Origin of the sequence: Xenorhabdus sp. KJ12.1, from assembly GCF_963876495.1 — a bacterium.
Taxonomy (GTDB): domain Bacteria; phylum Pseudomonadota; class Gammaproteobacteria; order Enterobacterales; family Enterobacteriaceae; genus Xenorhabdus; species Xenorhabdus stockiae.
In genome coordinates, this window is sequence record NZ_CAWNQH010000078.1 from 1 (window position 1) to 43,054 (window position 43,054).

The 43,054-nt window shown below is 36.6% G+C and carries 48 protein-coding genes; 13 read left to right on the plus strand and 35 right to left on the minus strand.

All coding sequences use genetic code 11. From position 1 onward, the window contains the following. Window positions 1-454: 454 nt before the first annotated feature. The 3 genes from AACS92_RS13600 to AACS92_RS13610 all read right to left on the minus strand — a co-directional run bounded on the left by AACS92_RS13600 (window position 455) and on the right by AACS92_RS13610 (window position 1,385). Window positions 455-769, minus strand: coding sequence for a hypothetical protein (locus tag AACS92_RS13600; RefSeq protein WP_099111499.1), 315 nt, complete (start codon window positions 767-769; stop codon window positions 455-457). Further along, entirely contained in the window at window positions 766-996 is a 231-nt protein-coding gene (locus AACS92_RS13605; RefSeq protein WP_099111500.1) for a hypothetical protein, read from the minus strand. Before AACS92_RS13605 ends, AACS92_RS13600 begins: the two co-directional genes overlap by 4 nt. A gap of 62 nt (window positions 997-1,058) precedes the next feature. Then, window positions 1,059-1,385, minus strand: coding sequence for a hypothetical protein (locus AACS92_RS13610; RefSeq protein ID WP_099111501.1), 327 nt, complete (start codon window positions 1,383-1,385; stop codon window positions 1,059-1,061). 367 nt (window positions 1,386-1,752) lie between these two features. Between AACS92_RS13610 and parM the strand changes: the two genes are divergently transcribed. Continuing rightward, the gene (parM, locus tag AACS92_RS13615; RefSeq protein ID WP_099111502.1) at window positions 1,753-2,730 is read left to right on the plus strand and encodes a plasmid segregation protein ParM domain-containing protein; all 978 of its coding nucleotides are present in this window, start codon (window positions 1,753-1,755) and stop codon (window positions 2,728-2,730) included. Window positions 2,731-2,741: 11 nt separating this feature from the next. Next, window positions 2,742-3,299: a plasmid partitioning/stability family protein gene (locus AACS92_RS13620; protein WP_099111503.1), complete on the plus strand. Its 558-nt coding sequence runs from the start codon at window positions 2,742-2,744 to the stop codon at window positions 3,297-3,299. 303 nt (window positions 3,300-3,602) lie between these two features. On the opposite strand, the gene AACS92_RS13625 is transcribed toward AACS92_RS13620, so the two are convergent. Beyond that, entirely contained in the window at window positions 3,603-3,905 is a 303-nt protein-coding gene (locus tag AACS92_RS13625; RefSeq protein WP_099111504.1) for a type II toxin-antitoxin system RelE/ParE family toxin, read from the minus strand. Then, window positions 3,895-4,155: a type II toxin-antitoxin system ParD family antitoxin gene (locus AACS92_RS13630; RefSeq protein WP_099111505.1), complete on the minus strand. Its 261-nt coding sequence runs from the start codon at window positions 4,153-4,155 to the stop codon at window positions 3,895-3,897. Before AACS92_RS13630 ends, AACS92_RS13625 begins: the two co-directional genes overlap by 11 nt. A gap of 264 nt (window positions 4,156-4,419) precedes the next feature. Between AACS92_RS13630 and AACS92_RS13635 the strand changes: the two genes are divergently transcribed. Then, the gene (locus AACS92_RS13635) at window positions 4,420-5,016 is read left to right on the plus strand and encodes a recombinase family protein (protein ID WP_099111506.1); all 597 of its coding nucleotides are present in this window, start codon (window positions 4,420-4,422) and stop codon (window positions 5,014-5,016) included. A gap of 104 nt (window positions 5,017-5,120) precedes the next feature. Here the strand turns inward: AACS92_RS13635 and AACS92_RS13640 are convergent, their stop codons facing one another. Next, window positions 5,121-5,516 (minus strand): hypothetical protein, encoded by a 396-nt coding sequence (locus AACS92_RS13640; protein WP_099111507.1) that lies wholly within the window; start codon window positions 5,514-5,516, stop codon window positions 5,121-5,123. A gap of 182 nt (window positions 5,517-5,698) precedes the next feature. Between AACS92_RS13640 and AACS92_RS13645 the strand changes: the two genes are divergently transcribed. Then, window positions 5,699-6,133, plus strand: coding sequence for a helix-turn-helix domain-containing protein (locus AACS92_RS13645; RefSeq protein WP_241538013.1), 435 nt, complete (start codon window positions 5,699-5,701; stop codon window positions 6,131-6,133). Window positions 6,134-6,238: 105 nt separating this feature from the next. On the opposite strand, the gene AACS92_RS13650 is transcribed toward AACS92_RS13645, so the two are convergent. The 5 genes from AACS92_RS13650 to AACS92_RS13670 all read right to left on the minus strand — a co-directional run bounded on the left by AACS92_RS13650 (window position 6,239) and on the right by AACS92_RS13670 (window position 10,184). Then, window positions 6,239-6,505, minus strand: coding sequence for a hypothetical protein (locus AACS92_RS13650; RefSeq protein ID WP_099111508.1), 267 nt, complete (start codon window positions 6,503-6,505; stop codon window positions 6,239-6,241). A gap of 167 nt (window positions 6,506-6,672) precedes the next feature. Then, the gene (locus tag AACS92_RS13655) at window positions 6,673-7,017 is read right to left on the minus strand and encodes a hypothetical protein (RefSeq protein WP_099111509.1); all 345 of its coding nucleotides are present in this window, start codon (window positions 7,015-7,017) and stop codon (window positions 6,673-6,675) included. Between the two features lie 983 nt (window positions 7,018-8,000). After that, window positions 8,001-8,927 (minus strand): hypothetical protein, encoded by a 927-nt coding sequence (locus AACS92_RS13660; protein WP_099111510.1) that lies wholly within the window; start codon window positions 8,925-8,927, stop codon window positions 8,001-8,003. A 250-nt stretch (window positions 8,928-9,177) separates the two neighbouring features. Further along, on the minus strand, window positions 9,178-9,414 hold the full coding sequence (locus tag AACS92_RS13665; RefSeq protein ID WP_099111511.1) for a RepB family protein: 237 nt from the start codon (window positions 9,412-9,414) through the stop codon (window positions 9,178-9,180). A 194-nt stretch (window positions 9,415-9,608) separates the two neighbouring features. Next, window positions 9,609-10,184: a DUF459 domain-containing protein gene (locus AACS92_RS13670; protein ID WP_241538014.1), complete on the minus strand. Its 576-nt coding sequence runs from the start codon at window positions 10,182-10,184 to the stop codon at window positions 9,609-9,611. 178 nt (window positions 10,185-10,362) lie between these two features. Between AACS92_RS13670 and AACS92_RS13675 the strand changes: the two genes are divergently transcribed. The 7 genes from AACS92_RS13675 to AACS92_RS13705 are packed head-to-tail and all read left to right on the plus strand — an operon-like array spanning window position 10,363 to window position 16,414. Then, on the plus strand, window positions 10,363-10,767 hold the full coding sequence (locus tag AACS92_RS13675; RefSeq protein WP_193756985.1) for a lytic transglycosylase domain-containing protein: 405 nt from the start codon (window positions 10,363-10,365) through the stop codon (window positions 10,765-10,767). 21 nt (window positions 10,768-10,788) lie between these two features. Continuing rightward, a complete protein-coding gene (locus AACS92_RS13680) occupies window positions 10,789-12,060 on the plus strand; it encodes a secretion/conjugation apparatus DotM-related subunit (RefSeq protein WP_099111512.1) in 1,272 nt (423 codons plus the stop codon). A gap of 11 nt (window positions 12,061-12,071) precedes the next feature. Then, window positions 12,072-13,001, plus strand: a complete 930-nt coding sequence (locus tag AACS92_RS13685; RefSeq protein ID WP_099111513.1) for a DsbC family protein — start codon at window positions 12,072-12,074, stop codon at window positions 12,999-13,001. A 4-nt stretch (window positions 13,002-13,005) separates the two neighbouring features. Continuing rightward, entirely contained in the window at window positions 13,006-15,072 is a 2,067-nt protein-coding gene (locus tag AACS92_RS13690; protein WP_099111514.1) for a type IV secretory system conjugative DNA transfer family protein, read from the plus strand. A 9-nt stretch (window positions 15,073-15,081) separates the two neighbouring features. Then, the gene (locus AACS92_RS13695; protein ID WP_099111515.1) at window positions 15,082-15,540 is read left to right on the plus strand and encodes a hypothetical protein; all 459 of its coding nucleotides are present in this window, start codon (window positions 15,082-15,084) and stop codon (window positions 15,538-15,540) included. 49 nt (window positions 15,541-15,589) lie between these two features. Continuing rightward, window positions 15,590-15,997, plus strand: a complete 408-nt coding sequence (locus AACS92_RS13700; protein ID WP_099111516.1) for a hypothetical protein — start codon at window positions 15,590-15,592, stop codon at window positions 15,995-15,997. Window positions 15,998-16,048: 51 nt separating this feature from the next. Beyond that, complete coding sequence (locus AACS92_RS13705) at window positions 16,049-16,414, plus strand: hypothetical protein (RefSeq protein WP_099111517.1); 366 nt, start codon at window positions 16,049-16,051, stop codon at window positions 16,412-16,414. Between the two features lie 53 nt (window positions 16,415-16,467). On the opposite strand, the gene AACS92_RS13710 is transcribed toward AACS92_RS13705, so the two are convergent. The 12 genes from AACS92_RS13710 to AACS92_RS13765 all read right to left on the minus strand — a co-directional run bounded on the left by AACS92_RS13710 (window position 16,468) and on the right by AACS92_RS13765 (window position 29,358). Further along, entirely contained in the window at window positions 16,468-17,184 is a 717-nt protein-coding gene (locus tag AACS92_RS13710; protein ID WP_153044787.1) for a hypothetical protein, read from the minus strand. Window positions 17,185-17,195: 11 nt separating this feature from the next. Then, window positions 17,196-19,343, minus strand: coding sequence for a DotA/TraY family protein (locus AACS92_RS13715; RefSeq protein WP_099111519.1), 2,148 nt, complete (start codon window positions 19,341-19,343; stop codon window positions 17,196-17,198). After that, the gene (locus tag AACS92_RS13720; protein WP_099111520.1) at window positions 19,321-19,935 is read right to left on the minus strand and encodes a hypothetical protein; all 615 of its coding nucleotides are present in this window, start codon (window positions 19,933-19,935) and stop codon (window positions 19,321-19,323) included. The genes AACS92_RS13715 and AACS92_RS13720 overlap by 23 nt, the downstream gene beginning before the upstream one ends. 97 nt (window positions 19,936-20,032) lie before the next feature. Further along, window positions 20,033-21,262: a conjugal transfer protein TraW gene (traW, locus tag AACS92_RS13725; protein WP_099111521.1), complete on the minus strand. Its 1,230-nt coding sequence runs from the start codon at window positions 21,260-21,262 to the stop codon at window positions 20,033-20,035. After that, entirely contained in the window at window positions 21,259-24,282 is a 3,024-nt protein-coding gene (locus AACS92_RS13730) for a conjugal transfer protein (protein WP_099111522.1), read from the minus strand. Before AACS92_RS13730 ends, traW begins: the two co-directional genes overlap by 4 nt. After that, window positions 24,279-24,758, minus strand: a complete 480-nt coding sequence (locus AACS92_RS13735) for a hypothetical protein (RefSeq protein ID WP_099111523.1) — start codon at window positions 24,756-24,758, stop codon at window positions 24,279-24,281. Before AACS92_RS13735 ends, AACS92_RS13730 begins: the two co-directional genes overlap by 4 nt. 16 nt (window positions 24,759-24,774) lie before the next feature. Beyond that, on the minus strand, window positions 24,775-25,164 hold the full coding sequence (locus tag AACS92_RS13740; protein ID WP_099111524.1) for a DUF6750 family protein: 390 nt from the start codon (window positions 25,162-25,164) through the stop codon (window positions 24,775-24,777). 20 nt (window positions 25,165-25,184) lie between these two features. Beyond that, window positions 25,185-25,712: a conjugal transfer protein TraQ gene (gene traQ / locus AACS92_RS13745; RefSeq protein ID WP_099111525.1), complete on the minus strand. Its 528-nt coding sequence runs from the start codon at window positions 25,710-25,712 to the stop codon at window positions 25,185-25,187. 15 nt (window positions 25,713-25,727) lie between these two features. Continuing rightward, window positions 25,728-26,420 (minus strand): hypothetical protein, encoded by a 693-nt coding sequence (locus AACS92_RS13750; protein ID WP_099111526.1) that lies wholly within the window; start codon window positions 26,418-26,420, stop codon window positions 25,728-25,730. 8 nt (window positions 26,421-26,428) lie between these two features. Next, window positions 26,429-27,607: a conjugal transfer protein TraO gene (gene traO, locus AACS92_RS13755; protein ID WP_099111527.1), complete on the minus strand. Its 1,179-nt coding sequence runs from the start codon at window positions 27,605-27,607 to the stop codon at window positions 26,429-26,431. 13 nt (window positions 27,608-27,620) lie between these two features. Next, window positions 27,621-28,679 carry a DotH/IcmK family type IV secretion protein gene (locus AACS92_RS13760; protein ID WP_099111528.1) on the minus strand — a complete coding sequence of 353 codons (1,059 nt, stop codon included), beginning with the start codon at window positions 28,677-28,679 and terminating at the stop codon, window positions 27,621-27,623. Between the two features lie 16 nt (window positions 28,680-28,695). Continuing rightward, window positions 28,696-29,358, minus strand: coding sequence for a DotI/IcmL family type IV secretion protein (locus tag AACS92_RS13765; protein ID WP_099111529.1), 663 nt, complete (start codon window positions 29,356-29,358; stop codon window positions 28,696-28,698). A 23-nt stretch (window positions 29,359-29,381) separates the two neighbouring features. Between AACS92_RS13765 and AACS92_RS13770 the strand changes: the two genes are divergently transcribed. Then, a complete protein-coding gene (locus AACS92_RS13770; protein ID WP_099111530.1) occupies window positions 29,382-29,999 on the plus strand; it encodes a hypothetical protein in 618 nt (205 codons plus the stop codon). 103 nt (window positions 30,000-30,102) lie between these two features. On the opposite strand, the gene AACS92_RS13775 is transcribed toward AACS92_RS13770, so the two are convergent. Genes AACS92_RS13775 through mobA form a run of 9 tightly spaced genes read right to left on the minus strand, consistent with a single transcriptional unit; the run spans window position 30,103 to window position 38,096 of the window. Then, complete coding sequence (locus AACS92_RS13775) at window positions 30,103-30,636, minus strand: hypothetical protein (RefSeq protein ID WP_099111531.1); 534 nt, start codon at window positions 30,634-30,636, stop codon at window positions 30,103-30,105. Further along, window positions 30,596-32,827, minus strand: a complete 2,232-nt coding sequence (locus tag AACS92_RS13780) for an LPD7 domain-containing protein (RefSeq protein ID WP_099111532.1) — start codon at window positions 32,825-32,827, stop codon at window positions 30,596-30,598. The genes AACS92_RS13775 and AACS92_RS13780 overlap by 41 nt, the downstream gene beginning before the upstream one ends. 22 nt (window positions 32,828-32,849) lie before the next feature. Then, the gene (locus AACS92_RS13785) at window positions 32,850-33,086 is read right to left on the minus strand and encodes a hypothetical protein (RefSeq protein ID WP_099111533.1); all 237 of its coding nucleotides are present in this window, start codon (window positions 33,084-33,086) and stop codon (window positions 32,850-32,852) included. 14 nt (window positions 33,087-33,100) lie between these two features. After that, entirely contained in the window at window positions 33,101-33,358 is a 258-nt protein-coding gene (gene icmT / locus AACS92_RS13790; protein ID WP_099111534.1) for an IcmT/TraK family protein, read from the minus strand. After that, on the minus strand, window positions 33,348-34,550 hold the full coding sequence (traJ, locus tag AACS92_RS13795; RefSeq protein WP_099111535.1) for a plasmid transfer ATPase TraJ: 1,203 nt from the start codon (window positions 34,548-34,550) through the stop codon (window positions 33,348-33,350). Before traJ ends, icmT begins: the two co-directional genes overlap by 11 nt. Beyond that, entirely contained in the window at window positions 34,529-35,323 is a 795-nt protein-coding gene (locus AACS92_RS13800) for a type IV secretory system conjugative DNA transfer family protein (RefSeq protein WP_099111536.1), read from the minus strand. The genes traJ and AACS92_RS13800 overlap by 22 nt, the downstream gene beginning before the upstream one ends. A gap of 3 nt (window positions 35,324-35,326) precedes the next feature. Further along, on the minus strand, window positions 35,327-35,803 hold the full coding sequence (locus AACS92_RS13805) for a DotD/TraH family lipoprotein (RefSeq protein WP_099111537.1): 477 nt from the start codon (window positions 35,801-35,803) through the stop codon (window positions 35,327-35,329). 21 nt (window positions 35,804-35,824) lie between these two features. After that, complete coding sequence (gene traI / locus AACS92_RS13810; RefSeq protein ID WP_099111538.1) at window positions 35,825-37,786, minus strand: TraI/MobA(P) family conjugative relaxase; 1,962 nt, start codon at window positions 37,784-37,786, stop codon at window positions 35,825-35,827. Next, window positions 37,767-38,096, minus strand: coding sequence for a plasmid mobilization protein MobA (gene mobA / locus AACS92_RS13815; protein ID WP_099111539.1), 330 nt, complete (start codon window positions 38,094-38,096; stop codon window positions 37,767-37,769). Before mobA ends, traI begins: the two co-directional genes overlap by 20 nt. 408 nt (window positions 38,097-38,504) lie before the next feature. Between mobA and AACS92_RS13820 the strand changes: the two genes are divergently transcribed. Continuing rightward, on the plus strand, window positions 38,505-38,798 hold the full coding sequence (locus tag AACS92_RS13820; protein ID WP_099111540.1) for a MobC: 294 nt from the start codon (window positions 38,505-38,507) through the stop codon (window positions 38,796-38,798). 894 nt (window positions 38,799-39,692) lie between these two features. On the opposite strand, the gene AACS92_RS13825 is transcribed toward AACS92_RS13820, so the two are convergent. The 3 genes from AACS92_RS13825 to AACS92_RS13835 form a co-directional block, all read right to left on the minus strand. After that, window positions 39,693-39,863, minus strand: a complete 171-nt coding sequence (locus AACS92_RS13825) for a hypothetical protein (protein WP_193756986.1) — start codon at window positions 39,861-39,863, stop codon at window positions 39,693-39,695. A 128-nt stretch (window positions 39,864-39,991) separates the two neighbouring features. Then, window positions 39,992-40,657, minus strand: a complete 666-nt coding sequence (locus tag AACS92_RS13830; protein WP_099111541.1) for an LPD29 domain-containing protein — start codon at window positions 40,655-40,657, stop codon at window positions 39,992-39,994. Window positions 40,658-41,253: 596 nt separating this feature from the next. Further along, complete coding sequence (locus AACS92_RS13835; protein WP_099111542.1) at window positions 41,254-42,603, minus strand: DUF3560 domain-containing protein; 1,350 nt, start codon at window positions 42,601-42,603, stop codon at window positions 41,254-41,256. Window positions 42,604-43,054: the final 451 nt, after the last annotated feature.

Here is a 43,054-nt window from a genome sequence, read left to right on the forward strand (position 1 = left end):
ATGTCAATAAATATATTATTAATCATATAGTTAAATTAAAATTATCCAGATAGTGAAGTGGGTATTTTGGGTTCTTATGCGCGCAGCGCATGGAAGGCGGCTCACAGAAGCCACTGGGGATACCATCGCCGAACCGCCGATACAAAGGGGGGGCTAACCAGGGAGCAATGACACCCCCCATCCCTGCCAAGCTGTGAGCGAAGCGAACCAACCGCACAGATATAACAGCATCTCAAGAGTCGGACGGTCGGAGACAAAAGAACGTTAAAGCGACACCAAAGAGGCGGCAAGTTATCCACGGCATAAGAAAAGGCGAGCTGGCTTCCCGCCCCCTTAAAAGGGCGGGAAGCCGTAGCGTACGGGTAGGCGATAGTGGAGCGAAGCCGTACCTGCGCCTTTTCGCTTGCGGTGGGTAACTTACCGCCACGTAGAAAAAAGGTTCAATGCCTTTTTCCTACGTTCGCGTATTTTCAATAGCTGCTTCAACATCAAATTGTTGAGTCAAATCTTTAAAAGGTAACTTGTCGAAATCAATATTTCGTAAATTGTCAAAATAATACTCTTTTTTACCGACAAGATATCTTTTTGGCTTAATCCCTTTTTCTTTTTCAGAAATAAGCGGATCTGTTCGCTCAAAACGCAAAAACCTCAAATGGTAACGTTTCCCATCATAAAATACTTGAAACGTTCTAGAAAAACGATTTCCTGAAGACTTACTAAACAGTAGTTTTTCATGATCTATTTTTAGATCAAAATCTAACTTTTTCATTTTGTTACTTCTAATTTAAGTTGTGGATGATCACCTCTTAGCAACAAAAAGTATTCATACTCTAATTTACTCAATAACTTTCTTTTAGTGGCAACTTCGCTCTTACGATTAAACCAGGTTTTTATTGCTATACCTAAAACATCAGCCATTTCTTGATCTGAATAACCTAGTTTTTTTTGAGTTTCAATCAAAAAGTTATGATCTATAGAATGATACTTGTTAACCATTATAATACTCCTATATAACTAAAAAAGGGGCTTTTAAGCCCCCCTTTTTTCTTTTCTGTATTCTAGTACCATGATGAAAATTCATGAATTTTTTGTGGTGTTGTTTTATACGCAAATTCACACTCATCAATCTTAATACATGGATTATTACTAGAGTCTCTTATCTGTCGTTTTAACCGCTCACCAATAAAACAATTTGATGCTGGTTTTGTGTATCCCGACATGCTACTCGTATAACCTATTATTTTTTGTTCTATTTCTTGAACTACAATAGTCTTTTTACCGTGTATAGATATTACTTGGTAAAAATGTACATTTGTTTGTTCATAGCCATATTGAGAACAAAAAACATCACCAATAGATACTGTACCATTACGAAATACTAACATATATCTTCTCCTGCCATATGGCGTAAATAGTGGGTTTTCCCGTATCAAACAAGCACATTATTCCCTAAACGGGGAATAATGTCAAATTTCAACCTTGATTTGAACGTCTCCGCTTAGAATTAGATAAACACAACTGGTTTACATTGGGTATATATTAACTCATATAAATACCCAAAAAATCAAATAATGCAGATATAACGGCCATAATCGATGGCATCATTAGTTTATACATAAATAAAAACTTTCAAGTTTGGGTGTATTTTGGGTTTTGGGTTCTTTTTGGGTTTTAAAATTTATCATTTTGAGCTATATTGGGTAAAATAAAACATTTTATACACCCATATTGGACATACTGGAGCTAAATATAATGCGAAAAATTTTCTGTGATGATGGATCTACCGCCGTCAAATTGGCATGGTTTGATGAGACTGGTGAACTACATACCTTAGTTAGTCACAATTCCTTCAAAGAAGGATGGAATACTTCAGGATTCGGCAGCGAGAAAACTTTTAACTATTTTGCCAATGATGAAAAATATGCTTTCGATACACACAATCCGTCAGCCATGATCACCACAAATATTGAATATCAGTACGGGGTTGAAAATCTCCTAGCAGTACACCATGCTTTGCTACAAACAGGTCTAGCACCACAGGATATTGAGTTGTGGGTAACATTACCTGTATCGGAATATTTCACTCTGGATATGCAGGAAAACACGGAAAATATTAATAAAAAAATAGAAAATCTGAAAAAAGATATCACCCTAAATAAAGGGAAAGTGTTTAATATCAAAAAAATTAACGTCCTGCCAGAATCATTACCTGCGGCACTATCTTCATTAGAAGCCGATGATGTTAGTGATTTAGAAACATCATTGGTTGTCGATCTAGGTGGAACAACGCTTGATTGTGGAGCTATTTCAGGACGATATAAAAGTGTATCGAAAGTATCCGGTGAACCAGGATTAGGCGTTACATTAGTAACAACAGCTACAATGAACGCATTAAAACAAGCAGGAAGTTACACAAGTTATTATATTGCCGATCAACTGGTGAAGAATAAGGATAATCCCGAATTATTTGAACAAGTTGTTAATGACAATAGTAAGACCAGTGTAGTGAAAACGGTCATAGAACAAAACATAAAACGCCTGTCAGAACGGGTGATTCAGCATCTGAACAATCACTATAAAGGTGTTAACCGAATTTATCTAACTGGTGGTGGCGCTGCTCTTATTTATCCAGCAATTAAATCAGAATTTCCTTTACTGAAAGATAAAGTAAAAATCCTTCCAGAAGCACAATTAGCTTTGGTTACATCCATTGCGGAAATCAATCGCTGATAGGGGGGAATATGAGCGAAGAAAGACGCAAATTGTGGCTTTATCTTTATCCAGATGAACCGCATCAACAAGCCGCGATAGAGGCCATTGAAACCATACCGCAACGCCAGAGATCGGACTACTTTAGGGATAGCCTGGTTGCAGGAATTGCATTATCTAAGATGGATAAACGTCTGCCTACGCTACTTGCATTGCTGCTCGATGAGGGCAGCGATATTAAGACACTCAAGCGAGTTTTGCGCCTAGTATCGCCTGAATTTGAAACCAGTGGAGATATTGAGGGCAATACATTGATAGCCGTTGCATGGCAGAAACGCATAAAGGATATACTACAGCAAAACCAGCCCTGGACTGCATGGTTTGCTATAGGTAAAGAAGAATATGATAGGCTGATTCAAACACCTGAATCAGATGTTCAGGTTCGTGCCCTTTATGCTGCTAAGAACGGGGATACTACTATCGATGAAACCGGAAAAATACAGCCAGTCAACAAACAAAATACTCCTGTTAAAAAAGAGTCAGAAACATTGAATAATGCAAAAAAAATGTTTGGGGTGAAAAAGGAGTAATACAGTTATTTACTAGGGGGGCACGTAACCCCTAGCTGTAATGGTTCACAATCAGTCAAAATTGAACGCCTGATAAATACAAATTAGCATAATGAAAAGGATAGAGAGTTACTAAAATAGAAATAAATAGATGACGATTTTTATAACGAGGGGAAATATGATATGAATAACACAGACTGTAACTCTCAAGAGCAGATTATCAAAATTTCATTTAAGACACAATCATACCTGATAGGTATTGTTTAATAATCTACCCTGGATGATTATTGCAAAATCACTCACTTTAACTGTAAGTATCCACACTTAATTATCAATATGGCGGCTATAGTCCATAGATTGATGTAAAATCCTTACAACAAGTATCCCATCTTCAACTAAGCGAAAAAAAATAATGTGTGAACCTATTGGAAATGCTTTTAACCCAGGTCGAATACGGTTACAACTTCGAGCTATTCCGGGTGAACCAGAAAGCATGTGAAAAGCCCTATCAATATCTTTAATGTATCGCTCGGCTTTCTTCAAACCAAACTCTTGATAAGAGTAATCAAATATAGCTTCCAGGTCTTGAACAGCTTTGGGTTTTAGAGAAAATGTCTTACTGAGCATTGTGTATTTTACTTCTTACACTGGTAAGGAAATTATTAAGATCCCAAGTAACAGCTTCACCACTGCTATCGCCTTCATCTATTAATTGGCGTAGCACTTCCAATTTTGACTCAGCTTGCTTTTCCTGCAAAAGACGTAATCCCTCGCGAACAACCTCACTATTTGTTTTGTAAGTACCAGATTCAACAAGCCTTTCTACGAATCCTCTCAGTTCTTCACCGGTATCTACAGTCATTGTACGAGTAGCCATAATGCACCTCTCTTATATCGTTGATGGATATTCTATAGTATAAGACATATTCTTACAAATGACGTTAGCAACCCAATAACTAATAGTATCAATATCGATGTCATTTTCAGAATGACGACTGCACAGAATATCAAAAGTTGATCGCTACCAGTCCGAAAATGAACAATTTCGGACAGACGGGAATTAATATGTCCGAAAATAGGCTAACTTCATATCGTACACCTGCTATAATTCGTACATCTATTTCGGACAGGAAAATGTATCATGTCACGAGTTTTTGCTTATTGTCGAGTTTCCACTTTGGAACAATCAACACAAAATCAGCGTCAGGAGATCAAAGCTGCTGGATTTAATATCCAGGCACATCGAGTGATAGAAGAAAGTATCAGTGGTTCAGTAACCGCTTATGAACGACCTGGTTTTAATCGCCTGCTAGACAGGATGGAAGCAGGCGATATTTTGGTTGTTACAAGGCTTGATCGATTAGGACGAAATGCAATGGATGTCAGAAGAACAGTAGAAGATTTGGAAAACAGAGACATTCGGGTTCACTGTCTGGCACTTGGCGGTGTGGATCTGACCAGTTCGGCAGGAAAAGTGACAATGCAGGTTATTGCTGCGGTGGCCGAATTTGAACGTGATTTGCTTATTGAGCGCACTCGCTCAGGTATTATGCGGGCTAAAGCAGCAGGAAAACGCTTTGGTCGTCCCCCTGTACTGAGTGATGAGCAAAAAAAAATAGTGGTCGAGCGTTTGAGAACAGGAAATAGCGTTAGCGCAACAGCTCGTGAATTTAATACGACAAGGCAGACGATCCTTAGAGTAAGAGCTGCAAATACTGAACTACAAAGAAACAAATAAAGGTGCTATATGGTGGAAGGTACGTAAAGCTACGTATAAAGGAATACCCATTAATCATTTGAAACTTTCTTTCAATCATCAATGGGCTAAATAGTTTACTACAGTCACACTACATTATCTTTCAGGTGGGTTTTAATCAAATTTTGTGCATCTACTTTAAGTTGAATATAGTTTCTGATATCACTAACGATAGTATGTCTAACGGCTGGCCTAAATTTTAACACCTGTACGACATCGAGTGGGTGCTCATCAACTAACTCTTCTGAGTCGAGAATATTATATAAAACATATATACTCAGTCCAGCAATAGGCACTTTATCCTCTGCACATGAATCAATGAATTCTATCACCTGTTTACTTAGTTCTGATGCTGATCCATTCCACGGCAATCCTCTGAATTTATGAGCAATAAAATCACACAAATCATAGTTTATGGGATCATCCTTTATATCATTTTTATTAAAATCATAATCTTTGAGAAAAAACTTTTTTTTCGACATATAAAACACCTCTTTTTATTTGATTTTTTTGAAAAAAAAGCCCTACAAATAGGGCTGTTGGCAATAAATAGCGTTCATTCACTGGTACTTGTTATAGTTAATATTTGTTATTATTCCCTGATGTTACAAAATTATTACAAGGGCTTATCTTGTCTATTAAAAATCACACATAGATACATTAATTGCTTCTAGAGGCAAAACAAGCATCTAGTACGCATTTTGTAACAGTGGTAGTTAATAGTCAAGTTAAACTTAAATTTTATGAAATGAATACAAAACGACTATTAGAATCAAGAAAAGCTAAGGGACTTTCTCAACGAGGTCTAGGCGAAAAACTAGGTATAGAGGATGCGGATATTGCCAGGACAACTATCTCTAGATATGAGTGTGGACGCGCTACACCTTCATATAGCACCGTTTGCAAAATAGCTGATATTCTAAGCGTTCCTCCATGCTATTTTTATATAGATGATGATTTTTTCGCTGAGCAAGTTCTAAGATTATATAAAAAAAGTAATACTCCATTAGAAAATGAGTTAATGGTTGCTAAAAAAACAATATTGCAATATGAAAATACGTTCAAAGCCATGATCGAATTAATGCCAAAATTAAAGTAATGAGGTATAAAGCCTCAATTCCACCATCCTAAATGCACCCCCTAAGCGCCCCGATATTTTTTGGCGGCGCTATGCAAATCTAGGGCAATATAATACTCTTTTCGGTCAAATAATTTCTCCGTGTTTAACATGAACATCTAAATTAAACCCCTTAAAAATAAAATAATCTGGATCATAGAGTACGAGGAAACGCGGAAGTATGAAAGACATTGATAATAAGATGAATATTATTTTCTTACTTGTTTTTTCGGCTTTAAATGTCAAATAAAAAAAGAACAATCCAAAAATAACAAAAATAGGCCATAAAACTGCTCCAGTTAAAGTTGTATACAATAGAGTATATAACTCTAAAACAGGTAATACATGCTCCATATATTAATAACCTCATTATCAGGTAATGTGTGCCTAATTTAGCTTTATACGGGGTTTGACGACCAACTAGGCGAAAAACTACGTTAGTATAAAATATTAAGACTATTGATACCTTATGTCACGATTCAAAAATGAGTATAAAAAATCCTATTGTTTTAACTTTGAGATCAAATAGTATCAATTTCAACTTTTGATACTTTATTAGTTTGGTATCCTTGCAAACAAGGGATATATTTATCCTCAAACGGTATTAATCGCTCCAGAATACGTTGATCTGAAAATCCCACCAGAGATACATTAATTTTCCTTTTCCGCCATAACATCATTTGGTTTGCTGCCTGCTGTGCTTCTTCAAAAGATGACCAATACAAGAGCCTGTTATCACGTTTTGGGGGGAAACCAGACCAGCGTCCGTTTGTATTTAAGTGGCGTTCTGTCTCTCTGCCTAATGTATCTCTTTCTCGCTCCATACTCTTATGAGCGGAGGGAGATAACATATAAACTTGATACATAACATAATTTCCTTGTTATAAATTTCAGATGAACTTATCGAGGGAATGGGCCCAAATCCCCTACATAGATTTGAGCTATTTCTGCACTGAGTTTTAGTTAGTACATTAAAAGTATACTTAAATTGCACTGAAAATTGAGACTTAAATGCCTCTGCTAGCCTACGATGGAACTTTTCGCTGAATTGGGCGCAATACCCCGGATAGAAGAAAGAATTTGTTAGATCCTGGCGACACGCTGCATTTTTTGAAATTGGTCGTCTTTTGACTGATTATTAATTACTTGATTTATATTTTAAATACGGAATTAATTTATTCCCTGAGTAGTCTATTTGCGGAGCAAATATAAGGGGCGAGAGGATGCCTAAAAAGCATCATAAGCTGAATCGCCCCGAAGCAGAGCATGAGGTACACTTGCGTAAGAAAGTGTATCTTATGCGATTGTAAGAGCTATAATCAGCATCGAAACCTCTCCCATCCTGTAGAGCTATCTCATATAGCATGTAAAAAGTGGCTAATTTGAGCCTTCAAAGAACGCAGTTAGCCGACAAAATAGCGTAGCTATGAATGTCGGATGTACTGCGCGTGTGAGCGATAGCGAACTACGGGCGCAACTGTGATTGCTAAACTCATCGCGGTTCTGAGCGGCAGCGGTAAAACCGCTTGCAAGCGAAATCATTTTTTTTAAGGTATTGGAGTAGCAGGGGGTTAAATACCCCTGCTAACTCCCTATTTATAGGGTCGTTTAGTTCAGAAATAAACTTCGAAATTAATATATTTCAAAGAAATTAAATCGAAATTAAAAGAGTGTTATTTATACAGGCCGAACTTAGTTGTATTTTTTGTGAACAAAGATATAGGGGGTATTCTTAATAGGGAAATTATTCTCTCGGAGCTTAGTTAGTCGCGTTTAAAAAACGACCAGTCATTTAGTCTTAATAACACGAAATCCGCCAGTTAAGGCGGTAATTCAAGAATAAGAAAATTTACTTATCAGGAAGATGTTCTACATACACCTGATATAACTCATCACTTGAAAGATCAGGATATTTACTCTTAATATCCTTTTCAAAAGACATCCTTTCAGCTAATGGCTGTTGTTGCACCCAATTTTGGTATTTCTGCCAATAAAGCCTTTTCTCATCAAGAACAGGCATTGTCGCTTCAATCAGTCCCTTACGCTCTTCCGCCGCTTTTATCGCATGTTGACGCTCATTTTCTAATTCTTCATCACTTCCTATTACTAATCGTTTTAATTTTTTAAGTAAATTTTTTAGAGAATGCTGATTATCAAGAGATGCCACATTAGAACGTGCTAGACGTAAGACGTGTTGAGCATAGATTTGATCATAGGATTTTCGTAACCCTTTTTTCTCCATCCAGAGCCTAAAACGTTTAAGAACGTCTCTCACCTCAGAAAGAGTAAAACCAAGCCCCATAAAAAATTCAGGCCGAATCCATATACGCATAGCCTTGTTCTGTTTGGCTTCGTGATCAAAGGCTCTATGTATGATAATTAGTTTAGATTCTTCCCAATCATGCAGAGCATGTAGTATGGGGTCATAGCTTTTGCGACCACTCTCATAGTGAAAAAGCTGGCCGCAAAGTTCAGCTAACTTTTCAACTGAGCACATGACCTCAAAGAGATATTCATTATTCGGATTATAGTCAGCATAAGCAATCAGTGCTAAAGCTAGTTCAGAAAAGGTTTCACGCCGTTCAGAGCGTATAGAAACTCGTTGATTGCGGTCGCAACGTAATTTATAGAGAAAAGAATTACGACTCCAATCGTGTACTTTTAGTGCTCCGGCCAAACGGCGAACAAGCACTACATCAGGTAAGCTACCTGTATATTTTGGGGTATAATGACGATGGATCTTCGTTTTGTTATGCGGTTGTTCTAGATTATACATCCCAGCCCGCGCTTAGGCCGGTCACTGGGTATTGCATTATATTAGACATGTATTTATACTCCCCACTAGAACAAAACAATTTCTAGTAGTTCTAAGTTATGCCCCGTAATTCTGTGTCTAACCGGCCAAAGTTGAAACAGATTGCGGGGTTTTCCTTTTAAGGCGCTTTTCACCTTATCCTGGCACACTTCCGGCTGTGCCTACCAAATATAAAAAGAATCTATCACTTCAAACAAAGATGATCAAGAATCTACTTCCAATTTTGTCTGGCTTGCTCAAGCAATAGTGTTAGATAGCCAGATTGCGTATAACCTTCTTTTCTACAAAAAATTACTAATTCATCTTTAAGCTCTTTCGGGATAAATACTCTTAACTCCTTGTCGTCATTAGCAATTTTTTTTTGCTTATATCGATTATTATAGTCGCTCTGAGTTTGTGGATTTCCTTTTCTGTACTCACGCTTTTTCGCATTATTAGAGTCAGGCATTAAGTACCCCTTTTATTATCCCTAGCTATAAAAATCAGAATCATCTGTATGAACTAACTACTTTACGGTAATACTTCTTGCAGAAGCAAATTTTTTAAGCCTTTGACAAAATTTTCGTCGGTTTCACTCAAGATCAAAAATACCTTTAAGATAAATTTTCCGACAAAGTATAGGTGATAATCGATGATACCTTACTAAATGCTCAATAATCGCACAAACAAATCAGCTCCATATTCAGTAATATGAATACCATCATTTGTTCTTATAGCTTGTCCATTTAAAGAACCTATGTAATGTTGGCCTAACGCGTCTCTCATATCTATTGTGGCTATCTGTTCTGCTGAAGCGGCTAATTGAATTGCTTCCCTTGTGTTACCTAACATGAGATTTTTCTTTATCTCCCTAATAGTAGGAGGCAAAACCCAAACAATATAATTATTTTGTTTTTTTAATTCACGAATTAAATGAATGGCTTTGTTTCGATAATCAAATATTTCGTGCTTACTGATAAAATCATTTGTCCCTAGCACTAAGTAAACACAATCATAGTGTCTAATTTTTAAAGTCTTAGCATAGTCAACCCAATTAAAATCAAGTTGATTTTTAAGTCCTGAACCTACTAAATATTTTGCATCAACAGGACGATCTTTTTTATAGCTGATAGCCACCTGGTAAGTAATAGAATCCCCTAAAAAAATAGGCTTAGAATATGCAGAATTTATAATTAAAAAAAACAATATAAAGAAAAATCCCATTTCCATTTTTCGCATATGTATCACCTTGAAAAGTATTTATAGAGTACAATATTTCATGGGTAATTATTTGTTTAATAATGTTATTAATTTCATGTTTTGACATACTACATTGTATTTTAATTTAATATTAATTTCTCATGTTTTGTCACATATGATACAATTATTTTTATGTTTATTTTGTGAGGATTTAGCAATGATTGACGCATTACCTCCTGATAATTTAATGATTACCGTTCCCGTTTGTATGCAACAAGCCGCCGAAAGATTCCGTATTCCTTTGCGTGTTTTTATTGGTATCTGGAAAACAGAAGGAGGGAGAGTTGGTATGAAAAATAAAAATAAAAATGGGACTATTGATCATGGTGCTTTTCAAATAAATACCACTTGGGCTAAAGAGCTAGAAAAATATGGGATTACCTCAGTTCATCTAACTAACGATTTTTGTATATCCGCCTATTCATCAGCTTATATTGTCCGTTATCGCATCAATGAAGCAGGGGGTGATTTTTGGGATGGTGTAGGGCGCTATCATTCAAAAACTCCATCTCTAAAAAAAGCATACATACAGCGCGTTTATAAAAACTCAATCAACTTTTAAGCTGTAGTTTCAGGGGGTTGCGTGAAAGCCTTACCAACAGAACAACTTATCGCTCTTTTAGGATTTGTCCTCATATTGCTATTAACGTTAGCCTGGATAACGGCAGGGGCTTATATAGTTAATATATACACATTCATTACCTATCATACTTATGATCTATTTCCTAATTATGAATGGATTGAAAATATTAAGGCCATGCTTAAAAGTGCAAATAGGAATGCCAACAATGTTTCATTAATGAACTTCTTTTATATTATTAATCACTCAGGGTGGCATTACGCTATATTATTTTCACTTTTCTCTATTTTTATTTTTTTCAAAGTGAAAAAATCTGTTCATTATCGTTTCAATAGACAATTGAATGTTAATCAGTTAGCGCACATCATTGTAAAAAAATCCCCCTCTATTGCTCATGTATTGGCTAGATATGCAAACTTCTCCGATCAATTACTAAATCATAGTGATGAAGAATCTAAGTCTCCTTTAACACCTATTGAATTTGCTAATCTGCATAACTTGATTGATAAAGAAAAAAAATCTTTCAGAAAATCAGAAGCAAGAAAAATATTCAGACAACAAATTAACTTTAACTCCATGAAAGAAGGGCAATTACAACTCAAAGACTATGAAAAAGCTCTAGCTGCAATATTTTTACTCGCAAGATTTTTCAACGATTATGTAAATGCCAAGCAGTTATTGAATCAATTAAACTTATCTTGTTTAGAAACTGAAGATGCGTTCCCTAATTTCCTTCCTGTAATAGAACAATGTGAAATTGTTTTAAACACCAAAGAGTACCAAAGTTTCTCTTCAAATTATCGTAGCTCTAGAACCATGCTTTATGCACTTTTAGATGCGGATCTATCAATTCCACCGGCACAATTTAGATGGTTAAAAGGGCTAGATCGCACTTTATGGATGGCCTTAACCAGTGTTGGCCGTGGCAAGAAATTTGTTGAAGGCGCTGGGGTCATTGCGTACAGCATTACTGAAACCTGGCTAAGCGACAATCCAAAATATAAAAATCTAGACATATCTCCAACTGTAAGACCAGCTACAAACGGTTTAGAGGATGATTTGATAAGAGAGGGAGCGGTAAAACGCTACAAGCCATATTTAGCAAAAGGGCAATTCCTTTACGTCAATGATATCGAATCAATACGTTTACAACAGCAACTAGAAGAAGATAAGGAAGTAAAAAAAGATAAAAACTTAAAAGATGATATTCAGCCCAATAAAAAAACTCAAAGCAGTTCAGAAAAACCTGAAATAGAAATACCACCATTTTTTTGACGAGGTGAATTATGAAAGTTTCCATTAAAAATAATATTCTTTTTTTAAATGCAAATGGAACAGTAGATAAAGAAAAATCAATATCTGTTCCCATATCAAACTATAGTTTATTTATAAAAAATGATAACGGTTATAAATTATTTTTAAACTCTGACAATAGACAAGAATTAGTTAATGTTTTTGAAAATGAACACAAAGCAATTCAAGCAGTTGAAGAAGTAAGAAAAAAAATTAGGAATTATTTTGCATTTAAGCGAGTTATTAAAGGGTTTAACTATATAATTTATCCCGTATTAATAGTTGGATTCACTCTATCTATTAACGGCGCTATAACCAATGCTGCATATTTTTCAGCACAATACCAACAGGTTGGAATGATGCAACCAGGAATAACACAATATGAGTCAGCAGCTCCAGCGCCAACCTCAATAACACCAAACAATTCAGTAATGGCTTCAGTGAACACACCAGATGCTCAAAAGCTATTAGATTCACTTAAACAGGCCGCTGCCACAGGTAAATTTTCTGTCAAATTATCAAGCGGCCATGATAAGACTTTGTATGTATTTTCTGATCCGTTATGCCCTTATTGCCAGAAAATAGAGCCAGATTTGGAAGAAGCCGCCAAGCATTTTAATATCGAAATCTTTCCAGTTTCAGTTATTGGCCATGAAAAATCCGCACCAATTGTTGAACAAGTATTAAGCACATCAGAAAAGTACAGGGTAACAACCTGGAAAACAGCTATTGAAAATAAACCATTATCTAAAGATGTGGAGATCACAGACGAAACGAAAAAATTTGCTGAAGCAAATAATGTGGCTTTTTCTATGATGAACTTACAAGGTACACCAACAATCATTTCAGATACCGGTTATGAAGTGCCTCAACGTCTCATACGAGATATCCCAGCCTTAAAGCACCAACTATCTCAGGAGTGATTTTATGGCTGAAGAAATACAGACTCCCGAAAAACGAGATCCCATAGGAGACTTTCTTATCACACCAGGTAATCTAATGATTTACCTGGTCATAGCCTCTATTTTGTGTCTTATATTCCCAGCTATGTTGGTCTTTATTGCACCAGTTACTTTAGCTTGGTGTTCTTCATATTTCAGTCAGCCAGAAAAACTTCCCCTACGATTACCTTTTGATGCAGAGGTTCTTGATCCATCTTTATCAGTGGAAACTGCCTCTGAATCAAGATTCTTAGGGATTAAATTTGTAAAAAAAATTTTCCGGGCTGCTAAAGCGAACGGTAATATTTTCTTAGGTTTTTCCCGCAAGGATAAAGCAGGGAAAGAATTATGGGGGAATGACAACGATCTTTTACGTCATGCCGCCGTATTAGGAACAACAGGTTCAGGAAAAACAGAAGTGCTTTTAGGCTTCTATTTACAAACGGTTCTTCACGGCGCTGGTGAGGCTTTTATTGATGGAAAAGCTACAATGGCATTGCCTTTTGCGCATTGGTCATTAGCGAGGCGTTTTGGCCGTGAAGAAGATACCTATTATGTAAACTTCATCACTGGTAATTCTGATCGTTTCGAGCATTTAGTGAAACAAACAGATCTTGAAACTATCACACGTAACCCGGAACTTGTTTCTAACACAATAGCGCTTTTCAATTTAGCAACACCAACGCTAATTATTAACTTGTTACAAACGATGTTACCCAAAGTTGGGGGGGATTCCGCTTCATGGCAAGAGTCGGCTAAATCATATTTAGAAGCCCTGATTAACGCATTATGTTATAAACGCGCCAGAGGCGAACTCAGTCTAAACCAAAAAGTTATCAGAGATCATTTATCACTACATAACATTGTTAATTTGTATAACGAAGCGAAAGCTAACAATTGGCATCATGACGGCTATTCAGCTTTAGAAACTTACTTAGAAAACTTACCTGGATTTAATATCCAACTACGAAATCAGCCTGATATGTGGGCGAAAGAAGCATTTGAACAACATAACTACCGCTCCAACCAGTTTGTTAAATTGTTGAACTTCTTTTCTGAAACATATAGCCATGTTTTCCCGGATGATAACGGGGATATTGACATACAAGACGTTCTCCATAATGGCCGCTTGCTGTGTGTTTTAATACCAGGTACTGAGTTATCTCAAACAGAAATGCAAACCATTGGCGGGATGTTTATTAACCTGTTCAGGATGTCGGTCACTAAGGATCTCGGCAATAAAATTGAAGCAGATAAAGAAACGCTAGAACGCGCTGAAACACGTTATTTTGGCTTTCCGTTTCAATTTAAATTTGATGAAATCGGCCAATACTTCTCACGGGGCATTGCTTCTCTTTTCGCTTTAATACGAGCGTTGAAATATAGCGGTGTATTTGGTACTCAGGATTTACACTCTATGTCGAAAGTCGATAAAGCGGAAACATACAGTGTCTTAGGAAATACCAGGGTTAAGTATTTTTTAGCTATTGAAGATATGGGGGAAACATTTTCAAATGTAGAAAAAAATGTGGGTATGGCTAATGTCGCAGACGTAAGCAGTATCAAAGATAAAGGGAGCGTATTTTCTTCAGCTTCTGAATTGTCAGATACCTATCAAATCAGAGAAAAAACCCGCGTTGATGCTAAAGAGCTTAAAGGGCTTAAACCAGGAGAAGGGTTAATATCTATTGAAGATATGCTGGTCAGAAGCCGCGCTTTTTACATTAAAGAAGAAGAGAAAACATCTAAGACGTTAAATCTTCGCATTAATCGCTTTATTAACATTGAAAAACCATCTGTCAAAGCCTTACCGTTAACATTTCCTGTACTTCAGGAACGCAAGATCGTTCAACTGAATGAGTTTAGAACCCCTCTAACTAGCCTATGGGAAAACTTAGAAAAAATTCATGCTGATTATCGGAGAAATGATATTGAGGCTGAAATAGCCAGTGTCCTACTATTTGAACAGGCTTACGAGTTTTTCAATCAACTTGATAGAGTTGATGCACCTTGTTTTGCAGAAAAAGAAGATGAATTTGAACTGTTACTATAAGGGATCAAAATGAAAAAACTACCTTACCTTTTATCCATTCTATTGTTAACCGGTTGCCAACAACTCAATGATATTAGTAGTCAAATTAAATCAGTAACTAATACCAGTAATGATAAAGTTTATGACTGGGAAAAAGGAAACCAGGAAAAGACAACAGTTACTGAAAAAGAAGTTTGCGAACTCTATAGAAATAACCCTGAACAGGCCAAAAAAAGGTTTACTGGTAAGACATTAATTCATCGGGGTGACGTTCAGTGCGTCCTAAATAATCCCTTGAGCTTCAGTATAGGTAACGTAGTTAGCTTACCAATAGAAAATTACATGAAAGATAATGTGAGGCTTGCGGTAAGAGAAGGGATGTATCTCAATGTAAGGGGAAAAATTTTAACAATCGAGAACCACGGTAAAAATCAACCTCCATCTGATTGTGAAATAGGTATTCATTTAGAAAGCATGAACCAATTGTAAAACAATCCTACGCAAATCCGATTACTTTGTAGATGGAGATTCAGCCATAATGACCAATAATGAACATATTTTTCATGCTTTTGTTACCCTAGATGAGATGTTTTATCCTGATGGAAGCCTTGAATTGAGAGATAGGCTCAATAGGGGTGAAAAATTAACACCTGAAGAATTATCTATTCTGCCTTACTCAAAAGTGATAAACGAAATAAAAATCGATAATTCAGATGATGTAATTAGCCTAATTAATATAGTTTCTTCGAACTGTGACAATCCACATAACCTTTTTGAAATAGACGGGTTATCTTATAATTCTTTTCTTGTTGATCCATCTGATATGCGTATTCAACAATTTTTTCTTAATCATATTAAGAAAAGGTTTCCTGAATTCTGGGACACCTGGGTAAATAATGATATTGATGATATCTTGATTAGCTTTCCTGAGAAAATGGAAATGTAAATCATTCATATGAATCGGATTATGATATATTATAATTAAGGTGATAGCATAGTGGATATACTAAAAAAAACGCTAGGTGGTTTAAATCGTAGTTATTTATTTCGAAACCTGTTTTTTGGGATAGGCATTTCAGTTTTAACTATATGGATGGGAAGCCAAAGTACGAAGGGAATTCCTATTGGTATCATTATGATCTCAATGATTAATGCATTTCTTTATCCATATGCACGATTTGTCTATGAACAGATCATAGCCTTTATCATGGGTGAGAATGTATTTTTTATCAATGTAATCGTAATGCTGTTCGCAAAAATAATTACCATGATTTTATGTTGGGGATTCTCCATCTTCATTGCACCAATAGGATTGGCCTATCTTTATTTTTATCATACAAAACAAGAAAAAATACAGGAATAATAAAAATTTTGAAACGGCTATGTTTAGCCGTTTTTTTATTGAAAACAGAATGTCTAGCGCTTGATAAAAAATGCCGGATCTACTGAAACATTAAGCTCCGCTGTATTTTTTCCTGTACCTGGAGTAATCATCCATCCTTTATCTATCATTTCTTGTCGCCACTTCTGATAGCCTTTTCCTCTGACTGCGGATAACTGTTCAGATGTCTTATGTGTGATAGCTGAAGCTGTTCTGAAGAACTCAGGTTCATATTTAGTGGGTAGTGTAAATACGATTTGTGGCACATCGGCAGAATCCAGTGTCAATATGACCTGATATGTAGCTGAAGATACGGACGTAAACTGGAAATGTCTTACATTCTCAAACTCAATAATCGATACATGCCGATCAAAGTTATTGTAAGGTGAAATTAAGCACATACAAAAAATTCCGGTTGTATCATCACAGCCCATTTGAAATTCGCGGCGGCTTCCACGCCAACCCCTTTTAGCCCAATCAAAATAACCGGATTTTTCCAATTTATAGTAAGGAGCTAATTGTTTCAGGTTATAACGCCCCGATTGTACAATGATATAAACCATCAGAATATCAGCCACCAGAGCAAGCTGTAAGATCGGTTCTTCTAAAAGGCCGTGATTTGGACGCTGAAATGCTGGAATAATGGCAACTAACCCAATGTTCCAAAACCCCAGGAAAAGATATAAGTAAGCCAATACAGCCCAAAAACGCCAGGGATTAGCTTTAACTGTATTACCAGTAAGTTGAACCATATTTTCCCCCATTATTTGCCATCCATACCATCACCAGAAGGTACTTTTGAAGATGAACTACCAGCTCCTGGAGATCTTGTTATGCGTGATAAGCCCCCGAAGATACCAGAAATATGGCTACTCATATCACCTAAAATAGAATCATAACCACGATTACCAATCCAACTAATAACCCAATTTGGCAAGCGAACCGGCAACGTAAACACCCTGAGCACTAACCCCCCCATAATTCGGGCATAGCAGAGTAAAAAGAAAATAAACGTCACCAATCCTGCTGTAGATGTACCCTGTGCAACTCGGAACATTGGTACAAGGAATACATCAACCAAAGTTCCTAGTGCAATAATCGTTAATGTCGCAAACAAAAAGCCAATAACCATCAATAAAGGGCGAATAAGTACATCAATTAAAAAAATGTAACCGGTTTGGCTTCGATCTGCGTTACTTTCTCCAACATTTAAATGTGTGGCCGCCCACATCGTTGAAGCCACAGAACCCGTAACTACTGCTATTAACCAGTCAGTCACCGCAACCAGCCAGTTTATGACGGGAATCAATGGGATATAAACCGACATAATTCCCCCTACAATAATTAACACCATTAATGCGGTATATACCCAACCGTTTAATATTCTCAGACCTTCATCTGCTGCATCACCAATACCAGTAAAAAAGTTAACAACCCGCCCCCCTATGTTATTTTTAACGACTTTTTCACCGACATTTAAACCGAACCATGCCGCTAATCCCATTTCAGATAGCCCCATAGTCCAATCACCAACCTCTTTTATTTTTAAGATGGGATTAGTCAGCTCAGTTTCGCCATCACCAGAACCCCATTTAGCTTGGAAGAATTTTTCCCACGGAATTAACCTACTAATGATTCCAGAAACATCACTAGGATCAACCTTCTCATTACTACTCGAACGTTCAATTGCATTAATATTAGAACCTTCTCCCCCTAGTGCGGGCGTATAGGTGCTATTTTTTAACTGAGAATGGTAGGCTTGGAATAGTCCCTGAAAATAATCAAGTGAAGCATAATCCCCTTCTGGCTGAACACCAAAAACTACTGGTGTATGTGATGCTACGTTCTGAAGACTAGTATTGGCGGAAGAGATAAGACGAAAATAGCCACCTATTGCCATCCAACCTTTTTCTTCCATTTCTTGCGTTAACAGTCTGAGTTGTGTGGTTTCCATTCCCCGCATATTAATTGAATTACCTACGGTGCGTTGATATTCCCGTGCGGCTTGCTGTATTTTTGTTTCAACATCAGACAATACAATATCATCCCCACGCAAGCGGGCAAAATACGCTTCATTAAACTCTTTAGCCGCCTCCCGCATTGAATCAAACATTGTCCGCGAAGCATCTCTAATGGTATTCGTAATACTCACAAACTCGGAACCAGCGCCCGGAATAATTGCCGGTTTTAATGTAAACCCCCCACAACTGGCTGAACCATTAGTGATTTCAACAGAGTATCTTCGAGGATCATTAGTGATTGCTTTAACCTTCATCTCGGCGCGGGATTCATATCCTTCACCCGATGCTTTTTGCTGTTCTAATCCATGATTAATCCCCAGTGCACAAAGATTTGTCTCAAACATGGATTTAGCAACGGATACCATTTCTGGCATTACGGGCTGGGTATACAGTGTTTGCCCTCGCCCTAACTCGCTGGCGACTTTATCACTAACAATATTTCCGGCTCCAACACCAGCCAATGCAGCCGCCCACAAGAAGAATAATTGAGCGACATTCCAACCAGCAGGGGTAGGTATCAAAGAAATAAACCCGACAGTCGTTTTAACAAATTTATTACCGGTATCTGTTCCCTGCTCCATAATTTGCCCAAGCTGCGCCCCTCTCGTTGTTTTTTTCAGTGAGATCCAGCCTAGATAAATAATAGCAAGCGCTAATACAGCTCCATTAAATGAAAAAATAACATTCCCTAAAAGACCACCGTCCCCAGTGAAATTAAGCGGGTTTTCGATAACTTCACCAAAAATAAGTTTTAATAATTGGCGAGATAAATCACCTGAACGTTTTGCCGCATCAAGAAGGTTATCAACCCCCATATCATTAGCTGCCAGGGCAAGACCAGGCATGAAGGCAAAAAGCCAGGGGAGTTTATTCACGATTGATATTTTCATTTTTTTCTTCGTCCTGCTTTCCGCACTGTTGGAAGTTTAAGGTTTGCCATATCCAATCTGTTTTTGTAAATGACTCAAAACCACCGCCCTCTTCTTGTGAATGTCGTTTATTTACCATCTGCCAGGCTACAAATTCGTTAACCATACTTTTTATAAAAACGTAACCGCCAAATACGATAATCAAAGCCAAAATACCCCAAGATTTGAGGTAAACAGAAAAAGGTAGGGGGCTAACAAACAATGTAGATAGGCAAACAACAAAAGCAGCCACCGCTGCCACACCTAAAATTGTGAGTAAAACTAACCAGCGTCTTTTAGCTGATTTAATCCTCTGAAGGATTTCTTTTTCTTCTGCTATTGAAAGAAAAAAATCAGCATAGATTTTTTTTGAAAAATCAATTTCACTATCTTGACTTTTAAAATCATCATATTGTTTTTTTAATAAAGAAAAACGATTTCTTTGTTTATCGAATACTTCGATAAATATTTTTCTTATAAAGACAATATCAGAAAACCCTGTTGCATGATAAAGAAACTTCTTTGTTTTTATAAATTTCTTAGGTTTAATATTTTCATTTTTATTATTACTCATGCGTAGTTACCTTTGATGTTTTGACTACATATATTTAATTGTATATCAAAACATCAATTACAACAATTAACCTTAATCAGTAAAGTTAACACAATAATTATTTAGCACTAACAGCCTGGTTTAATTGATTTACTTTTGAATCCAGTAAATCTTTATATTGACCGTACGCTAATATAGCAAGAATCTGTCCATTCAAAATATTTTGCTTTTCTAACTGTTTTTTATTCTCTAATAAAAGCCAATTTGTGAGATTTGATACCATAATTTGCTCTTTCAACAATTCAGTCTCTGTTTTACTGGCTAAATCAGCTTGATAGGCAATATTTGAATAACGTCTACCTACTTCAAATTGTTCGAATTCCCTTAAAGACATTCCCTCCTTTCCTTTTCCTGTCGCAGAGACTGTTCGATCATAATAATGTCGCATACTGGGTACTTTTAAAGCCTCATTAATCGGATCTATCGTTTGAGGATTGGGTTTACTAGCTGCTATTAATTCCAGTTGTGGTTGCTGTGCTGCGTCAATATAAGCCTGATATTGTTTCAAAAGACCTAGATAGACTCGGCCAGAAGCTGATTTTACTTCGCCTTTTGCTGGCGCTCGTCCCGCACTGCGGCCAGCGGTGTTTTTAGCATAAAGCAGGGCAGCATCAACTTGTTTTTCAGTAAAGGTAAACTCTGGCTGTTTATTGGGTTGGCCTGCACCCTGTAGAACACTGGAAAGCGATATATCACCGTTAGGCATATCTGATTTAGTTTGACAAAAATTAGTGCCGCCATAGGCTACCATATCAGTTTCACTACAATAGGCGCTGTGTACTGAAGCAGTATTGCCGGTATCAACATCTGTTGATTTGGCCGGAGCCAGATAAGCACTTCTGACATTTGAATTTGAACTTGCCGCGCCTAATGAAGCAATACCGGAATAAGCTGCATTATTTGCGCTCCTCATTCCACCGGAAACTGATTGAGCACAAATATCATCAGGTATTTTATACTTATCAATGATTGCTTTCTGTCTATCTTGTTTTTTCTGCGCAATTTCAAATTGTTGCTGTTTTTTAAATGCCTGGTCTATCAATGACGCCTGTCTATCACCTTGTTGATTGATAGCAGAGCCAATATTATTCAACGTTACCTGTATGTTTCCCAATTGAGAGTTAACCGTTCCCAATTGGCCGTTAATCGAGCTTAATTGTGGTACTACCATTGTTTGTACCGGAACAGAGCTATTAACGTTTACTGTCCAAGCAAAAACAGGATTGCTTATACATAATATTGAGACAAGTGCTGATAGTTTTTTTATTGGTGATCGGGAATATTTCATTTTGTCCCCTTATGTGAATGAGCAACGATTAGTTCTTTAGCGAGCTTTTCAATTAATGTTGTATCTTCACCATCATCAGTATCAGAGTCAGAAAGGCTATTTAAATAAGGAACCGCTGTGGACGTCGGAAAGCGATCTGACAGAATATCTAAGGTGGCGTTTACCCCTATTGCTTTATAAAGGAACTCCCTCAGCTTTCTATCTTTCATATTTGAGGTCAGCGCCCATAGCTGCTTAGTACCGACTGTATTTTTCAGAATATGGCAAATATTCCCTTCTGTAGTTTTAAAAACAGCCAAAAAGTATGTACCACTGCCATCTCTGGCCGCCCCGGACGAAAGTTGGTTGAATCGTTTAATAACATCATTGGGAATCGAGATACCTAATCCTTCAAGATATTCTTTATCCCCATCAGCTAATCGCATCATGAAAAGACTATTTACAGATTTAATGACCGATTCCGGCATGTGTTGTACATATTGAGAAGAGAAAACGGTTCTTACACCGAATTTACGATCTTCAAGGTCAGCAGTGTTAAGGGAGTTCTGAATAAATCGAATATCCTTGAAGTTATGACATTCATCATAAAAGGTATGCTTTGTTTCTTCAGCAAGTTCGGCTATCCGTTTTTCATGGTATGGGCGATAACGGGGATCAATTTCTTGTAAAAACGAATCGGCACATTGCGGTAAATAGTAATTCTTCGTTGCCAGATGGCGAGCGAATAAATACATAATACCTGATTGTAATTGTCCTTCTGGAGTATTAGCCCCTAGTACATTCATCATATCTAGGATAGTAACGCGGGTTTGGGCGTTATAATCATAGTTTGTCGTATCCGATAAAATCGGGTACTTTCCTGTGGCTGCCCGGATTGATCGGCCGATATAATCAAGTACATTCTCCTGAGAGCCTTCAATATTAACTTTCTTATAATCGGCTTCCAGTTGTGGTTCGTGGATATAGGATTGAAAATCATCGAGCACTGGCATTGCATGGCGATGTGCAATTGTGGCCGCATAAGTTTCCCCTTTATCAAACAAAGCATCTTCGATATCAAACCACGATGCCATTGCTAGCCATTCTTCCCCTTTTTCGCTTAGGAGTCCTGCTTTCTCAATCGCCTCATTAACGACACTCTGACTCGGTTCAAAGAGTTTTGCTTTTTCATGACGCAATTTTTCATATACCAGATCAACAAGAATATGTAAGACAGAGTTAATATCGTTCGCATTCGGTGGAAGTCCTTTTTCTGGATCAATACAAAATGCAGATAACATCTGAACAACAAAGGTTTTTTCCAATGAAGTTAGATAACGGCTTCCTAACTGGGTTTCTAGGAAATTGACTCTATGCCTACGGCTATTCTCCAATACAACATGAGAAATCTGGTGGCGTTCTTCAGGGGGCAAGACCTGAGAAAGTAGATCATAGATACCTTTAGCTGATAGCCCTTTATCTACAATTGTCACAAAAGGTAAGCGTTGCTGTGACAAATAAACCAAAGCAAGATTGTTCCGGTTAGCTAACACACTTTTACCGCTACCTGGTGTGCCGGTAATCATTTCTGTGTGCTTGAGCTGTAAATTGCTGGCAATTCGATAAGGAAAAAGTTTTCCATCATCAGTTAAATAGAAAACAATGCCATTTTTAGCCCAGACACTGGCGGGGCGCTCAAATGGCAAAAAATAAAGCGCATCGCTTAATGGTGAAAAGGCAATTTCGGCTGATGTTCTTTGTGCCAACGCAGGAATACTGGAAATAAAAGGAACAACAGGATCAGGATAACTGTCTGATACCGTTGAAATCCCCCAACCTTGAACAGCTTTAGATAAAATTGAAGTATTTCGCTTGGTATCATGGGTTGTTTTTCCCCATGTAGTAAATTCAATGGCAAACCGAATTGATGGCTCAACTTTATTCTGTTCTTCTAGGTAGTCCAGATCAGTAGCAATATTTTTCAATCCGGGTAAAAACCGAAGAATAGATAATACAGTTGAACGCCACATCGTATCGCATCCCCCGATTAAATCAAATTTGACTCGGTAAGGGATCGCTTTAGGAATTTCTTTAAAAAGTTTCTGAAATGACACTCGATACAATGGCATATCATCAACATATGTTGATTTATAAAATAATCCATCACATTCTATAAGATCATTATAAACATCAATTTTATTCGTTAAGACTTGGTTTTTTAGCTTCGTTGGGAATAGCCTATCTTCATCAATATTCGAATTTCTCTCATATGCGATATTTTTATCATAGACGGTTCTAGGCTCCCAATTTTTAGGCGTTGAATTCGGGTTATATATTCTTTTTTGTATATTACCGACTTCTTTTACATCTAAAACATCAATAACCAATCCATTATCCGCTGTTCCTTTTAACGTCGAAATACACTTCCAAAAAACAGCGTCATGCAATATTTTCAACCCTGACAAAGAATAAATTAAAGGATTTTGGCCTCTTTCTGAAGCCATTACACCGTTAAGTTCACGACTAATACGCTTTGTATCTTCTTCTATCTCTTCTTTACTAACCAAAGATAAACTTGAGTATAAAACAAAATAACATTTCTCTTGAGAATAATGTGCGGATAATTTATCAGCCTCATCTTTTATGATAGAAGTTAAATCTATATTAAGCCGTTTCATTGCTGAAACATGAGGTTGATATAGACTACTCAGTTCATCAAGATTTTTAAGGGGATCTCTTTCAAAGAAAAGGCTAACTTTATGGCCGCTCTTACTAAAAACTTGTGATAACCCGATAGCCAATTCTTTTATATAAGCATTATAATCTTTTTCGCCAAACGCTGATTTAGCCCCAACTATTTCCGCCACAGATAAATATTCATTTTTTTCTGTGGTGAAAATATAAGGATTTTTTATTTCAGGATGTAATTTTTTATCATCACTATTCAAACCGATCACCGTACACAGATCGGCATAATTTAGTGTCCCGTTGCTGGCAAATTTTTTAACGATAGTTTCCGCTAAATTATCTAAAAAACTCATATCTTCCCCTTATAAGATTGATAAATTCTTTCCCACTCTTTAATGTCAGGGTAGTTATCATTTTCCTGTTTAACTTTATCAGCAACTTGCTTATCACTATCAATTAAAACTAATTTTTGTTGCTGGCGTAATTGTATTTTTAAATCTTCTCTTTGAGATGAACCATACAACCCTTCAACCAAAACAGAAGATTCACTCATTTTTTTTAAAATAAGGTGTGCTTTTTGTTGCAGCTTTTCATCATCGCTATCAAGGGCTTTTATAACAGCCCTTTTCAGTAGCATGTAACATTTTCGGGGGTGCTTTCTCACCCCAAAAAAGCCAACAGTCGCATCAGAAGAAAATAATTCTGTTTGCTGTTCTGCACACAACAAACAGATTAATTTCTTTTTTCCATCTTCTTTTAATTCATATAGAGCATCTGTTTTCACTCCACAAAAAAAACAGCATGTTGCGACTTGTTGGCTATTGCTCATTTAATCTACTCTCTTCTTATAATGAAGATTCAACACCGGCTGTACCAGTTGCAATCTTGATAAAGGCGGCTAATCCTACTAAAAATGCACCGATAAGAATCGCAATAACGGCGGTTCCCATACTACGGCCACCTGTCTGACCTTGTTTTTTAGCATCATTAACATTCTTAATCATGAACAAGCCAGAAATAATAATAACTATCCCTGCTGTACCCGCTCCCCACATAATAGGTTCACGAATACTTTTCAAACCATCTCCCCAGCTTCTGATATTATCCCAAATAGTTTCTGCACGAGCAGCAGAAGGCAATAATAACAGACCATATAAAGCTACCATTAATTGATACTTACGAGCTTTAAACGCAGTCTTCATTTTTAATGCAACATTATAAACTTTAGTTAACATAGTTGTTTTACCTTATTTAATTAGCCAAAAGTTCTACTCAACGACTCCATTACTTCAGGGTTAAAAATAAGCAATACACCACACACTATTTTTATTATTCCCCGTCCTCTAGACTGTGAACTAGATAAATCAGTATTTCCCTCTAAATTAGAATCAGATAGTTGTTTTAATCCTCCATACACGAAAATAACACCAATTACTCTTGCAATAGCCAAGACTGAGTTAACGGTATCTGCCCCATAACCATAAATACCCTTAGATGCTACATTTGGTACGCCATAACTGATTTCCCCATAACCCAAACCAAAACCAGCTCCAACCTGAGAAATAAATTCTGACATACCAATAAGAAAGGCAGCGCAAAATATCCCTAAAAATATTCGACCAACTCTCATTGATTGAAGATGTACTGCCTGTCTTTTAGCAGATAATAAGAAACTGATAGTGATAAGAAGCCCTGATACACCGCCAATAATAAAGATTGTTGAAACAATCAACGGAGCATTTTGCCCTATTGTTGTCAATATTTTATCAATATCCAGGTTCATACGCTCACCATGAAATTATTTGATCAACCCTTTATTCGTGATCACTATTCTTTCCTGCGGATCAATCGATATTACTCTGACACTACCTAATAAATCGCCGACTTGTATAGCGTGTGTTTTACCTTGATATTTAATCCATGCAATACTGCCGCTAATGTCATTTAGCGACATATTATTTAATAATATATTCGATGGATATTTTGACTGAACTTTCACGCTTTCATTAATAACCTGAGGTGTACTTAAATTGCGATCTTGTTGTAACTGCTGGATCGCCTGTTTATGTTGAGTAAGCGCTACTTTAAAATGTTCACTTTCCTCTTGTAATAAATCAATCTGCTTTTTTTGCTCCACTAAAATTTTAGATAAATTGGCTACCTGCTCAGACGACTGAGGACGCTCAATATAACCTGAGTCAGTCTGTGATTGTTCATGTTTAACAGGCTGATTTATAACCATTGCTTTTTGTGTTTCAGTGCTATCATTTGATGGCTCATAGGCCAAAAGAGAAATCATTCCAACAACTAAAACAGCACCAAGACCATGAGGCCAATACTTAGCGATAAAACTAACATTGCTGTTTTTAGTTTTATCATTCGTTGCATGAAGGGGCGATTTTGGCTTATTACTTTTTTCTTTATTAGCTGATAAGTCAAAATCTAAAGTATCGTTATTAACATCATCAAAAAGAATACCTTTATCTGACATATTGCCCTCTACTTATTAATTATATCTGAGCTATAAACAGGTTTAATGAACTGAATGCCGATCACTTTCTGAGCATCAACCGTGACTTGCTTAACAGGTAATTTGCTGAACTCTTGAGATAATACTCTTCCTGCCTGCTCGCCAATACCTCCGGCAATAGTCCCGGCGATAGCTTCACTATTAGGGCGACCTTGACTACGAAACGCAGTCCCATTAGGAGTAACTATCATGCTAGAGTTACTGTCTTTATACAGACTTCCTGTTTGCCCGATACCAAAAGCGAGTGCCGGTAAGACAATACGAGTGAGCCAACGATTATTCACATCACTGGCAATGGCAAATTCCTTTGTTCCTGGTTCTACTGCATAGGCTTCAATTTGATAATGTTGCCCGTTCCATTGCATTTCCGTGAATTTGACTTGAATCCCATTACCAGCTAGAGCCAGTTGCTCAGAAAAGAGTTTTGCACCTCTTAACTTACCGGATGCTATACGGGCAACCATCTTCATATTTTGGTTATCACTATCCACTTTCGTATCAACAACAGAGGGAAAAGCAGATAAACCTTCAACTAACTGCACTCCCCTATCTGGTTGATCATTAGCCTGTGTTCCGGTTTGTGAAGATGCAGTGGCCGCTGTTTCAGGAAAAAGACTCCTTGACCACTCAGGCCATTTATTTTCTTTATCAATATCTTTTGCATATAGATTAGTAGTGGCAATAATTGATTCAATTTCAGGAACCCCCCTTTTATCTTCTATTTTTTGTAAAAGCGCTAATCTACGTTTTTTAAACTCTTCTTCTTGTTTATTATCTGAACTTTGTTGATTAGAAGATCGCGCCGGTTGCGTGGGCGGGGTCTGTTTTTCCCAATCATATTGCTGGACATTAACATCAGGGGAAGGAACGGTTTTACCTTGAGACATACCAACATAACTTGTACCCGTTGCTAATGCTTTTTCAGTATTGATTTCGTTATACTGCTGTAAAAGCAATCGGTAGCTTTCATCATCATCAGTATCATTTGTTTCAATACGCGTAGATTTATTCACAACTTTTGATGGTGCAGCCATTGTTGACTCATCACTGCCCGATGAGATCATGACTATACCTATAACTACACCAGCCGCTACTATCCCTGCTATAACAATAGCGAGCTTTTTCATTGAGTGTTTTTTGGCCGTCATTGCTCCCCTCCCCTTAACCCACATCGACCATGACACGACGTGTTGTGCTGAGATCTGAAAGTAAAATTTCTGGCGTAATATCGAGCACATAAACATGAGTGCCATCAATAGCTGTCAGGGTTCGGCTAAATTCATCACGCAAATAAAGATCCGTTCTGATAACTAACTCATCACCCATGAGCCAGGCTTCAGTATTAGCTGGGGCATTTTTTAGCTTCACTTTTTTTGCATTTTCAGGCGGTACACCATCAACGAACGCTTGAAGTTCTTTGCTGTATAAATCAATTTTCTGTGTCGGGGTTGGTGTCCTCGTCAAAGCATTAGGGCTGCGTTTTGGAATACGTAAATCTAACCGATAATCAACATTGACCGTTTTTTTCTGCCTGTCTGGGGTAGCAGTAATAACATTAACCGTGATAGGTGTTGGCAACCCTTCTAAGGCAACCGTTACATTGCCATTTACATAATTTGAAAGTGGTTGAATAAACATGATCGGTGATTCTGGTATATAACTAGATTTCATAGCCTGACTATTGGAATTAACCGGAGGGACTAATATTTTCCACGGTTGCCCCGTAATATCAGAAAAAGTAATCGTCGTTGTCACACCTTTATAAATCCTAACCTGGGGAATAGCAGAACCTGCGGATAAACTCACCGTCTGACTACTAACTTTAGGAATTGGTGAATACGGAATTTCATTAACAGCTTCTTCTATGTTGTGCAATTTTTGCTTCACTGTGCGTATTTGATTTGGCGTTATTGGCTCAACCAAAGACTGCAAATCATCAGGTAATGGAGGCAACTCTCCGACCGATTCGATAGTTACTTGTTTAGTCGGCGTATTGTGCTGTGCTGCTCTCACAACATCATTAGATGAAGGTAATGCCGTTGTAGGTCTTGTTTTCTCCGCTTGATTATCTTTTGAAGTATTGCTATTAACTTGCATATCTTGCGCATCCATCGATACCGCATTTTGTATTGATGGAGTCGTATTTTTTTGAACTTCTTCAGCACTTACACCAAAAGAAAACAAAGCAGCGAAGGCGATTACAATAGATTTCACTTTCATAAATATCGTCCTCGTATTAAGTGGCCGGTGTTAAAACAACTTGGTTAACAGCAATACCATTAGGTTTATTGCTTGTACTTACTCGGACTACCTGAACATATGCGTTGTAATCAACACTGCGGTAACTCCCGTCTCCACTCACTTTTTGCATTGTGATAGGAAAACGAAATTGCCAGGCAAAAACACCATTAGGAAGTTTTCCCATTGTTGTTAAATTTCCCGGTGAAAACAGAGTCTTCAAGTTCAAACGCTTTGTTTTAATTTCTTGAATAAGACCACTTTTTTGTAGCGCGGTATAAAAAGAGTCATAACCAACTTGTGTAAAATCAGGTTTAACCTTAGAAAGTTGGCTATCAATGTGAACAAAATTTAATTGCAATGATTCACTTAATTTTTTTGCCGCAAACTCTTGTACATCATTTTCGTTATAAATAGGTTCTTTAGTTGATGTGATAGGAAAAACATAACCCTCACTTGTCGCAAAATATTCTCTTTCTTTGTTTACCAGTTTTACACCAAAGTAAATGTTTGTAAGGATAGATAGGCACAATACAGCAGTTAACCCTAAACTGATTGTCAGCCACGTTTTGTTTAGAGTTTTAACAACATCTTTAATAACATACTCAGTAATAGTTGCTACAATATCTTGATTATCTTTGTCTTTATTATCGTTGTCCATATTAGCCCTTAGAGGTAAGTAGAATGACAGATATGGTTTTTACCAGGAATTTAAATTTTCTTAGAAAGATACTAACTAACGCAGAAAGCGTTAAAAGTTATTTGAGTAAATTCACTGATGATGAATTATACCATACGAATCAAAACATGAACAATATAATAGCAGATTTAATTAAATGTAGAGAATCAAAACATGAAAAATTAAACGTAGCAATAAATAAATTAATTGATGAGCTAAAAAAAGATGGAATGAATGATGAGGAGGTTAATAATTTTATTAATGAACTAACCATTTCCGATACTGATAATAATAATGACTCTGTAGATAAAAGAAGAAAATTCAATAAAAACAATAAGTTTTCAGTGAAATACAGAGCAGTAACAATAGATGAAACAGGTGAAAAGAAAGTTTATTCTTGGACAGGCGTAGGAAGACGACCAAATTTTTTCAAAAACCTCTCTGAAGATGAATTAGAAAAATATAATATCTCTCCTAATAAAACAGCAAAGTTACCTGTCATGTATAGAGCTGTAGAAATAAAAGAAGGAAAAGAAATAATTCACACATGGTCTGGCGTTGGTAATCGCTCGCCATTTTTTTCTAAGCTAACACCGTCAGAACTTGAAAAGTACAAGGTTTGAAAAATATTACTCAATGAAAAATAATAAATATACTAAATATCATTTTAGAAAAAATATCACCTTTATAAATTACTTCCCCTCGCAAAAACGAGGGGTTGTCACATTAAAGCGACCAGGGAAAAGCTGAGCTATCTTTAAATTGATCTTTGGTATTTATGTTAATATTTTTCCTACCTACTCCCGGTATATACTCCCTATATTTACTATCAGGTATTTCATCTGAAACATATTTCCATGGATCTATCGATGAAGGTATTTTACCTCTTATATGTTCGTCAACTTGAGATCTAGCGACCTTGCAAGCCTCTTCTTTTATTTTATCTAAGATCTCTTTAATTGAAGGGAAAGTTGGTATTTTAATGTTTACAGAAAGCCCTCCCAAACATTGACCTAGTTCATCGCTAATATCCTGACTGTCATTTGCCATATCGTTTACTCTTTTCATTTCAGATTGTATTGCAATTTTTTGCGACTCGAATGCTATCCTACCTGCCGGACAATCTAAATGCTTAGGTATAGAATTATTAGCTGCTAATACGTCAAAAGAAAGAAACTGAGCAAATAAAAATGCACCTAAGATTAATACACTACTTCTGCTACATTTTCGGTTTTGCTGCCTTTGTTTTCTTATTAACATGTTGTTCCTCTTGTTGCTGGTTCTCTCTCTGTTGCGCTTGATATTTTTGATTTTCAAATAGCGGTTCAAAGCTATTCTGATATTTGAAATCATGATTGGTTAACTTCATTGATCTAATATCTTTTGTTTCTGACACCTTATATTTTAAGTTATTACCTGAACTATCCATGTTTCCATAGGCCATATAGTTACATTGCTCATCCTTAAATGCTGCAAAAGTTACATAGGTTTTATCAACAATGCCATCTTTCATTTTAGTATTAATAGGAACAATAACATCATGGAAAACATCTGTCTTAGGATCACGTACAACCCCTTGCAGGTATCCATCTCTACCGGCAACCAGCACTGAATTAACGGGAGCTGCACCAGGTGTACCATTCTCTGTAAAAACCATTTGGCCGGATAATCGGTTATAATCTGAAATATTAGGTGGTGTTAACGGTTTTGTTACACTATCAGGAACTGGCTTACCATTCGGATAAAACCAAATATAATCGCCTTTATACTTTTCAATATCATTACTGATACTCGGTATCATCCCGCTTTTTTCATAAAAATCGTATAATTTTTCGTGAACTTTTCCCTGTATTTTTTTGAATGTTTCAATATCATATCCCTTAAAATCTTTTGGAAATACGGTATCAGGATTATCTTTTGTTGGCTTAGGATATTCAGGTTTAACTTCCCATGTATTACGTATTGTTGTTATTTCTTTATATTTAATTATTTTATTATTTTCATCTCTAACTGGAACAGAGACAGTAACTGGTTTTTTCCCTAAATGTTTAACTTTAACCAGATCACCTAATTTAACATCATTTTCAGCAATCGCCCTGGGGAAATCAACACCCCATAATGTAATATTACGATTATCTTTATTGTCTGTTTTCAATACAATATAAGGGCTTTCATTTTCACCTTCTTTAAATTCAAAAGGCGCTTTTCCTGTTTTAACAAGTTCACCTCTAATATATTGATCTTGTCCTTTCTCTTCATTTAATACCTTATCAGAGTTAGCATTCACGTCTGATATTTTAGTTTCTTGGGAAACTAAGGCATCTATATCTGGCTCTGGCTTTTTATCCTTTATCTCATCCAGAGAGTTATTTTTACCCGCATGATCCTCTGTTTGACTAGATACTGATTTGTCTTCAGGTTTATTTTCTTTCTGATAATCTTGCTTTAATTTTTCTAACTGCTCCAATTGACTTTTATCAGTTAAGGTCACTTTCAAATCATATTCAGCAATCAAGGAGAGTGCTTTATCTTTAAACTCATCACTACCTACAATTTTAAATCCGCTTTTATGATGTAGCGCGGCGGTTTGTAGTGCAATCAGTACCATTTCATCACGTTGTGATGCTTGTTCTGTAGCCATTCTTATTGACTGACCATAGTCAAAAAAAGCCAATTCTTTATTAAAAGAATAGTGTGTTTTTTCACCATCATAATGAGTTGTAATTGCCTGAGCCAATGCATCTAGGTCAAGTCTTTCTTTCTTTACATTGCTATTATCAAATACAAAACCATCTACTTCTGTTACAAGTGTTTTCTGCTGTGATATTGGTTCCTGCTGTTGTGGTGCTGATTGCAGATCCTGAGCTGATTTTGGTAAGTATTTTTCTATCCACTCCGGGGGCGAAAAATAAAACATCTGATCATTTTCTTTTTGTGCAATAAGCTGATAATGTCGGCCAGTGTTATCGTAAACATAAGCATTATCAGCTATCGATATTGCTCTTTGTAAGCGCCCCAAAGTTTCGGGATAACGTCGTTCAATAGTTTCAGCAGGTATATCATGACCTCCTTTCGCTACACGGGCTATTACCCTTTCCTTTGCTGTATCAACTGAATTCAATGCAACATACATTAACCGAACTTGATAACCTTGATCTTTTGCTTGTTGCATAACTTTAAGAGCATAAGTATCACGATCTCCTTTGCCCCCTAATGTAGACTCGATACTGAATGATTCCCGATTTTTTAATGCTTCTCGGACTTGCTGAATAGCTTCCCGGCCACCACCCAACGTGTTAGCCGCTCCACTGGACAAAAGCGGTTTCTCTGCGGCTAATAGATCAGCATTAATAACTTTTATTTCTTCATTATCGAAAACACGTTGTTGAATTGTGGATTTGCCGGCACCATTGATGCCAGCAAAAACCCACAATGTAGGGTTATTATTCATTATAATAATCTCGGTTTATGAGTTAACCTTGCTGAATGACTATTTCCTGCCCCTGCTCATCTCGTCTAAATATTATTTTTCGCCCATCCGAATACTCTCTAATAAAACAACCTATCGGAGTATCTTCCTCACGATAAACAATTGAACCACCTTCTAACAAAAGTTCATTTGCAATCGCGTCTGGGTTTTCATTTAACGCTTTAATACGTTCTTCAGGGCTTGAATAAGCAGCCCAATTAATAATTTTTTTCTCTTTCATAATAACCTCTATAATTACCCGTTTCTTCTCATCCACCACGGCCGACCAGTTAAGTGATTACCCCGCAACCATCCCTTAGCCTTACCAAATAATATTGTCAGCGATAATTTCCTATGATGCAGGAAAGACAAGAAGCCAACCCAAACGATAACCAGTAAAGCATGAACTGTGGTCATATGTATAAACCAAGTAAGAATCAGCAAATACCAACCCCAAGATACACCCAATATCTTTAATGGTTTTCCGGCATTTCTCCACCTGTTAATTTCCATAAGTGCCATCCTCTAACCGTTGGTAATCTTTAACTGTTCCGGCAACTTCAATCATTTCTTGTTTAGATATTTTGTTGTTCACAAATTCTCTATAGGCTTTCTGTGGAATAGTTTTTCCGGTCTTAGCCAAATCCTTATCAATCGTTTTTCCCCATTCATGATAAGGATGATCGAGCAGCTTATTTTTATATTCCTGATCAAAAATCACAAATTCCCTGAGAGCAATTCGTTTACCGTCCAAACTCTTAATCAATCTTTGAACAACAACATACTTGATAACTTTGAGCAAAGAATAAGCGATAGCTTCTCGGTATTCAGCCGGGAACATAAATAAAACACGAGGGAATGACTCGCCAACACTACTTATATGCAAGGTTCCCGTGCAAAAGTGCCCTGACTCTCCCGCAGTTATGGCCGCTTCCATCGCTTTAATTTCTAGTAGCTCACCAATACCGATAATCTTCGGTGCTCGCCTTAGTGCCGATAAAGCCAAACCTTCAGCAAAACTAGGAACATCAATACCTACTTCAGATTGTGCCGGTTCTGGTGCGATCCACTTAACACCCCCTAATAAGTATTCGACAGGGCTTTCAAGTGTCATAATTTTTTTATCGACAAAATTTTCACCACAATACTGAAGTTTTGCGGCCTGTAATGTACTTTTACCTGAACCTGTTTGTCCTCCAATCAATCCAAGACCAGAAGCCGGTAGGAGATTTTCTTGAAGATCCGGTTCTAAATTTAGTAATTCCAGTGATGGTATTTTGCTATTTAAAACACGCAAAGTAGCAGAAATAATACCAGCATTACCATTGACTGTAGCTTGTGTGAAATTAGCCCTGAAACGAGCCGTTTCACCTTTATCTAAACCATAGAGATCGTTTTCCTGGCCTTTCAACTGAAAGGTTGTATTGTGGATTTGTCCCTGTCTTAAACTTCCCCTAACATGATCGCCCCACAATTCAGAAACAATTAAATCCATTCTATTTTGCAATAACCTAAATTTAGGAGTCGCACAAATTTGCCGTCCATACCGTTCTATCCATATTTTTGAACCACCTTGTAATAAGATATCTGAAACATTATGTTTCGCGCACTTAACAAAAAAATGCTTAATATCATCAGGTGACGGTTGAGCATCTAACATCAAATCAGCTAATACTCTGTTTTCTATTTGATTGTCGGTTTCCATTGGTTTTTGTTAAGCTCCAAAGTGGCTTTGTTATCAATTCTCTTGACTTTATCACCCAAGATCATGCGTTCATCTGAACCGGTAACAGTGAGTATTTTTTGAGAAATAACAGGCGGCTTAATCATGTTTAATTGCAACAATGTAGAATAACGCAGCATACCGTTGTAATCGCGTGTTAACCGACTAAAATTCGAACGTAAAACATCATCAGCATTTTCACGACCTTTAGCCCAACCAGAAATAATTCCTTCTTTCCAAACTCCACGTTCTTTAAGATTCTTAGGCAAGACAGCCAGTTCAGGCTGTTCAATAGCGCTATTGTATAGTCCAACTTTCAGGTATTGCCTCCAAGATGGGGGGTTACTGACAAATCTAGCCGGTTTAATAATTTCATAAACTCTAGTACCCGTTCTCATCTGTTCATCAGTAATATGCGCCACATCTCTAGCTTCTACAATAACTGGCGGGGCGTAACCTTCCACACTGATTAAAGGTTCAAAGCGATACATCATGTCTAACGTAGATGAATGCTTTTCCAAAGCCTTTAATAATTCAACGGATCGTTCGGCTTTACCCCCGCGAAAACCAATAGTTTCAGATATTTCTTTCAACATTGAATATTTAATATCATCAACATCATGACTATTGTTGTTCGATGATAAATAGTCACGCATTGGTTTTGCTGTTGAGTTAATACCTAAGTTATCATCATTTACCTGAGCGACACCCATTGTGCTAAATAGCACAGGAAGTAATAAAAATATTTTTTTCATAACTTACCGCCATAGTGCATTTTTAGGTGTTTTATCATTCCCTTTATAATGTAAAATGATTGCATCTGTGCGATCTTCAATAACGCCTCTATAACCAATTTGTTCTTGAATTAAATTCACTACGGAATAATAAGAGGCATTAATAACGTTGATATTAATTGGAAGCGGTAAAATCAGCCCCTGAGTCGAAAAGGATTTACCGCGTTGTTTAGCAAGTTGTGCTAAAAGCTCCTTCGCGTCACCTTGCCAGTTAGTTTTAATGTGTTGAGCATCATTCATAATAACAGTGGGTAATTTAAAATTAGTTTTGTTTATTGCCCCTGCCTGATATAGCTCATCTTGAGCTAATTTTATAGATATCGCCTGTTTACTCAATTCGTCATAAACAAGTTGATTAGCATTTATTTCTTTATTTGATTTATTGTTGGCACACCCAGCTAATAATAAACTAAGTAAAATAATAATTTTTTTATTTCTCATAAATAAGCCCTAAAAACAATATCACCTATAGCTTAAATTTACATCATTATTATTATTTTGCAATTGTTGATTTGTATTTTTTTGATTTTCATTTTCCATGTTTTGACTATATACGTTATATTTTATTGAAACATGAGAAAATTCTTTATAGTGTGCTTTATATTGTTCTACATACTTAACACAATCCGCTTTGAATACGTCATTACCCATCACTTTTATCTGTTTAGTATCGCCTTTCAAAGATAAACCAATAGCTGCTAATTTATGTTTACCCTCTGCATTTGAACGTGTAAAAATAACCCGCCCACGATCAAGTAAAATTGGGTCATTTGTCACTAAATCACGGTAGACAATTGAGCCATCTTTTAATAACTCAGGTTTGAGGCCAAACGATTCTGAATTAGCTGGAGATACATCTCCCCTGCCATGACATAAAATAGCATTAATAGCCGTATCACGATTTTCATTAAATCGAGACATAACTGCTTCTTGATGATGTTTTTTCTTAGCCTGGGAGTAGTGCCATCCTCTTAGTTGAGATAATGCCGCAGCATCACCAGAAAGCGCTTCATGTTCTACCCATTGCCGATAGGTCATTCTAGGATTATCAGCGTAAAAACCATTTCTAGCCTGCTTATCTTCCAGTCTCAATGCAGCGATTTGTTTATATCGTTCAAATTCGCATAAATTATAAAATTGACGCCTTACAACCGGATCAGAGTATGTAGCTTTAACCATTCTCTTCATATTTCTAACATGAGTATTAATGGCGCGCATTTTTTCGGTAAGTTGACCACGATTGAACGGATACACAGGAAGATTTGATTTATACTCTTCGTAATGCCCTCTAAGTAAAAGGCGCTGTGCTAGTCGTTCTGTCCGTTTTTCAGCTCTAAGATCAGTTTCACCAATAGAAATATTAGATGAATAACCAGAACCTAACTCAGTCTTTACATTGGTAATATTTAAATTTGTATGCTCAAAATAACCAAACCGCATCAGCAAATTATCGAGTTTATGCTGGTCTTCTTTAAAGATATTTCTCCAGCTTACAGATACTTTATCTTGCTCATTATTCGTATGCGTTAAAAGTAATCCTCCTGCATGGTTACTCTGGCTTAAAACAAAGCCAGCCTTAGAAAACATATGATGCACATCCTGCCAAGAATTAGCAGCTTTAAGCCCATACTTAAACTCGTCAAGTAAACTCACAGTAGAACCATCAAAATGCTTAACAGGTTCATTTTTAATGTAACTATACAAGGATTGCATACCTGTATAGCGCTCTTTCTTATAGGCAATTTCTGGCTTATTAAGCCTATTTTTTTCAGAACGATTAAGGTTTTTAACTACGTGTCCTTGATCATTAACGATGAATGAGCCTGAATCATGTTTGAAACCATGTTTAAGCTCCAAAATACGACAAGATTTATGCAGTATTTCTTGAGAATAAGTAGCCTTATTAACTCTCAAAGTAAGTGGATTAACTCTATTTACAGCAATATGAACATGTACATTGTCAGTGTCTCTATGAATAGCAGCCATGTATTGGTGGCTCTGCATTCCTAGAGCTTCAAGTGTAAATAATGCAGAGTCAAAAATTTGTTTGTCTGATGGAGTTTCATCCGCTTGCCAGGATAAAACATAGTGCATAATTGGGTGTTTGCACCTAACAGCTTCTTGCGCCGTTGCCTGCATAGAAGCAGCCGCATTATCAAAATCACAATCAAGATTATGAATGATAGAAATACCATCAATGTTAACCTGATTAACATTTTCATAATAACTATCAACTTCAATAACACATTGTTCTTTTCTAACAAGATAGTTAGCTAAATTTTTCGCATGATTTTTCTCATAAGAACTCTGATCAATCAGGCTATCTGAGTGATCAGAGTTCTTTGTACTAATGTATGAAATTAAGCGTCGAATACCTTCTTTACCCGATACTTGATTTTTATTTTTAATGATTTTCGGTATCATCTTTTTCTATCTCACTAATTAGCATATTAGCAGCTTTCCTAAGTGCCACGAGCACTTCAGAGTATTCTTTATCACCAATTTTTTTTCCTTCAATAAAGAGGTGTTTTTGTAATGCTGCAACCCGATTTATTTGAGCTATAGCTTTATAATCACTTCTATTTACTATCTTTCTAGATAGACCTGTTTTTATCAGATAAGAACTAAGAGATAATCCGGCCAAATCAGCCTTCTCTTTTAATTTAATTTTTGTACTTTCATCAACTCGTATTTCGATACGTTGTGTCAATTTTCGATTTTCACTTTTGCTCATAATTCACCTGGGTGTCGGGGCTTGCCCTGACCTTGTTGTCTTGTATGTATCGCCGTGGCGGTACGTACAAGACACATCCTGTTATATCTTTAACTTATTTATCTATTTTAACTCTTTTGAGTTTTTTAGCTAGAAAAAATGGAAATCTAGCGTGTAATATATGCGTCATATTATGAATAGTTTTAATTTGAAATTATTAGAATAGAAATTCTAAAAAACACGAATAGATTTAGATAATAATCACATAAATCAATAAATACATTCGAATCAAAAATCATAAAAATTTCAATTTTTTCATGAAAAAATCATAGAGTTAAAAAGAAAATAAATAAAAAAACACAATTGACTAATCAAATTATTTATTCGATGATATATCGTAACTAAATCCATAAGAAGATCAGATGAACTATGAATGATAAAAACAATTTTTACTCACTAGATAGACTGAACGATATAGAAAACTCACTTAACCAATTACCAGATTTATCAAAACAGAGGTTAATAAAATCAGAAGCATTGAATATACTGAAAGATTCAATAAAAAAACTCAAAGAAGAAAAAGGATATACAGTAAGTGAGATACTGGAAAAACTGAAAGAATTAGGAATGAATGAATTAACACAAAAAGATATAAAATCAATCCTTGAAGTTAAAAAGAGGAGTAGAAAATCTAAAACTGTAAGTAACGAAATTATTCAGTAGATCCTACTAAAATAAAAATCAGGTAATAGGCTAGATAGTTTCATACTATGAATAGTAACATTAACAAAAACTATAATAGCCTTTTTTTTATAAAAAATATTGTTCTACCCTATACTTTTAGATAGATTAATTTATCTAAATATACTTCCAGAAAAATTTCTATTACTCTGAAAAACAACATTGAGTTATTTTTCAGAATAGCGGCAACATCCAGTTACCCACCGCAAGCGAAAAGGCGCAGGTACGGCTTCGCTCCGCTATCGCCTACCCGTACGCTACGGCTTCCCGCCCTTTTAAGGGGGCGGGAAGCCAGCTCGCCTTTTCTTATGCCGTGGATAACTTGCCGCCTCTTTGGTGTCGCTTTAACGTTCTTTTGTCTCCGACCGTCCGACTCTTGAGATGCTGTTATATCTGTGCGGTTGGTTCGCTTCGCTCACAGCTTGGCAGGGATGGGGGGTGTCATTGCTCCCTGGTTAGCCCCCCCTTTGTATCGGCGGTTCGGCGATGGTGTCCCCAGTGGCTTCTGTGAGCCGCCTTCCATGCGCTGCGCGCATAAAAAACGGATTATGTTGATGATTAACCTGTGAAAATTTTTTCCAAAATTGTTTCTTATTATTATAAAATTTTCATAAAGATATAAAAAAGGACGTCCGAAGACGTCCTGAATTTCTAAATATTACCGTGATATCTTTTATATACATTTAACCAAAATATAAAAAATCTCCATTCCTCTTTTGTCATGGGAATAGATTTTACACGTTTTCCCATTGCAACATCTTCCGCATAACATATAATGTTAAGAGACATAAGCAAACTCCTAATATTTTCTTGTGTCACTTGCCGAATTGTTAGCAGCAATTCGGCAGCATATTACCTCCTGAAAATAATTGTACTTTAGTTTATTTTTTTCGCAAAAATCCCAAAATATTCAGGTTTACATAAACTACTTTTTTTGAATTTTTCTATTGCTTCATTTTGATCTTTGGCAATAATTCTTTGAGTACAGCAATCAACAACTTCGCCATTAATATTCTTACCAAGAAAAAAAATCTTAAACTTATTCATTTTTGAACTCCTGCCGTATGGCATTAAATAATGGGCTTCCCCGTTTCGATATATACATTATTCCCTATTTAGGGAATTAAGTCAACATAATTACTAGAAAAAAAGCGGGAAAAACCCGCTTTTATAAATCATTTAATTCTTAAAAAGATATAATCAACACTGCCGAAAATCTCATTAAATGGTGTGTAGTTATTTTTATAAATATCTTCAAAGGTATCAAATGAACCGGCTTTAAATTTAATAACCAATCTTTCTACTTTTTCCTCTGTCAAATTAATATCTTTACTCCATGATATATAAACACTAGTGCTAGACATTCTGACAGAGAACTTAATGCCTGGAAAATTCATCTTTAGATCTAATCTAATATTTTTTATAGCTTCTTTAGTATTATATTTACTACTCACTCTATTTAAATGGGCGTACTCATGATTGTTAATAGTATTTTCGATGCCTTTCTGATAAAGCTCTTTTTTTCTGTCTTCTTCCTCTTTTTTCTTGAGTTCGTAGTAGCTTGCGTTCTCTAAGAGAGAATCAATTTCTTCCTGACTAACAAACTCATCATGAATCTGCCACTGAGTACCCCATAAAATGGATTCAGGCAATAAATTACTTTTTGTACCATTATAAAATACAATATCAAAAGAAGAAGAACCCCCCATATAAATTACGCCATGTAGATTTCTAATAGATGCAAGATCTTGCTCTCCATGAATGGCATATATAACACCGTTACCTTTATTATACAGCTCCGTTGATACAACTTGACCAATTACTAATTTAGATTTATTCATTTTTAAACTCCTGCCATATGGCGTAATAATGGGTTGCCCCGTTTCGATATATACATTATTCCCTATTCAGGGAATAATGTCAATAAATATATTATTAATCATATAGTTAAATTAAAATTATCCAGATAGTGAAGTGGGTATTTTGGGTTCTTATGCGCGCAGCGCATGGAAGGCGGCTCACAGAAGCCACTGGGGACACCATCGCCGAACCGCCGATACAAAGGGGGGGCTAACCAGGGAGCAATGACACCCCCCATCCCTGCCAAGCTGTGAGCGAAGCGAACCAACCGCACAAATATAACAGTATCTCAAGAGTCGGACGGTCGGAGACAAAAGAACGTTAAAGCGACACCAAAGAGGCGGCAAGTTATCCACGGCATAAGAAAAGGCGAGCTGGCTTCCCGCCCCCTTAAAAGGGCGGGAAGCCGTAGCGTACGGGTAGGCGATAGCGGAGCGAAGCCGTACCTGCGCCTTTTCGCTTGCGGTGGGTAACTGGACGTTGCCGCCACGCCATAAAAAGGCTCAATGCCTTTTTATGGCGTAACCGCACTCCTTTCTATTTATAGAAAAAAGGGGCTAAATAGCCCCCTTTTTAATTATAATTTTTGTATTTTCTCTTTTAATTTTTTTGCTGTATATAAAGCATTATGAGTAATTTTTCTAATCCAAGCATTTTTATTCTTACTCCATTTAAATGATCCTTCTTTTAGAATTTTCCTCACTTCTTCTTTTGGTTTCCCATCAAAAATGAATTTTATTCTATTTTCCTCGATATCCACCATATATATAAAACTTTCATATTCTTCTTTAATTTCTTTTAAATTCTTTTGGTTTTCAAGTTCTTTTATTCTATTTTTTAACCTATTTATTTCAGCATTATTATTTTGTAAAGAATAGCTTGCAAAGCCTTTCCGTCCTAAATAATCATCTTTCAACAATTCTTTTGCATTATTTTCAGACAAACCCAAAAGTATTATTTTTTTTGCTTTTTGTTCTTCGCTTTCATTACCCCTAATTATTTTATTGCACTCTTTCATTACATTTTGGCTTTTTATGCATTTTTCTAGTTTTGTTTTTAACTTTGTTATCGCTTCTGGATCATCGCTTGATATTCCTCCTGTTCCTACGCTAGCTGCTTTTTGTTCGTAGTGTTTAACTTTATTTAATAATTTAAAAGATTTTTCAAATTTATTATTAATTTTATTTCGATAATTTCTATCTCTTTTTTCACTATGATGACCAATTAAAATAGGTTGCCCAAAAGGTATATATGACGCCATATTTTTAGCTTGGTTATAATAAATTTGGCTATTTTCCTCTGCTTTTTCAGCTAAATTTTTATATCGTTCACGCCGTGCTTTTAGACGTAATTCATAGTGATTTATTTGTTCCTGCTCCTGCTCCTGTTCCTGTTCCTGCTCCTGTTCCTGTTCCTGCTCCTGCTCCTGTTCCTGTTCCTGCTCCTGTTCCTGCTCCTGTTCCTGCTCCTGTTCCTGCTCCTGTTCCTGCTCCTGTTCCTGTTCCTGCTCCTGTTCCTGTTCCTGCTCCTGTTCCTGCTCCTGCTCCTGCTCCTGCTCCTGCTCCTGCTCCTGCTCCTGCTCCTGCTCCTGCTCCTGCTCCTGCTCTTTTTCATTCAGGATAGTAGTTTGTGATATATGAAAAACTACTGTTTCCTTTTTTATTTTTATAATTTTTTCTTCTCCAGTCTTTTTATCTTTCTTTTTACACGGGATATACGTAGTAACTTTTACTCCCTTCTCTCCTTTTTTAACGACTCTATTCTTTGCAATCCAGGCATTGAAAGTAAATATATTTTCTCTAGGCAAAATTTCATCTTCATTAATTCCCATAGCTTCGAAACCTTCATAAATGGTTTCATAGTTTGCCTCAGAATCATTACTTAATGCTCTATCTAAAGCTACTTTACAAATTTCTGATTTTTTCATTTTATGAAACTCCTGCCATATGGCGTAATAATGGGTTGCCCCGTTTCGATATATACATTATTCCCTATTCAGGGAATGATGTCAATAAATATATTATTAATCATATAGTTAAATTAAAATTATCCAGATAGTGAAGTGGGTATTTTGGGTTCTTATGCGCGCAGCGCATGGAAGGCGGCTCACAGAAGCCACTGGGGATACCATCGCCGAACCGCCGATACAAAGGGGGGGCTAACCAGGGAGCAATGACACCCCCCATCCCTGCCAAGCTGTGAGCGAAGCGAACCAACCGCACAGATATAACAGCATCTCAAGAGTCGGACGGTCGGAGACAAAAGAACGTTAAAGCGACACCAAAGAGGCGGCAAGTTATCCACGGCATAAGAAAAGGCGAGCTGGCTTCCCGCCCCCTTAAAAGGGCGGGAAGCCGTAGCGTACGGGTAGGCGATAG

What these genes read in the sequence shown, in the direction of transcription:
- AACS92_RS13775 (WP_099111531.1), bottom strand. Translation starts at nt 30,636, where the DNA reads ATGTTAATAAGAAAACAAAGGCAGCAAAACCGAAAATGTAGCAGAAGT.
- AACS92_RS13765 (WP_099111529.1), bottom strand. Translation starts at nt 29,358, where the DNA reads ATGGACAACGATAATAAAGACAAAGATAATCAAGATATTGTAGCAACT.
- AACS92_RS13730 (WP_099111522.1), bottom strand. Translation starts at nt 24,282, where the DNA reads ATGAGTTTTTTAGATAATTTAGCGGAAACTATCGTTAAAAAATTTGCC.
- icmT (WP_099111534.1), bottom strand. Translation starts at nt 33,358, where the DNA reads ATGGAAATTAACAGGTGGAGAAATGCCGGAAAACCATTAAAGATATTG.
- AACS92_RS13670 (WP_241538014.1), bottom strand. Translation starts at nt 10,184, where the DNA reads ATGCGAAAAATGGAAATGGGATTTTTCTTTATATTGTTTTTTTTAATT.
- AACS92_RS13630 (WP_099111505.1), bottom strand. Translation starts at nt 4,155, where the DNA reads ATGGCTACTCGTACAATGACTGTAGATACCGGTGAAGAACTGAGAGGA.
- AACS92_RS13710 (WP_153044787.1), bottom strand. Translation starts at nt 17,184, where the DNA reads ATGGTTCAACTTACTGGTAATACAGTTAAAGCTAATCCCTGGCGTTTT.
- traW (WP_099111521.1), bottom strand. Translation starts at nt 21,262, where the DNA reads ATGAAATATTCCCGATCACCAATAAAAAAACTATCAGCACTTGTCTCA.
- parM (WP_099111502.1), top strand. Translation starts at nt 1,753, where the DNA reads ATGCGAAAAATTTTCTGTGATGATGGATCTACCGCCGTCAAATTGGCA.
- AACS92_RS13825 (WP_193756986.1), bottom strand. Translation starts at nt 39,863, where the DNA reads ATGAATAAGTTTAAGATTTTTTTTCTTGGTAAGAATATTAATGGCGAA.
- AACS92_RS13620 (WP_099111503.1), top strand. Translation starts at nt 2,742, where the DNA reads ATGAGCGAAGAAAGACGCAAATTGTGGCTTTATCTTTATCCAGATGAA.
- AACS92_RS13715 (WP_099111519.1), bottom strand. Translation starts at nt 19,343, where the DNA reads ATGAAAATATCAATCGTGAATAAACTCCCCTGGCTTTTTGCCTTCATG.
- AACS92_RS13650 (WP_099111508.1), bottom strand. Translation starts at nt 6,505, where the DNA reads ATGGAGCATGTATTACCTGTTTTAGAGTTATATACTCTATTGTATACA.
- AACS92_RS13720 (WP_099111520.1), bottom strand. Translation starts at nt 19,935, where the DNA reads ATGAGTAATAATAAAAATGAAAATATTAAACCTAAGAAATTTATAAAA.
- AACS92_RS13695 (WP_099111515.1), top strand. Translation starts at nt 15,082, where the DNA reads ATGAAAAAACTACCTTACCTTTTATCCATTCTATTGTTAACCGGTTGC.
- AACS92_RS13780 (WP_099111532.1), bottom strand. Translation starts at nt 32,827, where the DNA reads ATGAATAATAACCCTACATTGTGGGTTTTTGCTGGCATCAATGGTGCC.
- AACS92_RS13830 (WP_099111541.1), bottom strand. Translation starts at nt 40,657, where the DNA reads ATGAATAAATCTAAATTAGTAATTGGTCAAGTTGTATCAACGGAGCTG.
- AACS92_RS13700 (WP_099111516.1), top strand. Translation starts at nt 15,590, where the DNA reads ATGACCAATAATGAACATATTTTTCATGCTTTTGTTACCCTAGATGAG.
- AACS92_RS13770 (WP_099111530.1), top strand. Translation starts at nt 29,382, where the DNA reads ATGACAGATATGGTTTTTACCAGGAATTTAAATTTTCTTAGAAAGATA.
- AACS92_RS13675 (WP_193756985.1), top strand. Translation starts at nt 10,363, where the DNA reads ATGATTGACGCATTACCTCCTGATAATTTAATGATTACCGTTCCCGTT.
- traJ (WP_099111535.1), bottom strand. Translation starts at nt 34,550, where the DNA reads ATGGAAACCGACAATCAAATAGAAAACAGAGTATTAGCTGATTTGATG.
- mobA (WP_099111539.1), bottom strand. Translation starts at nt 38,096, where the DNA reads ATGAGCAAAAGTGAAAATCGAAAATTGACACAACGTATCGAAATACGA.
- AACS92_RS13660 (WP_099111510.1), bottom strand. Translation starts at nt 8,927, where the DNA reads ATGTATAATCTAGAACAACCGCATAACAAAACGAAGATCCATCGTCAT.
- traQ (WP_099111525.1), bottom strand. Translation starts at nt 25,712, where the DNA reads ATGAACCTGGATATTGATAAAATATTGACAACAATAGGGCAAAATGCT.
- AACS92_RS13740 (WP_099111524.1), bottom strand. Translation starts at nt 25,164, where the DNA reads ATGTTAACTAAAGTTTATAATGTTGCATTAAAAATGAAGACTGCGTTT.
- AACS92_RS13600 (WP_099111499.1), bottom strand. Translation starts at nt 769, where the DNA reads ATGAAAAAGTTAGATTTTGATCTAAAAATAGATCATGAAAAACTACTG.
- AACS92_RS13760 (WP_099111528.1), bottom strand. Translation starts at nt 28,679, where the DNA reads ATGAAAGTGAAATCTATTGTAATCGCCTTCGCTGCTTTGTTTTCTTTT.
- traO (WP_099111527.1), bottom strand. Translation starts at nt 27,607, where the DNA reads ATGACGGCCAAAAAACACTCAATGAAAAAGCTCGCTATTGTTATAGCA.
- AACS92_RS13690 (WP_099111514.1), top strand. Translation starts at nt 13,006, where the DNA reads ATGGCTGAAGAAATACAGACTCCCGAAAAACGAGATCCCATAGGAGAC.
- AACS92_RS13820 (WP_099111540.1), top strand. Translation starts at nt 38,505, where the DNA reads ATGAATGATAAAAACAATTTTTACTCACTAGATAGACTGAACGATATA.
- AACS92_RS13750 (WP_099111526.1), bottom strand. Translation starts at nt 26,420, where the DNA reads ATGTCAGATAAAGGTATTCTTTTTGATGATGTTAATAACGATACTTTA.
- AACS92_RS13640 (WP_099111507.1), bottom strand. Translation starts at nt 5,516, where the DNA reads ATGTCGAAAAAAAAGTTTTTTCTCAAAGATTATGATTTTAATAAAAAT.
- AACS92_RS13805 (WP_099111537.1), bottom strand. Translation starts at nt 35,803, where the DNA reads ATGAGAAATAAAAAAATTATTATTTTACTTAGTTTATTATTAGCTGGG.
- AACS92_RS13835 (WP_099111542.1), bottom strand. Translation starts at nt 42,603, where the DNA reads ATGAAAAAATCAGAAATTTGTAAAGTAGCTTTAGATAGAGCATTAAGT.
- AACS92_RS13655 (WP_099111509.1), bottom strand. Translation starts at nt 7,017, where the DNA reads ATGTATCAAGTTTATATGTTATCTCCCTCCGCTCATAAGAGTATGGAG.
- AACS92_RS13685 (WP_099111513.1), top strand. Translation starts at nt 12,072, where the DNA reads ATGAAAGTTTCCATTAAAAATAATATTCTTTTTTTAAATGCAAATGGA.
- AACS92_RS13800 (WP_099111536.1), bottom strand. Translation starts at nt 35,323, where the DNA reads ATGAAAAAAATATTTTTATTACTTCCTGTGCTATTTAGCACAATGGGT.
- AACS92_RS13735 (WP_099111523.1), bottom strand. Translation starts at nt 24,758, where the DNA reads ATGAGCAATAGCCAACAAGTCGCAACATGCTGTTTTTTTTGTGGAGTG.
- AACS92_RS13625 (WP_099111504.1), bottom strand. Translation starts at nt 3,905, where the DNA reads ATGCTCAGTAAGACATTTTCTCTAAAACCCAAAGCTGTTCAAGACCTG.
- traI (WP_099111538.1), bottom strand. Translation starts at nt 37,786, where the DNA reads ATGATACCGAAAATCATTAAAAATAAAAATCAAGTATCGGGTAAAGAA.
- AACS92_RS13665 (WP_099111511.1), bottom strand. Translation starts at nt 9,414, where the DNA reads ATGCCTGACTCTAATAATGCGAAAAAGCGTGAGTACAGAAAAGGAAAT.
- AACS92_RS13785 (WP_099111533.1), bottom strand. Translation starts at nt 33,086, where the DNA reads ATGAAAGAGAAAAAAATTATTAATTGGGCTGCTTATTCAAGCCCTGAA.
- AACS92_RS13605 (WP_099111500.1), bottom strand. Translation starts at nt 996, where the DNA reads ATGGTTAACAAGTATCATTCTATAGATCATAACTTTTTGATTGAAACT.
- AACS92_RS13635 (WP_099111506.1), top strand. Translation starts at nt 4,420, where the DNA reads ATGTCACGAGTTTTTGCTTATTGTCGAGTTTCCACTTTGGAACAATCA.
- AACS92_RS13610 (WP_099111501.1), bottom strand. Translation starts at nt 1,385, where the DNA reads ATGTTAGTATTTCGTAATGGTACAGTATCTATTGGTGATGTTTTTTGT.